This is a genomic window from Paenibacillus sp. Marseille-Q9583 (genome assembly GCF_976954365.1).
Genome location: NZ_CDRJTB010000025.1, coordinates 1 through 57,671, shown reverse-complemented (window position 1 = coordinate 57,671; position 57,671 = coordinate 1). Strand labels below are relative to the sequence as shown.

General features: G+C 43.2%; 48 protein-coding genes. 10 read left to right on the top strand and 38 right to left on the bottom strand.

Going from position 1 to position 57,671, the window contains the following annotated elements; genetic code table 11:
- Window positions 1-10 precede the first annotated feature (10 nt).
- The 19 genes from ACWNM1_RS13800 to ACWNM1_RS13710 form a co-directional block, all read right to left on the bottom strand.
- Entirely contained in the window at window positions 11-184 is a 174-nt protein-coding gene (locus ACWNM1_RS13800) for a hypothetical protein (RefSeq protein WP_170880375.1), read from the bottom strand.
- Window positions 185-269: 85 nt separating this feature from the next.
- On the bottom strand, window positions 270-1,064 hold the full coding sequence (locus ACWNM1_RS13795) for a Nif3-like dinuclear metal center hexameric protein (protein WP_449601361.1): 795 nt from the start codon (window positions 1,062-1,064) through the stop codon (window positions 270-272).
- A 111-nt stretch (window positions 1,065-1,175) separates the two neighbouring features.
- Window positions 1,176-2,195 (bottom strand): endo-1,4-beta-xylanase, encoded by a 1,020-nt coding sequence (locus ACWNM1_RS13790; protein WP_449601360.1) that lies wholly within the window; start codon window positions 2,193-2,195, stop codon window positions 1,176-1,178.
- A gap of 28 nt (window positions 2,196-2,223) precedes the next feature.
- Window positions 2,224-3,756 carry a glycoside hydrolase family 43 protein gene (locus tag ACWNM1_RS13785; protein WP_449601359.1) on the bottom strand — a complete coding sequence of 511 codons (1,533 nt, stop codon included), beginning with the start codon at window positions 3,754-3,756 and terminating at the stop codon, window positions 2,224-2,226.
- 47 nt (window positions 3,757-3,803) lie between these two features.
- Window positions 3,804-4,706, bottom strand: a complete 903-nt coding sequence (locus ACWNM1_RS13780) for a carbohydrate ABC transporter permease (RefSeq protein ID WP_076120963.1) — start codon at window positions 4,704-4,706, stop codon at window positions 3,804-3,806.
- 59 nt (window positions 4,707-4,765) lie between these two features.
- Complete coding sequence (locus ACWNM1_RS13775; protein ID WP_449601358.1) at window positions 4,766-5,737, bottom strand: ABC transporter permease; 972 nt, start codon at window positions 5,735-5,737, stop codon at window positions 4,766-4,768.
- 84 nt (window positions 5,738-5,821) lie between these two features.
- Entirely contained in the window at window positions 5,822-7,525 is a 1,704-nt protein-coding gene (locus ACWNM1_RS13770; protein WP_449601357.1) for a sugar ABC transporter substrate-binding protein, read from the bottom strand.
- Window positions 7,526-7,640: 115 nt separating this feature from the next.
- Entirely contained in the window at window positions 7,641-9,179 is a 1,539-nt protein-coding gene (locus ACWNM1_RS13765) for a response regulator transcription factor (RefSeq protein ID WP_449601356.1), read from the bottom strand.
- A 15-nt stretch (window positions 9,180-9,194) separates the two neighbouring features.
- On the bottom strand, window positions 9,195-11,000 hold the full coding sequence (locus ACWNM1_RS13760) for a sensor histidine kinase (protein ID WP_076285332.1): 1,806 nt from the start codon (window positions 10,998-11,000) through the stop codon (window positions 9,195-9,197).
- A 28-nt stretch (window positions 11,001-11,028) separates the two neighbouring features.
- The gene (locus ACWNM1_RS13755; RefSeq protein ID WP_449601372.1) at window positions 11,029-12,558 is read right to left on the bottom strand and encodes a response regulator transcription factor; all 1,530 of its coding nucleotides are present in this window, start codon (window positions 12,556-12,558) and stop codon (window positions 11,029-11,031) included.
- A gap of 193 nt (window positions 12,559-12,751) precedes the next feature.
- Window positions 12,752-13,816, bottom strand: a complete 1,065-nt coding sequence (locus ACWNM1_RS13750) for a bifunctional transcriptional activator/DNA repair enzyme AdaA (protein WP_449601355.1) — start codon at window positions 13,814-13,816, stop codon at window positions 12,752-12,754.
- A gap of 7 nt (window positions 13,817-13,823) precedes the next feature.
- Entirely contained in the window at window positions 13,824-14,612 is a 789-nt protein-coding gene (locus tag ACWNM1_RS13745) for an isocitrate lyase/PEP mutase family protein (protein ID WP_449601354.1), read from the bottom strand.
- A 159-nt stretch (window positions 14,613-14,771) separates the two neighbouring features.
- Window positions 14,772-15,698 (bottom strand): EamA family transporter, encoded by a 927-nt coding sequence (locus ACWNM1_RS13740; RefSeq protein WP_449601371.1) that lies wholly within the window; start codon window positions 15,696-15,698, stop codon window positions 14,772-14,774.
- 243 nt (window positions 15,699-15,941) lie between these two features.
- Window positions 15,942-18,599 (bottom strand): stalk domain-containing protein, encoded by a 2,658-nt coding sequence (locus tag ACWNM1_RS13735; protein ID WP_449601353.1) that lies wholly within the window; start codon window positions 18,597-18,599, stop codon window positions 15,942-15,944.
- A gap of 190 nt (window positions 18,600-18,789) precedes the next feature.
- Window positions 18,790-20,847: an iron ABC transporter permease gene (locus ACWNM1_RS13730; RefSeq protein ID WP_449601352.1), complete on the bottom strand. Its 2,058-nt coding sequence runs from the start codon at window positions 20,845-20,847 to the stop codon at window positions 18,790-18,792.
- Between the two features lie 8 nt (window positions 20,848-20,855).
- Window positions 20,856-21,878, bottom strand: a complete 1,023-nt coding sequence (locus ACWNM1_RS13725; RefSeq protein ID WP_449601351.1) for an ABC transporter substrate-binding protein — start codon at window positions 21,876-21,878, stop codon at window positions 20,856-20,858.
- 205 nt (window positions 21,879-22,083) lie between these two features.
- The gene (gene licT / locus ACWNM1_RS13720; protein ID WP_449601350.1) at window positions 22,084-22,923 is read right to left on the bottom strand and encodes a BglG family transcription antiterminator LicT; all 840 of its coding nucleotides are present in this window, start codon (window positions 22,921-22,923) and stop codon (window positions 22,084-22,086) included.
- Window positions 22,924-23,201: 278 nt separating this feature from the next.
- A complete protein-coding gene (locus tag ACWNM1_RS13715; protein WP_449601349.1) occupies window positions 23,202-25,067 on the bottom strand; it encodes a beta-glucoside-specific PTS transporter subunit IIABC in 1,866 nt (621 codons plus the stop codon).
- Window positions 25,068-25,275: 208 nt separating this feature from the next.
- The gene (locus ACWNM1_RS13710) at window positions 25,276-26,688 is read right to left on the bottom strand and encodes a glycoside hydrolase family 1 protein (protein WP_449601348.1); all 1,413 of its coding nucleotides are present in this window, start codon (window positions 26,686-26,688) and stop codon (window positions 25,276-25,278) included.
- Between the two features lie 113 nt (window positions 26,689-26,801).
- Between ACWNM1_RS13710 and ACWNM1_RS13705 the strand changes: the two genes are divergently transcribed.
- The 6 genes from ACWNM1_RS13705 to ACWNM1_RS13680 all read left to right on the top strand — a co-directional run bounded on the left by ACWNM1_RS13705 (window position 26,802) and on the right by ACWNM1_RS13680 (window position 33,739).
- The gene (locus ACWNM1_RS13705; protein WP_449601347.1) at window positions 26,802-27,770 is read left to right on the top strand and encodes a LacI family DNA-binding transcriptional regulator; all 969 of its coding nucleotides are present in this window, start codon (window positions 26,802-26,804) and stop codon (window positions 27,768-27,770) included.
- A gap of 94 nt (window positions 27,771-27,864) precedes the next feature.
- Window positions 27,865-28,536 (top strand): response regulator transcription factor, encoded by a 672-nt coding sequence (locus ACWNM1_RS13700; protein WP_449601346.1) that lies wholly within the window; start codon window positions 27,865-27,867, stop codon window positions 28,534-28,536.
- The gene (locus ACWNM1_RS13695; protein ID WP_449601345.1) at window positions 28,533-29,612 is read left to right on the top strand and encodes a HAMP domain-containing sensor histidine kinase; all 1,080 of its coding nucleotides are present in this window, start codon (window positions 28,533-28,535) and stop codon (window positions 29,610-29,612) included. Before ACWNM1_RS13700 ends, ACWNM1_RS13695 begins: the two co-directional genes overlap by 4 nt.
- Window positions 29,609-30,094, top strand: coding sequence for a GNAT family N-acetyltransferase (locus tag ACWNM1_RS13690; RefSeq protein WP_449601344.1), 486 nt, complete (start codon window positions 29,609-29,611; stop codon window positions 30,092-30,094). Before ACWNM1_RS13695 ends, ACWNM1_RS13690 begins: the two co-directional genes overlap by 4 nt.
- Before the next feature lie 130 nt (window positions 30,095-30,224).
- A complete protein-coding gene (locus ACWNM1_RS13685; protein ID WP_449601343.1) occupies window positions 30,225-31,979 on the top strand; it encodes an ABC transporter ATP-binding protein in 1,755 nt (584 codons plus the stop codon).
- On the top strand, window positions 31,979-33,739 hold the full coding sequence (locus ACWNM1_RS13680) for an ABC transporter ATP-binding protein (RefSeq protein WP_449601342.1): 1,761 nt from the start codon (window positions 31,979-31,981) through the stop codon (window positions 33,737-33,739). Before ACWNM1_RS13685 ends, ACWNM1_RS13680 begins: the two co-directional genes overlap by 1 nt.
- A 72-nt stretch (window positions 33,740-33,811) precedes the next feature.
- On the opposite strand, the gene ACWNM1_RS13675 is transcribed toward ACWNM1_RS13680, so the two are convergent.
- Both ACWNM1_RS13675 and ACWNM1_RS13670 read right to left on the bottom strand, forming a co-directional pair.
- Complete coding sequence (locus tag ACWNM1_RS13675; protein WP_449601341.1) at window positions 33,812-34,600, bottom strand: TrmH family RNA methyltransferase; 789 nt, start codon at window positions 34,598-34,600, stop codon at window positions 33,812-33,814.
- Between the two features lie 101 nt (window positions 34,601-34,701).
- Window positions 34,702-35,361: a potassium channel family protein gene (locus ACWNM1_RS13670; protein ID WP_076285312.1), complete on the bottom strand. Its 660-nt coding sequence runs from the start codon at window positions 35,359-35,361 to the stop codon at window positions 34,702-34,704.
- A 136-nt stretch (window positions 35,362-35,497) separates the two neighbouring features.
- Here ACWNM1_RS13670 and ACWNM1_RS13665 point away from each other — a divergent pair, with 136 nt between their 5' ends.
- Window positions 35,498-35,734 (top strand): small acid-soluble spore protein SspI, encoded by a 237-nt coding sequence (locus ACWNM1_RS13665; RefSeq protein WP_042130985.1) that lies wholly within the window; start codon window positions 35,498-35,500, stop codon window positions 35,732-35,734.
- Window positions 35,735-35,832: 98 nt separating this feature from the next.
- Here the strand turns inward: ACWNM1_RS13665 and ACWNM1_RS13660 are convergent, their stop codons facing one another.
- The gene (locus tag ACWNM1_RS13660; protein ID WP_076120940.1) at window positions 35,833-37,431 is read right to left on the bottom strand and encodes a peptide chain release factor 3; all 1,599 of its coding nucleotides are present in this window, start codon (window positions 37,429-37,431) and stop codon (window positions 35,833-35,835) included.
- A gap of 1,120 nt (window positions 37,432-38,551) precedes the next feature.
- Complete coding sequence (zwf, locus tag ACWNM1_RS13655) at window positions 38,552-40,102, bottom strand: glucose-6-phosphate dehydrogenase (RefSeq protein WP_449601340.1); 1,551 nt, start codon at window positions 40,100-40,102, stop codon at window positions 38,552-38,554.
- A gap of 299 nt (window positions 40,103-40,401) precedes the next feature.
- Here zwf and ACWNM1_RS13650 point away from each other — a divergent pair, with 299 nt between their 5' ends.
- Genes ACWNM1_RS13650 through ACWNM1_RS13640 form a run of 3 tightly spaced genes read left to right on the top strand, consistent with a single transcriptional unit; the run spans window position 40,402 to window position 44,079 of the window.
- Window positions 40,402-41,829: a spore germination protein gene (locus ACWNM1_RS13650; RefSeq protein ID WP_449601339.1), complete on the top strand. Its 1,428-nt coding sequence runs from the start codon at window positions 40,402-40,404 to the stop codon at window positions 41,827-41,829.
- A gap of 31 nt (window positions 41,830-41,860) precedes the next feature.
- Window positions 41,861-42,955, top strand: coding sequence for a GerAB/ArcD/ProY family transporter (locus tag ACWNM1_RS13645; protein WP_449601338.1), 1,095 nt, complete (start codon window positions 41,861-41,863; stop codon window positions 42,953-42,955).
- Window positions 42,952-44,079, top strand: a complete 1,128-nt coding sequence (locus ACWNM1_RS13640; protein WP_052414739.1) for a Ger(x)C family spore germination protein — start codon at window positions 42,952-42,954, stop codon at window positions 44,077-44,079. Before ACWNM1_RS13645 ends, ACWNM1_RS13640 begins: the two co-directional genes overlap by 4 nt.
- Window positions 44,080-44,097: 18 nt before the next feature.
- Here ACWNM1_RS13640 and ACWNM1_RS13635 read toward each other — a convergent pair whose 3' ends face one another.
- The 15 genes from ACWNM1_RS13635 to ACWNM1_RS13565 form a co-directional block, all read right to left on the bottom strand.
- Complete coding sequence (locus ACWNM1_RS13635; RefSeq protein ID WP_449601337.1) at window positions 44,098-44,910, bottom strand: YwmB family TATA-box binding protein; 813 nt, start codon at window positions 44,908-44,910, stop codon at window positions 44,098-44,100.
- 162 nt (window positions 44,911-45,072) lie between these two features.
- Entirely contained in the window at window positions 45,073-45,726 is a 654-nt protein-coding gene (locus ACWNM1_RS13630) for a response regulator (protein ID WP_179085807.1), read from the bottom strand.
- Between the two features lie 18 nt (window positions 45,727-45,744).
- Window positions 45,745-46,779 (bottom strand): sensor histidine kinase, encoded by a 1,035-nt coding sequence (locus tag ACWNM1_RS13625; RefSeq protein WP_042191761.1) that lies wholly within the window; start codon window positions 46,777-46,779, stop codon window positions 45,745-45,747.
- A 30-nt stretch (window positions 46,780-46,809) separates the two neighbouring features.
- Window positions 46,810-47,457 (bottom strand): cell wall-active antibiotics response protein LiaF, encoded by a 648-nt coding sequence (liaF, locus tag ACWNM1_RS13620; RefSeq protein ID WP_449601336.1) that lies wholly within the window; start codon window positions 47,455-47,457, stop codon window positions 46,810-46,812.
- Between the two features lie 289 nt (window positions 47,458-47,746).
- Window positions 47,747-48,451: a PspA/IM30 family protein gene (locus tag ACWNM1_RS13615; RefSeq protein WP_042191765.1), complete on the bottom strand. Its 705-nt coding sequence runs from the start codon at window positions 48,449-48,451 to the stop codon at window positions 47,747-47,749.
- Window positions 48,452-48,454: 3 nt separating this feature from the next.
- Window positions 48,455-48,925, bottom strand: a complete 471-nt coding sequence (locus ACWNM1_RS13610) for a PspC domain-containing protein (RefSeq protein ID WP_449601335.1) — start codon at window positions 48,923-48,925, stop codon at window positions 48,455-48,457.
- A gap of 4 nt (window positions 48,926-48,929) precedes the next feature.
- Window positions 48,930-49,607 (bottom strand): PspA/IM30 family protein, encoded by a 678-nt coding sequence (locus tag ACWNM1_RS13605; RefSeq protein WP_449601334.1) that lies wholly within the window; start codon window positions 49,605-49,607, stop codon window positions 48,930-48,932.
- A gap of 44 nt (window positions 49,608-49,651) precedes the next feature.
- The gene (locus ACWNM1_RS13600; protein WP_076285318.1) at window positions 49,652-49,954 is read right to left on the bottom strand and encodes a LiaF transmembrane domain-containing protein; all 303 of its coding nucleotides are present in this window, start codon (window positions 49,952-49,954) and stop codon (window positions 49,652-49,654) included.
- A gap of 325 nt (window positions 49,955-50,279) precedes the next feature.
- Entirely contained in the window at window positions 50,280-51,302 is a 1,023-nt protein-coding gene (locus tag ACWNM1_RS13595; RefSeq protein ID WP_449601333.1) for a sensor histidine kinase, read from the bottom strand.
- 2 nt (window positions 51,303-51,304) lie between these two features.
- Complete coding sequence (locus ACWNM1_RS13590; RefSeq protein ID WP_449601332.1) at window positions 51,305-51,982, bottom strand: response regulator transcription factor; 678 nt, start codon at window positions 51,980-51,982, stop codon at window positions 51,305-51,307.
- Window positions 51,983-52,048: 66 nt separating this feature from the next.
- A complete protein-coding gene (locus ACWNM1_RS13585) occupies window positions 52,049-54,547 on the bottom strand; it encodes an ABC transporter permease (RefSeq protein WP_449601331.1) in 2,499 nt (832 codons plus the stop codon).
- Window positions 54,547-55,221, bottom strand: coding sequence for an ABC transporter ATP-binding protein (locus ACWNM1_RS13580; RefSeq protein WP_449601330.1), 675 nt, complete (start codon window positions 55,219-55,221; stop codon window positions 54,547-54,549). Before ACWNM1_RS13580 ends, ACWNM1_RS13585 begins: the two co-directional genes overlap by 1 nt.
- 132 nt (window positions 55,222-55,353) lie before the next feature.
- A complete protein-coding gene (locus ACWNM1_RS13575) occupies window positions 55,354-56,181 on the bottom strand; it encodes a MetQ/NlpA family ABC transporter substrate-binding protein (protein WP_042191777.1) in 828 nt (275 codons plus the stop codon).
- A gap of 71 nt (window positions 56,182-56,252) precedes the next feature.
- Window positions 56,253-56,915: a methionine ABC transporter permease gene (locus ACWNM1_RS13570; protein WP_042191779.1), complete on the bottom strand. Its 663-nt coding sequence runs from the start codon at window positions 56,913-56,915 to the stop codon at window positions 56,253-56,255.
- Window positions 56,908-57,669, bottom strand: a complete 762-nt coding sequence (locus ACWNM1_RS13565) for a methionine ABC transporter ATP-binding protein (protein ID WP_449601329.1) — start codon at window positions 57,667-57,669, stop codon at window positions 56,908-56,910. Before ACWNM1_RS13565 ends, ACWNM1_RS13570 begins: the two co-directional genes overlap by 8 nt.
- Between the last annotated feature and the right edge of the window lie 2 nt (window positions 57,670-57,671).

Below are 57,671 nucleotides of genomic sequence, written 5' to 3'. Positions count from 1 at the left end.
AATCATATGGCTACAACAGATCGGCGTTTTTCAATGCATGTTCCCAGCTCGGAAAAAAGAACAGCGCACTTCTCATAAGATCAGGATCGCTTTGCTTCACTTGTTTTTTGCTGATCGAGCTTCCATCGGTTTGAAGCTTTTTGATACGACTTAACACTTCATCAGCCTCCAAAGGAATTTCCATTGAAACACTCCTTTCTCAGTGACCTGGTTTCCAATCATTTTCTCCATAATATGCAAATTTATTCTTCATTTCGGTTTATACGAAATTAAACCAGCTGATAGACCGGTTGTTCAGCAATAAAGTAAGTAGGAATCATTGGGTATTTCTGTGCCAGAACTTCAGCTAAATATTTCATTCCTGGAGCTTCACTTTCCGCATGACCTAACATAATCAGCGCTTTTGATCTGCCTTGGTGGACAGCATCCCTCACATATTCTGGAGTTTCCCATTCGGGGCCCTCGCCAGCAATAATTAAATCAAGATTGTGCTGATTAAAAAGAGGAATAGCCATCGTTCCACCTCCTCTGTAACCTACTAATATCCCCACATGTCTGCATTTCTGGGATAGGTCTCCGGCAGCACGTACATAGGAGATGCCTAGCTTTCTTTTTATATATTGAGCCGCTTCACTTACCGTCATAGCTGGAATCGATAGGATTGTAGCAGTGGATTGCTGCTCAACCACATAGGCTGACCATTCAAGCTCTCGCAGCAAGCCCACCATGATCCCATCCGGTTGATGCCGATGCCAATAATCATGATAACGAAAAATAGCCAGTTCAGAACGCTCGATTACACTCAGTTTCGCAAGATATACAGGGTCATCCTCTAACCACTCACTCGTCTCATGATGACTGTAATACACACCTTCATGTGTGATCAACAAATTGGCGTTCATAGCAACCGTTCGTTCCACAACATATTGCGTAGCGCAAAATGCCGTAACCATCCCTGTAATCACCATTTCTGGATTCCCCGGCTTAAGCGTATCCACAGTCCCATCTATCTGTTCCATAGCTCCTATTAAATCTTCCAGAATCGTTCTAATTGTCACGCTCACTTTAATCCGCCCTTTGAGATCTACTCTACTAATCTATCAACGTATAAATAACCCGCCCTTAATCGATATAAGGACGGGTTCACAGTTCATTATTTGAGCAGCTTGCCCACTCTATGATTTCGTGGCAGAAGTGATAATTCGATGGAAAGCTGGCTTCGGCTTATGCCCTTCATCGAATAGGAACGGCCAGTTCTTCCGACCACGAACAGGGAAATCATCCAGCCAGGTATAGTCATCCGCTGCTCCCCAGAACGTGACCGAACTAATCACGTCCCGGTATTCTCTCAGCAGTGCGAACATCGCTTCATATCGATCTGCTTGAAGTTCGAGCAGCTCAGCAGGTACTGTCTTTAAGTCCATTCGTTTGTCCTCGAAACGGAACATGGATACATCCAGCTCAGTCAATTGAAGCTGAAGTCCTAACGAGGCATATTTCTCAATCGCTGCACGAATATCATCCAGACTAGGATCGTATAAATTCCAGTGTGCTTGCAATCCGACGCCATGGATCGGCACGCCTTGTTCCAATAGCGACTTCACCAGTTTATAAATTTTGTCACGCTTTAATGGATGGGATTCGTTATAGTCATTGTAGAACAACAAAGCCTTTGGATCGGCTTCATGCGCGAATTCAAACGCTTTGGCGATAAAGTCTGGACCAACAATGTCGAGCCACTTCGACTGGCGAAGAAGTTCTTCTCCCTCATCAGCGATTACCTCGTTTACAACATCCCAAGCATAAATTTCTTCCTTATAACGTCCTACAACGGTCTGAATATGTGATTTAACTCGTGCAAGCAGAATCTCTTTGCTTACAGGTCCTCCGCCCTTATCCTCAAACAGCCAGTCCGTTGTCTGGTTGTGCCAAATCAAGGTATGTCCGCGCATCGCCATATGATATTCCCTGGCGAAGGCAACCAGCTGGTCTGCTGCCCTAAAGTTATAAGTGTCCTCAAGTGGATGCAGACTTTCAAATTTCATCTCGTTCTCAGCGGTAATACTGTTGAAATGATAAGCAAGCAAATGCTCCTGTGATTGGATAGTTAATGGGTTGACGGCTGCGCCAATCTTGAAATCCTCTGCGAACACTGTCTTTAGTGCAGGCTCTGTAAAATCACTAGCTTGTCTCAACAAGTTCCCTCCTAACAAACGCTATTCATTATGACCGATAATCGAACCAATCAAAGTGGGCAGGTACCTCAGCTACTTTACCATGACCTGTCGCATATAAACCGATAAGAACACCTGTAAATCCATTTCCTTTTACGGCCTGTGGGGATAATGGGTATGCTGCCGCTGTAGATAGCTTATTCCATTCCTGCCCATCCAAGGAGAACAATAAGGTGTATTCGGTAAACTCCGCCTGTATTTTCAGATAAATTCGCTCAGCTGTAGTTGGTACTTCTGCTTCTACACGGGTTATTCCATCAATAGTTAATTGTGCTGCAATGACTCTATGGCCATCTTTTTGCACCAAGCCAACCTCATAATGTGCATGCTCATCCAATCTAGCACAAAGTCCAGCCTCTTCACCGTCCACGGTAGGGTTAAAATCCAGTAATGTACTCCATTCTGCTGAAGTATGCTGCTGTCTCCTTCCTATAAAGGCCACCTGTCCTATATCACTGAGACCCTTAGATTGACCCCGAAGAGATAACCATCCCGGGCGTTCATTTAGTGACCAGCTTCCCTCTGCCGGATTCCGCAGAAAGGCTAATTGCAACGGTAATACATGGTCATCAAAATCATATCTTCCGCTTGTCTCAGGTTTTGGCGAATGACCCGGTACACGTGGAACCTTCATCTCCAGTCCAACGGTATCTTCGTTATTATCAATCATAGGCCATCCATCTTCATTCCAAATTACAGGGGCAAGAAAGGTCTCTCTTCCTAGCACTGTATACTTGGAATCTACTAGACGTACTCCAAGGAATACGGCCCACCAATCCCCGTTACGATCTTCGATCAGATCAGCATGTCCTAGATACTGAATGGGACTATCAGTCCCGCGATGGGTCAATATCGGTTGCTCTAATCTTTCAAAAGGACCGTAAGGGGAGGAAGAACGACCGATAATTTCTCGGTGTTCCTTTGCCGTGCCGCCTGAAGCAGACATGATATAATACATTCCGTTAATTTTGTACAAATGTGGTCCTTCCGTCCAAGGTCCGCCATCCCCAGACCAGATGACAACAGGTTCTGTTAATGCTGCTCCTGTAGCAATGTCTATCTCATATTGAATAGCGTGGGAATCATAATCTGCTCCCTGCTGGGTGGTTACATATACCTTTCCATCCTCATCAAACATTAGGGAAGGGTCAATTCCTCCATAAGGAATACTAATCGGGTCTGACCACGGACCCGCTGGGTCCGTAGCCGTAACATAGAAATTCCCCTTCCCGTGTATTTCGGTCGTTATCATGTAAAACGTTCCTTCATGATACCGGATGGTTGGAGCAAATATACCTCCAGAGCTTTTGCTCTTACGTGTATCTAGCTGACTTACACGATCTAATACATGACCAACTTGTGTCCAGTGAATCAAGTCCTGGCTGTGAAAGATAGGCACCCCAGGAAAATATTCGAAGGAGCTACACACCAAGTAGAAATCATCCCCTGCTCGAGTGATGCTAGGATCTGGATAAAAACCTGGAAGTATTGGGTTCGTGTATGTGATTGGAGATGGAGTCATAATTCAACAAACAACCTTCCTATTATTTAATAGTGGGTGCAAGCTACTTATTCCTTCACGCTTCCTACGTTCATTCCAACTACAAAGTACTTTTGCATGAATGGATAGACTAGCAGAATCGGAACCGAAGCAACGATAGTAACGGCTGCACGAATGGACTTTGGAGTTACCAATGACCCCGCTGACTCCGCAGTTACCCCTGCCCCGTTAGCTACACTTGCGCTACTGTTGGCATTCATACTTGATTGTATTAGTTTCATTAATTCATACTGCAATGTACTCAAGTGCTGGCGGGAAGAGGTGTAGATAAAAGCATCAAACCATGCGTTCCATGCACCTACTGCGACAAAAAGGGCAATGGTAGCAAGAACAGGTTTACATAAAGGGAAGACTACTTTCATGAAAATCTTGAAATCCCCGGCACCGTCGATTCTCGCGGATTCCATAAGACTTTCATGTATGCTACCAATATAAGTACGAATAACGATCATATTAAATGCACTTATCATAGTCGGTATTACATATACCCAAAACGAGTTTAGCAGATGAAGCTCCTTAATAAGGAAATAGTTTGGTATCAGACCCGCATTAAAATACATGGTAAGGACGAAAATAATGGTAATCGGTTTGCGGAAAACATATTCTTTCCGGCTTAAAGTATAAGCAAGCATTGTGGTTAGAAATAGATTCAGGATCGTAGATATCACTGTTCGTGCAACCGAAATCCAAAAAGCAGGAATAATGGTACCTGAGGCAAAAACAGCTTTGTAGTTCTGTATAGTCCACTCCCTAGGCAATAGATAAATGCCGCCACGGATCGTATCGTTCCCCGCATTCAATGAAACTGCTATAGTATTTAGAAATGGATATAAGGTAACTATAACTATGCATACCATAAATACAGCATTAAAGGTACCGAACAATACTGGTTCAAGACCTATATTTCTCATGCGTCTTCCACCATTACTTTTTGGAGATTTATGAGGTAATAATTGAGTTTTCTCCATGATTATAACAGCCTCTCTTCCCCTAGCCGCTTCGAGGTCCAGTTAGCTAATAGCAGCAACGTTACACTTACGACTGTTTTAAATATACCACCCGCAGTGGCTAAGGAATAATTCCCTTGGCCAATCCCGTATTTCAATACAAATATATCTATCGTATCCGACCAGTCTGCAGTAAGACCGTTCCCTAACAAGAACGGAACCTCAAATCCGACATCCAGTACATGTCCTATGGACATGATCATCAGGATTACAATGGTTGGTTTAATTCCAGGTAATGTTACATTGAACATTTTTCTGTATCGGTTTGCCCCATCGATCTCAGCAGCCTCATATAAAGCTGGATCTATAGAAGCAATAGCAGCCAAGTAGATGATTGTACCCCATCCCACCTCTTTCCAGACGGTTGAAGCACCCACAATACCCCAGAAATATTTTCCTTCACTGAGCCAAAGGATTGGTGAGTCAATAAGATTTAATTTCATGAGTAAGATGTTGATAATCCCGTCGTTACCAACCGAAAGGGAGACACCTACAATCCCTGTTACAATGATCCAAGAGAGAAAGTGCGGCAAGTAGGATATGGTCTGCACGGTTCTTTTCCAAAATACATTTTTGATTTCATTAAGAAGTAAGGCTAATCCTATCGCGGTAATAAATCCTAGAATGAAATTAATTAAACCCATTGCCAATGTATTTCTAAATACCCTTAGAAAGGTATCGTCCGTAAATATTGCCTTGAAGTGCTTCAAGCCAACCCACGTTTGTTCGCCAAATGCCTTAGATGGTTTATAATCCTGAAAAGCCATGGTCCATCCCCAAACAGGTACGTACGCAAATAGTACAATATACAGCAGCAACGGAACTGACATCCAAATCAACTGTTTCTGATTCTTAATCAAGGTCATAGTAATCGGTTGCTTCTTTTTTCTTTTAGGATGCCGGTTAACTTTTTTTCCCGTTAAAATCTCATCCATATATTTTCTCCCCACATCATCCATATATTTCAGAAAGTGGTTGGCTAATAAGCCACCACTTTCTGATTTTTAAGCAAGCTCTAACTATTTAACACTCCAAGTATCAAATCTCCATTTAAGCTGTTCATTGATTCTGTCTTCGTAAGCTTTAATATCCGCTTTATGAAGTTCTCCAACAAATTCAGTCCAAACTTTATCGAAATCGGAAGGGCTAGCCAAGATTGCTTTTGGCAGGTACTTGGTTTTAACTTCTCCCATCTTCGTATCGGCAATTTTTGCTGGAGAATTTTCAACAAGATCTATCGACCAAGCTGGATAAGCCACTGGGTTCGGTCCAGGCTTACTGAAGAAATCTACATAACTGTTGAATCCATATGCGTCAAGGACTTCCTTGTCATACGCTTCCAACCCTGCTTTATATTCTTCTGGTTGGGCTGCCGCATCCGTTGAGTTACCGTCTGCAAAGTACCCTTGCATTTTAGGAGCAGTAGCATACCAAGCTTCTGCTTTGTTACTTAGCTTCCATGTTGCATCAACTGCGTTGTCCCGTTGTTCTTGGGTTCTTATAAAGCGACCGTCTGCCACTTGATAATCTTCGCCTTCAATACCCCAAGTGAGGGTTTTTTGCCAATCTTCTTGAATTAATGTGTCCATAAGTTTAAGGATTCTCACTGGATCCTTAGCATTGACAGTGATCCCGAATCCATTATTTAAGTTAAGAGCAGGGCGATCCAGATAATAATCTTTGGTGTTAGTATCATATACAAGAGGCAGACCTACATAAGTACTCATATCTTTCCCTTGTGTTTTGAGTGAATCTTCTGCTTTCTGGAAGTTCCAGTGCTGATCAAACATTCCCAGTACAGCTCCGCTGGACAATTTAGCTAAATATTGGTCATAATCCATTACAAATGCTTCTTTGTCAATAATACCCAACGCGTTCATATCATTAAGCTTTTTATAGTACTGCTTAGCATAGTCTTTATCCGCAAAGATTTCTGCTACGTTATCCTTAACTACTACTCCGCCATCATTAGGATGCCCGATCAGATGTTGAGGAGCGTTAAACAATCCCCAGTTTCTCCAGTCTTTGTTATGAATCTCAAACCCAATTGTTGGCTGACCATCAATGGTTGGATTTTTCTCTTTATATTTCACGATAAGATCGAAATACTCGTCCAAAGTTTTAACGGTTGGATAACCGGCATCTTTAAGTACGGCTTTCTGAATCCAGAAAGCTGGGCCAGAGTAATAGGTTGTATTCATCTCACCGTTATACGCACCATAGTTTGGAAGTGTATAAATGTGTCCATCATTGGGATCCTTCATCATGTTCCAGTAAGCTGCGTAATGCGCTTTCAAATTCGGAGCGTGTTCTTCAATCAAGTCCTCGAGAGGAATAAATGCACCTGCTGCCGTCAGTTGGGTATTGGAACTCATCAGATCTGGATAATCCGAACCGGCAATCATAACGCCAAGCTTCTGTTTAAGGTCTCCAGCCAAGAATTCAAAGTTGAATGATGCGCCTGTTTTTTCTTTGATCATCTTGTAAATTTTGTTATCTGGTGTGGGTTGCTGACCTGCTTCTCCAAGAAAGATACTAACTTCAAAAGGCTCTATCTTCTTGTCATCGGTTCCAGCTGCAGTTGCAGCTGCTGTTTCTGCCGGTTTGTTTTCCCCCTTAGCAGTATTACCGCTGTTATTTCCACCGCATCCTGCTAGAGCAAAACTTAGGGATAACACAGCAATCAGACTAAGTTTGAACTTTGATATTGACTTGCCCCCCATAAAGCACCTCCATATTTTGTTGGTGTAACCATATTGTAAGCCCTTACAAGTTAAATTATAGAGGTGATGATGCCATTGATAATACACCAGAACTAAAGGTGTACCCCCAAAAAGTTTAGGTATTCGTATGTTTAAATTCATTTGGACTCATATGCATCTTTTTTTCAAATTGTTTGAGAAACTGACTATAATTGGAATACCCTACTTTCTCAGCGATCTCACAGTTTTTCAGCTTATTGTGTTGAAGTAAACGTGCAGATTCCTTAATCCGGAGGTCATGCAGCTGCTCATTAAAATTAATGCCATTCTTCTTGATCAATAATTGTCCCAGATACACTGGATGCAGGAAGAATACCTCAGACAGCTTTTTAATTGTAAGATTTTCGTGATAATGCGCTTCAATATAGTTGTTGATTTCCTGTATAATCCCCTGTGATTTTTGGATTTGTTCTTTTAGAAGAATATCAATACTCGCCTCACCACATGATATAAGATTACGAATTAAATCGTTCAACTTCATCATCGAGTCCCGCATTTCGGGGATTGTTATCTGGGTTAACAAGGAGGATACCTGAACTTCACTAGCTTTCGAAGTAAACTCAACGATCTTATACATAATATGAATAACGATCTTCTTCACAACCTCTGGAGCGATGCGCATCTCACGAAAGCTGCGAGAGGCCAAGCCCACAGCTTGTTTAAAGCCTTTTATGTCCAGTGTGTTAATAGGTCTCATTAAGTCATCCATCAGTTGAATTTGATCATAGTGATAGCTGAAGGGACTATCTTTGGTTCCCTGATAGGTCAAGAATCCTGAATGATCCGAATTATAAAAATAATACATTAACGCTTCTTTCGCCGTTCGGTAGCTATTCGCAATTTGAAGCAAAGAGCCCTCGCTATCCCCTACTGCAATATACATGGCTTGCTTAGGGTGTTCATTCAGCAAGGGAGCTACTGCAGGATATATTGCAGCACCCTCATCAGACTCCGAAGGATAGCCGTATACGATTCCAAAGCAAAAAGCCTCCAGATCGATCAGAAACATCGATTCCGTATTCGTTAGGAGAGCTACTGCTTTCTCTCTGATTTCCGTATACATCGTCGGGTCTGTCTGTAGTAAACAAATATTCCAAAGGCTTTTGCCTTCCGATAGACGTGTAAGTACTGTAAAGTCTGACTTATCTTCTGCCTTCTCATTCAGAATGCTCTTAAGAAGAGAGACAACTTCCTCTGAGTTTGCCATTTGATTTAAGCTTCGCTTCTGAGTTTCCTGTTCTAATTCCCGATATATCTCCTTCAATTCTTCTGATGCCTCTTCTTCGAAAAGCGGTTTCATCAGATAATGGTTAATGCCATAACGTATAGCTGTCTTAGCATATTCAAACTCACTATAACCGCTTAGTATGGCAAACTTAATCGGTTTAGTCTCCTCTTGCTGCCAGGCGGAAACCATTTCCAGACCATTCATTAGCGGCATATTTACATCTGTAATGACAAGATCCGGCAGTAGCTGCTTTATTAACTGTAAGCCCTCTTTACCATTACTGGAGGTTCCACATACTTCAAAGCCAAGCGCCTGCCAGTCTATCCATAGCTGCATCCCCTCAAGAGCACTAGGCTCATCATCGATCAACAATACTTTGTATTTCATAGGCTCCCTCACCTTCTAGCTATTTTTTCGTTCCAGGAGCTTTAGCGGAATGCCAAACGTGACAACAGTCCCTTCATTCGGGACACTGCTGATTTCAAAGCGAACCTGATCTTCATAATATAGTTCCAGTCTGCGATACACGTTGCGGATTCCGATATTCGTTCCTGAAGAGGCTTCTTCATTTTGAACATTAAATAAAATTTCTTTAAGCTGGCTTGGTTCGATCCCTTTGCCGTTATCTGAAATCGTAACTTGCAAACGGCCATCCTCGATTTCCGTCTTTACTTTAATGATACCGAGTCCTTCTATGGCCTGCAGACCATGCTTACAGGAATTTTCTACTAACGGCTGCATGCTTAGCTTTGGAATTTTATATTGCAGCGACTGCTCATCGATCTCAAATTGATAGTCAAATTTATCTCTGAACCGGAATTTTTCTATTTTCAGATACATCTCAATGAACGTCATTTCTTCTTCCAATGTAACGAGATCTTCTTTCCAGCTAAGTAGTCTTCTGAGCAACTTGGATAAACTCTTAATGATGTCTGTAACGTCCGAATAATTATTTTTGGTACAGACCACTAAAATGGCATTTAAAGTATTGAAGAGAAAATGGGGATTCATCTGACTTTGCAAAAAATTCAGTTCAGCCCTTACTCTTTCCATCTCCAGGTTATTCTTTTGAATCTCTAGTTTGTATACATCGTTAATTAGAGAATTAATTTTAGTGGTCATTCTATTAAAGTTGTGAATCAAGTCACCAATCTCATCTTGTCCTTCATCGATTTGAATAAGATCGAATTTCTCATTCGTTACTTTTTGCATATGCCTAGACAACCGTTTCACCCGATAATTGTACGATCTTAACATCACATATAAAAAGGCGGTTGTGAGCAAGGTGACAATGGACGCCAAAATACCCGCATAAATTCGAATCTCCATAATCGCCTGAGCAATACGCTCCCCCTGCGTAACCCCTATAATTCGCCAGCTTTTTATATAACTAGCCCCGCCAACGGGTACAATATGTATGTCTTCCTTGTGCTCATCATCCTGAAGCTCGAACACAGGATAAGGATCCTTCGTACCCCTCTGATACCCGCTCTGAGCAGACATAATGATTTCATCCTGCCCGTTAACCAGGTAAAGACTCAAATAATCCTTTTCTCTAATTATAATGTCATATATTTTACTGAGATCCAGGTCAATTCTAAGCAGCTTCTCATAGGTATTCAGTGAGCTGTATACATCCATTCGCTCAATTACACTTAAATACGGGGCATTAGAAGCCACATTAGGCGCTGCGCTCATTTGATAAGCAGCAAGAAACATATGTTTATTCGCAGCACTGAACTGCTTATACCACTCACTCTCCCTTACCTTGTCCGTGATGACCTGATAGTTACTACCGGAAACAATGGAGTCATTATTCGTAAATACAGTAATTCGTTCAAGTTGATTGTTAACTGGCATATAACTGTTCATCCGATCTCGAAGCTGTTCGTCGAAGGTGTCATAAAATTCAATCAAGTTCCCATACCTCCGCTCTAGCAATTCATACAGATTCTTATCTGAGGACAGCGTATAACTAACTGCTACTCCTCCCTCAATGAAATCTTGAATATCCTTTCTGGCCCTCTCTAAAGATATTTCTAAGTTTTGCTGTTCTCTGGATTTGATCAAATCGGAAATCCGATCCAAAAAAACAAGGTTAATAATAATAATAGGGAGTAGAACGCCTATAACGTAAATGAGGGAAAATTTGTAGTTCAGTGGAATGTCATTCACTACTTTTCTAAATCTGAATTTTTTTCTCTCCATACGAAACACCTTGCTTCCCCTTGAGCTATTAGTTTTTATTTTCATTTTTATAAACCGATGGGACTACCCCTACAATCAGCTTGAACTTATCAATAAAATAGTCTGTGTTTGAGAATCCCACCTGCACCGCAATATCCGATATTTTCAGCTGCGTTCGCTTAAGCAGACTTTTGGCTTCCTCAATCCTTTTGGCATTTAAATATTCACTAAAGCCCTGCCCCGTTTGTTTCCTGAATACCTGTCCCAAATAGGTAGAATTGATATGAAATTGCCGTGCTAAATCCTGAAGCTTCAATTTATTCCTAAATTCACGATCCACACACTGAATCACCTTGTAAATCGTATTTTGTTCATTCTGCTGCTCTAATTCAGATAGATAGACCGTCGCCAGCATACACAGACTTTGAACATAACGGCTTAATGCAAAATAATCATTTAGTTCACCTAGATTTCCATACTCTTGCTGAAGCTTTATCATCATCGTATCCGGGATACCATTCATTTGGGCTATCAGTGTACAGATCGTAAGCTCTAAATGAGCCACCTGGGCTTGCACGACCTCAATCGTCAACAGATTCTCTACGAAAGAGGCGAACGCTTCTTTTACACAAGGTTGTATCTGTTCTAAATCATTTGCCAGGACCTTATCCAGCAGCTGTTTGAAGTGATCCTCATGGTGTTCCTTCTTCTTTAGAACCCTAAGCTCGCTATAATAAAAGATCCCCCTCTTCTGCTGATGTGTCTTTCGTTTCCATACATCAAGTGCCTGAATATAGATTTCTCGAATCGAGCATATGCCTACCATTCTAGTGCTAATCGCCAGGAGTACCGGTTCATGTAAATGTTCAGCGATATCCGAACGAATCTGGTTTACAATAGCTTCCAGACTCTCATTCCCAATAGAAGCAGACTCAAGAATAATCCCTGTTCTTCCCGATCGATCCTGAAAGAAACGGGTACATTCCTTGGGAAAATAGTCGACGATCCGTGGATGCAATGGATTGATAGACATGGCTGGTTCGATAAGAATACACATTAACTCTGCATTCGCTTGAAGCTTCAACGTGCTCTGGGTTAGAAGCTCTAAATTTTCGTTATACTCGCCTTGTAATAGGCGGTTGACGATATTATTTACGACAAAGAATTGCTTCTTATCAAGCTCCTGATTGGAAGCGATTTCATTTTGAATCATAGGCGTAATCCTGCTTAATAAGGACTCTATTTCTTCATCATCAATAGGTTTTAATAAATAGTCATTCACTCGTTGCTGCAATGCCGTATGCGCAAGTTTAAAATCGTCATACCCGGTCAATACCACAAATTTCGGAGGCTTTGGCATCACTTCATTCAACTGTGTGATAAGCTCGAGACCATTAATAACCGGCATATTAATGTCCGTTAGGACCAATTCTGGTTTATATTCCTGTATAAGTCTCATAGCTTCTGAGCCATTATGGGCTTCCGCGCACACTTCAAAGCCGTATTTTTCCCAGTCAATCATCGTTCTCAGCCCTTCAAGCACCCAGGGCTCATCATCCACGATCAGAACCTTCAGCATGATGTTCACTCCAATCTCCTAAGATAAGGCTCGCTTTCTTATGAAAATATATATTATGCTAACACAATTGAATATTGTTGTGAATTCATAATTTTCCCTTCTTTTGCTTAAAACAGTACTTTTAAATCTGGTAAAAGCATAAAAAAACGATGTATCCAGACTTTCAGACACATCGAGTTCAGTATGTTTTTAGTTAATAAGCTACCTTCGAACTAAGGTTGTTCTCGTGATTGATTAACCATTCTTTTCTTGCAATGCCGCCGCCATAGCCCCCTAATTCACCATTACTATTGATCACGCGATGACACGGAACCAAGATCGATAATTGATTCGCTCCATTAGCTCTCGCTACAGCTCGACAAGCCGAAGGGTTGTTTATATTCTCTGCAAGCTCCTTGTAAGAGACCGTCTGGCCTACTGGAATTCTTCGAAGTTCATTCCATACCTTTTGCTGAAAATCAGAGCCTAAATAACGAATCGGTGATTTAAACTCCGTAAGTCCCCCTTCGAAATAAAGAGTTAATTCCTCTTCAATTTGCTCTAGCACCGGTACTTTTTCAGGCAAAATAGTTGCATTCAAGCGAGTACGTAATTTCTTAATTTCGCTCTCAAGTCCCTTTCGATCCACAAATTCCAGCAGTAAAAGGCACTCTTCATCTGAGATCGCAAGCATAGACCCTAATATCGTTTCTATCCAGGTACAGTACAGCACTTTAATCTGCTTGGAATGATTCGGGACCGTCCCCATCGTTCTTGAAAAAGCATCCCTAAACCCATTACTCGAATCGTAACCGCTGTCCAGTTGTACGTTTATGATAGAATCCCCATTCCTGATATGTTTGAATGCCAGCCCTAAACGTCTGGAACGCGCATATTCAATAAATGTCATTCCAAATTGCTTCTTAAATTGCCGGCGTGCTGTATTTGCACTTATCGACAGCTCATCAAAATCTTTATCGGTCCATTTTCTTTCTGGATTACGTTCAATAGCTTCGACAAGAAGCTTTACTTCTAAGGACATTTTCGTGGGATTAGACAAAGGCTGGCATCTTTTACAAGGTCTATAAGACGCTAACAAAGCTTCTTTGGCTGTTGCGAAAAACTCGCAATTTTCTTTATAAGGCTTTTTAGCGGGGCAAGTTGGCCTGCACATAATACCTGTTGTTCTTACGCCGACAAAAAATACACCTTCATAATTGGAGTTTTTTTCAACTAACATCTCATAATATTTATCGATTTGCTGTTTATTAGTAATCATAGTTTCGTTAGCTCATTTCTGAATAATGTGCAGGTAGCTGCAGAATGGCACGAGCATCTTCTTGAAGATTATGCTGTGCTTGAAAGTAACTATGCGGTCCATAGCTAATTCTTTTTACGCCAAGCTCTTGCAATTCAACATTTGAAATCATACCATCCATTACCATAACATTTACAGGCAGTGGTGACTGCTGCACAAAATATTCAATCAAGTTTCGATCGGTGAGTCCCGGTATAAAAATTCCATCTGCTCCAGCAGCAGCGTAAGCACAGGTACGCTCAACTGCTTCATTCACTAAATCCAAAGAATGCTCCCCATTTTTGAAAAAGAGATCGGTTCTGGCGTTAATAAACACACTTTTTTGAAGTTTGGCTGCCACTTGCTGTATAGTTCGAATACGATGACTTTGTTCCTCGATTGCCCATAATTCATCATTCGGATGATTCACCTTTTGATCTTCGAAATTGATCCCACATATATCTAATTGGAATAATTGTTCTATGTTATTGGCTAAAGATTCTTCATTTACAGCATACCCACCTTCAATATCTACCGTCAATGGCACAGATACATGTTCTGCTATTCTCGCAACAGCCCGCAGTAGCTGCTCAAATGAGAGCTGTTCACCATCCGAATACCCCCATGCATCCGCCATAGCGAAGCTGCTTGTGGCTATAGCCTTTGAACCGGCTTTTTCTATCGCTATAGCCGAAGCTACATCCCAGCAGTTATATAGCATTAGCGGATTTTCTTGATCGTGCAAAGACTTAAAATAGTCATAGTCATTTCTGTTCATCAGTGGTCATCTCCATTAAATAGAATAGCACCACTATATAATAGACAATGATTCGCCATACCAGAAAAATTAACACCAATCTTTTTTCGCAAAAAAAAACACCGATTGATGATCTCATCCTATAAGGACCTGATCATACCATCGATGTTAGTATACAGTTTAAAGTTCCACCTTACGGAGTGATGGTTTGGAGGATGGCTTAGGTGACTTTTCCCCTGTTCGCATCGGTATGATTTGTGGTGCAGCAATTCCGATCAGAACAACGAAAATTCCAACCCAGCGAAGTAGGGATACTTCTTCTTGCAGGACTAACACGGAGGCTACTACAGCTGCCGGCAACTCTGCCGCTCCAAGAATCGTACCCAGACCTGATCCCAGTTTCGGAACACCAATAGAAAAGAAAAGCACAGGAATAACTATACCAAATAGCCCTAAAGGAAGACCATACTTCCAAAGTCCATCTGTAAGTGTTCCGTCATAAATAAAGGAAGGGGAAAAAACAACCATAATAATAATCATTGCACTTGTAGTCATATACAAGCTTTTATTCACAGCAGGTACATGAGTAGCCACTCTTCCACTAACAAAAATATAAAAGGCAAACGACACCGCAGACATCAAACCGAAAACAATACCACTCGTAGTCATTTCGCCTACACTAGGTTCTAGAATCCCCCCAGCTAATATGGTTCCTATCAAAAGAATAACCATTGAAATTATTTTCTCTCGACTAGGCCATTTTCTATCTACAACAGCCTCCAGAATCACACCAATCCAAGTAAATTGGAATAAGAGAACGATCGCAATCGAAGCAGGTAATTGTTCAACGGCAAACCCATAGAAAATACCCGTCATACTAATGGTAATCCCCGCGCCTAATAACGAAGCACCTACCTTTAGTCCGAGTTTTTTCCGGGAAAATAATACAACTAACAAGAGCAGCATGCACCATCCAAAAAAGTATTGCGACCCGACCAGTTGCTGCATTCTAAATCCATCGTTCATTCCAAGCTTGACGATCGTTGACAGCGATCCATAACTACATGCTCCTATAAATACTAGTAAAGCATATTTGAGTAACTTCATATTCATCGTAATCTTCTTTCCTTTCTGTTGAACCATCCTATTGAACCGTCCAAATCACATAATAAAGCCCCTTGTCATCGAAATGACAAGGGGCGACTGAAACCAAAGAATACATCTTTGACAAAATTCCGCCACTCCATCCACTGGATAGAGTTTGGTTTATTTACTTATAACAATACGAATTATAATATGATAAATCACACAGGGTGTCAACTTGAAATGTTTGCAATAACTTTATTTCGGTTATATTTCAAACTCTTCTGTTGAATTTGAAAGACCACCATTCTGTACACCACTATTATTGGCTACAGCAAGAACATACACCTTATATTTGACACCTTTAACAATTGAATCTCCGTTTACATCCCTTGTCGCAGTGAATATTGAAGGATTAGTCCCGTTAGGGGTTACAGACGTATAATACGAGGATCTCACCTCAATAGCATCCGCAGAGCCAAAGCCTTGTTTGGAAGGAACCACCAATACTCGATATTCAGAAATATTGGACTCATTGGCTGATTTGACGAAACTAATCAGGATTCTGCCATCGTCCTCTTTATACGTTACATTGGTTACAGAGATCACTGGGCTCTTAGTTGTAGACAACGTAATGACCGATGACTCCCCGGATAATGCATTGGGACCTGAATAATTACTACCACCCACAGCTAACACGTACACTTTATAACTAATTCCAGGCTTTATTAAATTACCACGTACGTCTCTGGCGGAAGAATCTAATACTTGACTGGTACTGTTGCCTGATGTACTTACCGAGGTGTAATTAGCACTCGATACATTATTAGCGTCAGACAGGCTAAAGCTACTGTAATAGGACGTAGGTACCACCATAATCCGGTATTGGTTGATGTAAGTTTCATCTGTGGCATGGCTAAACGACACCTTTAAATCCCGGCCATCACCATAGTCATTTACATCGCTGACACTCAAGTTTATAACGGCTTTTACGCTAGAATCATTCAACAAAGTAATGACGGATGAAGCGGAAGAGAGCACATTCGAATCCCAATAAATCCCGCTTCCGATGGATAATACATATACTCTATAGCTAGTTCCATTCTTTATCGAAGCTCCGAGAACGTCTCTAGTTGACGAATTCAATACTTGACTGGTCGAAGATCCAGATGTACTCACCGATGTATAGTTGCTACTTGATACATTATTCGCTTCAGCTAAACTAAAGCTACTATAATAGGATGTGGGTACTACCATAATCCGATACTGGCTAATATAGGTTTCGTCCGTCGGATGAGTGAAGGACACTCTCAAATCTCGGCCATCACCATAGTCGTTAACGTCACTGACACTCAAGTTTGAGACCATACTCACACTAGAATCATTCAACAACGTAATGACCGATGAAGGTGATGAAAGCACATTGCCAGTATTACTGCTTCCAATAGATAAAATATATACTTTATAGTTGACTCCATTCTTTATCAAAGCTCCACGTACATCTCTGGTTGATGAAGTCAATACTTGATTGGTTGTAGTACCTGTTGTACTCACTGCTGTATAGTAGGCACTCGATATATTATTGGCTTCAGCTAAACTAAAGCTACTGTAATATGACGTCGGAACTACCAGGATACGATACTGGCTAATATAGGTTTCGTCCGTCGCATGAGTAAATGATACCCTCAAATCTCGGCCATCATTATAGTTGTTAACGTCGCTAACACTTAAGTTAGAAACTCCTATGTTGGACAGCGTAATTGCAGATGAAACAGAAGATAATACATTATTTGCTGCATTACTGCTATCAATCGCCATGACAAACACTCTATAGCTCACGCCAGTTTTAACAAGAGCTCCGTCCACATCTCTGGCTCCTGAAGATAAAATTTGCGTGATATTATTTCCCGTCTTGCTGACTAACGTGTAATTAGCACTGGTCACATTATTTGCTGTAGCTAAATTAAAATTCGAATAATTAGTAGCTTTGACAACAAATATCCGATAAGAACTTACCTTCGACTCATCTGACAGCTTATTGAAGCTGACCGATAAATCTCTTCCATCCCCATAATCACTTATATCATTTACTTGTACATTATTTATTGCCGCAACAGTCTTATTCACTAGTGTCATAGTGGAGGACCCACTAGAAAGTGCACTGGCATTACTTCCTTTGCCAATCGTCAAGACATAAGCTACATACGCTTGATTACTCTTAATTGAATCACCATCAACAGTCCTCGAAGCAGAAGTCAAATTAATCGAAGGATTAGTACCTGTTGGTAATACCATAGAATAATTGTAAGAGGTTATCGTTTGTGCGGACGACAAGTTGAGAATATTCCCTGATTTCACAATCAAAACACGGTAATGATCCACTAGTGACTCATTTGCCGCTCGAGTGAAACTAACCTGAAGATCGCGGCCATCACCGAAATCACTCACATCTTGTGCTACTACGTTCGATACTGGACCAGCATTTCCAACGTTCGAGGCTGAAGTCGTTATCGTTACAACCTGCGTCTTGGGGTTCCATCCCACTTCATGGCCCAGCGCTTCACTGACGAACCTTGTTGGAACCATCGTCCTTCCCTTCAGATTCAAACCAGGCACGTCTAGCGTTACAGCCTTATTGTTAATGGTTGCTGTCTTTGAGCCAATCTTTAACATAATCGTTGTATCATCTTTAGTTGCCGTTACAGTTTGTGCTTTTTGATTCCACTTGATGGTGGCATTAAAGGCTTCAAAAATAGCCCGCAGCGGTACCATCGTCCGCCCGTTCACCATCACGGGTGCTTGATCTGTTGACAATCGAACCCCGTCAATAATAATACTGATCGGAGTAGCGGCCTTTACAGATGATTGAAACATCATCGGAAAGACTACTAAAACTACTAAAATTGAAATCCATAACTTCTTCACAGATCCACCCTCCTGGAATGACGAATACATTTTTTACCTACTCATTTGACGCTTCTAACTATATAAAAGTTTCATGATTTATAGGTTACAAAAAAATAATCTTGACACCCATCACCCCATGATGAAAGACGAGCTATGCACTCAGAGAAATAAAAAAGAGAGAGCAGTATTTCCACTCTCTCCCCAAGGCTTACACCTTTCTGACTTGCGACCGATACATTAAAAATAGGAAATATGGAGCCCCAATCAGCATTATAATAAGACCCGATGGAATTTCTTTCGGCGCCATAATCGTTCTCCCCAGCGTATCCGCAATCACGAGCATTAATCCGCCAAGCAATCCTGACAGAACAATGGATCGTCTCGTATGATGCCCAATCATCATACGTACTGCATGGGGCGCCATAAGTCCGAGAAAACCAATCGTTCCTACACTCGCTACGGCCCCCGCTGCAAGCATCACACCGATAATCATGGCCCAAAGCCGAGTTCCGCGAACGGGCAAGCCCAGACCTGTTGAACTCTCATCCCCAAAAGCCAGTAAATCGAATCTACGTCCCAAATAATAAGCCAATGGAACGAGTACAATCAGGAAGATAAACAAGCTATTAAATTGACTCCAGCTTCGTCCGTAAGTCGAGCCCGTTAACCAAATTAAAGAGCTGCTGCTCCATAAACTGCCCTTAACGATCATGACCTGTATTCCCGCAGAAGCAATTGCTGATACTGCAATTCCAAGCAGGATAAGGACAGATGGATTCAAGGCTCTACGCCATGCCATAACAAACACAAAGGCTGCAGCCAAAGCACCACCCGCAATTGCTGCAATAGGGACTGCTAATACCGTCAATGCCGGAAAAGCGACCATTACGGTTAACGCCCCCAATCCAGCACCCGAGGTCACACCAATAATGGAGGCGTCAGCCAGCGGATTTCGGACAGCGCTTTGAATCAAGACACCGCTAATGGCAAGCGCGATACCGCCTCCAGCCGCAACGAGTGTACGCGGAAGCCGTAAATTCAGCAGGACGGAATAAGATCCATCTCCACTTTGGATAAGACTGCTCAGTAGCTCGCTAATCGGTATTCTCGTTCCCCCAAGTGACAAACTCACAAGGATAACTGTAAAGAGCAGTACGGTCATGATTATCACCGCCGGAACAAAGCGCATCCGAAGCGCAGTTCCACCTATATTCATAGATGACTGACCTGAGCCTGAACCCGATATATTTTTCATCTTGGTGAGCACCAGCCATATGAGCCAAGGCGCTCCAATAATCGCCATAACCGCCCCAACTGGCATCTCACCTACACTGCTACGAACCATACGCGCAAGCGTATCCGCTGCCGTAATGAGCAGGGCTCCCCACAGCGCACTTGCAGGAATGAGCAGGTGATGCTTTCGAATACCGCTAAGCCGAACCAGATGAGGAGCCACCAGACCAACAAATCCGATCGGACCGACCACGCTGACCACGACCGCAGCCAACAATACAGATAAACCTAGACCTAACCCCCGTGCCAATCCAACACGTTGCCCAAGTGAGCGGGCAGTGGACTCATCAAGCTCCAACGCGTCAAACTGCCTACCTGCGAGCATAGCTGCTATTAGCAATGGAATAACAAAAGGCCAGGCATACTTAACACCATCCCAATCTAGCTGGATCAGTGAACCTGAGCCCCATAAGAATAGGTTTTGCGTTTCATTCTTGTTAAAAATATGTAGGGCTGATGTAAATGCTCCAAGAACCATAGACACGATCATACCTGATAAAGCCAGACGGACAGGTGTAGCCCCCTTGCCACCGCTCAGCAAATAGGCGGCTAATGCCGCAATCAGTCCCCCTGCTACTGCAAGCAAAAATGGGAACTCATGCTGCAAAGCTGGAAAAGTAACCATACCTAGGACAACCATAAAATAAGCTCCGGCATTAATCCCGAGTGTATCTGAGGAAGCGAGCGGATTCTTCGTTATCGTTTGCAATAATGCTCCAGCCGCAGCTAGAGCGGCCCCAGCCAGTAGGCCAATCACCGTACGCGGCATCCGGATATCCCAGAGCAGATTATGTTCCATCACATCCTGACGGTTCAGCAACCCCTCTAACACTGTAGCTGCAGGGATTTTGGCTTCACCGAAGCCTAGACTTAGAATGGACAGAACAAAGAGGGCAGCAAGGCCGCCCCCAAATATTCCAATGATTCGCCAAGTCATTCCGCTTGAGGCTTCTTTGCTGCTCTTCCCGTTCATAAAAGCACTCATTTCGTTAATGTATTTATAACTTCATCCACAATAACTTTGGAGGATATCGGACCGCCGAACACCCAAGTAGTACTGCTCAATCCGAAGGTGCGATTCCCTTTCACAAAGTTAAGGCCGTTCCAAACGGAATTATCCTTCAGTTCTTTCGTGAAAATATTATCATCCTTCTGGACGATATACATCAGGTTAGTATCCTGAACAGCCGGCAATGCTTCAACCGTTGAGGTAGTAAATCCGTAAGCTTCGAATTTTCCGGGTTTCCAGTCGTTCTTCAGACCAATCCGATCCAATGTTTGTACAGCAAGTGAGTTATCTGTAAAAAGACGTAATGTTGCAGCATTCTGATAGCTGTATGCTTGCGTCAGCACGTAATTCAAGCCTTCCTTACCTGCTTCAGTCAGCTTTGTCTTTGCTGCTGCATAATGGGCATCCAAGTCAGCGAGGACCTTGTCACCTTCAGCGGTTTTACCAACAGCCGCTGCAATCGTTTTGAAGGTATCTTCCATAATCGTGTACTGATCACCTTGTCCTTCTTCCGGATACAGACCGAAAATCAGCGTTGGAGCGATGCCTTTTAATTGATCATAAATTCCTTCATGTCCACCCGTATTAGCAATAATCAAATCCGGCTTTAAAGAAGCTATGGTCTCCAAATCTGGCTCGTCACGTGAGCCAACATCCGTCACGCTTGCATCGAGTGGCGCTTCAGAAGTTACATATAACTTGTAGTTTTCGTTATCGGCATTCCCCACAGGCTGAACTCCGAGCGCGATGATGTCCTCCGTAAATGTCCATTCCAGCACCACAACCCTTTGTGCAGGCTTATCCAGCTTAACCTCGCCTTTAGAATCTTTTAATACGATCGGACCGCTTGTAGATTCACTGCTTGCGTTTTCAGAAGCTGGTTTGTCATTTGCTCCCACGTTCGATGTTGAATTATTCTTTTGGTTAGTACCACAGCCTGATACTACCAATATGATAGCAATAACCATAAATAAACTAATTAATCTTTTGTGCATCCTCTTTATCCCCCTGTATGTAACGCTCAAAGTTATATTCTATGATAATTGTTATCATTCTATTGATAATGATTATCATAGATAACATAATAGTTATCTTATACGTGATTCCAGCGAAAGTCAAAGTTAAAATTTAATATAGAAGGATTTTTCTCTAAAAAAAATCCTAATAAATCAAGGGCTTCCTTGATCATTAGGATGTTTGCTACTCCATTTTTTGGTTTGTAATTCTTTCAATGTGTATGGTGAGATACAACATTTCATCATTTGTTAATTCACGATTATATGTTTTGTCAATATAGATTTTTATTTTCTCAACGCTGGCGAAAGCTTCTTTGTATTGCTCCTTCACTAAATTAAATAAGCCATTCTCATTATCTGGCGGTGGAGTGCCATTGATGAGACGTTGTGCAAAAAATTTCAAGTGAGTGATAAACCGATAATAAGCGAGGGACTCCTCATCATACTCTAGTCTAAAATGATGTTTCACGATATTTAAGATGTCATTCATAATCTTCGTAATATTCACCATATTCGGCATCTCTTCATTCAGTTCAGCATTCACCAGATGGAGAGCAATATGTCCAGCCTCATCCTCGGGAAGGATAATGCCAAACCTTGAATGAATAATTTGAAGTGCAGCTTTTCCAACCTCATATTCTTCCTTGTAGAACTTTTTGATCTCCCAAAGCATGGCGTTTTTAATCTTCATCCCTTTTGAGAATCGCTCTAACGCAAAGCTGATATGATCGGTCAGACTGATGTAGATACTATCATCCAGCATTTTACCTAGCTGCAGCTTGGCGAAATTGATAATCTCTTCTGAAAGCTCCATATGCTCTATTGGAATCTCAGAAAGCAGTGTTTTTAGCTTATCTGAAAGCTTTTGATTGCTTAAAGTGAAGATCTTTTCAATTTTGTCTTCTTCTAAATAGTCCCCTTGTTTTTTCTTAAAGGCAAGTCCTCTTCCCATGACTACCAGTTCAAAATTAAGATCATCTATGACAGTAACAACATTGTTGTTTAACACTTTTTCAATCCGCATAATGCACCCCATTGTAACAAAAATTAAAAAAGGCAAAACCAAAAGTAACCATTAACAAATGGCTAAACTTCGGGTTTTGCCTGCACGACCAGTAACAATCCACAATTATTAATTTATAAAAATCATACCATGGACTTATTTAATCGACAAGCATCTAACAATCCTTTCCATTATGCGCAGCTAGTTATATTTTTATAATGTTTTTCATAAAAAATCGACCTCTCAGCATTCGGACTAAGAGATCGATTTCGTGTTAATTCTTATGGTCGGCCACTAAATCAAACGACAACCGTCATCAAATCTTCGCCCGGCGTGATCACTGCCTTTTTGGTGCCAATAACATCACTATAGTTAGCTGTATTGGTGATAATAATCGGTGTTGTGCTTTGATAGCCTTCATTTTTTATTTGTTCGAGATCAAATTCAATCAGTAGGTCTCCCTGTTTAACCGTTGCTCCTTCTTCCACTTTCACATCAAAATATTTACCCTTTAACTTCACAGTTTCTATACCGATATGGATCAGAACTTCAACGCCATCATCCGATACGACTGCAATACAATGACCTGTTCTGAAAATGGTGGATACAACCCCGCTTACCGGGGAGTACAGCTTACCTTCTGAGGGTTCAATTGCCACCCCCTTGCCCATGGCTTCAGAAGCAAATGCAGCATCATCTACTGAGGATAAAGGGATAACGTTACCAGCTAGAGGGCTTACAACAGTCGTACTTTTCACAGCGTGTGGGAGAATAACTTCGCTCTTTTCAGTATTCGTCTTTTCTTCTACACCATTCGATGTTTCTTCCACAGCATTCGCTTTCTTTTTGTCTTCAAAACCAAAGAACATCGTAATCACCGTAGCCAATATAATCGTCCCAAGAGCTATGATCGCTTGAATAGCCAAAGGATTGAATGCTGGAAGACTTAATACGCTCACAAATGCGAATACTTCCATTTTTACACCAGCAAGACCCGACATTGCTCCACCTAGACCACCGGCAATGGATACATAAATAAAAGTCCGTTTGTAACGTGTCAACAATCCGTAAATAATAGGTTCAGTTACGCCTGAGAGCGCGCCAGGTAAAAAGGTACTTCCGGCCAATGTTTTCAACTTTTTGTCTTTTGTTTTCAAGAAAATCCCTAAGGCGACACCAAGTTGAGCGAAAATAGCCATACCTGCCATTGCATAGATCGGATCTCCACCCTTAGCAATGTTTTCAAGAATAATCGGAACGAGTCCCCAGTGTAAACCGAGTACGGTCAGGTACGTCCAGGAAATCCCCACAATTGCACCCGTAATAATACCACTCTTGCTACTGAGGAACACAATAGCGTCTCCGATTAAGTTCCCTACATTTACTCCAAACGGTCCGAAAACCAAAATGGTCAAAGGAACAATCAACATCAAACATAACATAGGTACCAAGAACAATTGTAAATCCTTGTGTATAAACTTTCTTAGTTGCTTATCTAATAAAGCATATATACAGATGGCGATGAAAATCGGAAAAACGCTCGATGAATAATCCGACATTACTAAAGGAATACCTAGAAAATGTGGAGACTCAACACTGGCTAATCCCGTAATATTAGGTTCGAGTAACGCTGCACCGATAGCGCCCCCTACATAAGCATTTACACCGAGTCTAATCGATAACGTAATGCCCAGGAAAATTGGCAGAAAGTAAAACACAGCATTACTAGCGCCGGCTAGTACTTTGTAAGTCTCTCCATCCGCCGCTAAAACATTTAACGAAGTCAGTACAGTTAATAGCGCTTTCAACATACCCGCACCCGCTAAGGCACCAATTAAAGGCGAGAAGCTTCTAGAAATCACATCAAAAATCAGGGTTCCTATAGGTTTCTTAACCGTATTATCGCCAGAATTACTACTAGGGGATATGGATTTGCTTATCTCTTTATAAACATCAGCAACATGGGTACCCACAATAACTTGGAATTGTCCCCCTTTGCTAACTGCACCAATAATCCCTTCCATTTTATCCAGCTTTTCTTTATCAACTCTCTGTTCATCATTAAGCGTGAATCTTAGTCGAGTAGCACAGTGAATTACGTTGTTAATATTTTTCTCTCCACCGACAGATTGAATGATGTCTTTACCTAGCTGTTCATAACTCATTATCCTACACCCCTTTGGTAACCGATATATTAATCAATCGAGAAGGAATGAACGCAAAAAAACCTAAATCACATTCATGCACGAGAGAGAAATCTCCCGTAAACATAAATGAAACTTAGGTTTTGCCTGCTATGCAGTAGCAATCCTGATATCCGATTAATTGTTATTTACAAATTAACATGTTCAATTCATGATGTCAACCGACATCCTAGAACAGGTTCTGTCCATTTGATTCAATCACTTCTTTGTACCAGTGGAAGGACTTCTTCCGGTATCGTTCAAGAGTACCTGAACCATCATCATGACGGTCCACATAAATGAAGCCATAACGTTTCTTTAGTTCGGCACTCGTTGCGCTAACCAAGTCGATGCAGCCCCAGCTTGTATAGCCTATAACCTCTACCCCGTCAGCAATAGCTTCCGCGACCTGAACCAGATGATCTCGTAAATAATTGATCCGATAGTCGTCGTTTATTACCTTTTCGCCGTTCCCATCTAATACCAGCTGATCGACAGCACCAAGACCATTTTCCACGATAAACAGCGGTTTCTGATATCGGTCGTAGAACATATTCATAACATAACGCAAGCCTTGTGGGTCGATCTGCCAGCCCCATTCGCTCGCTTCCAGATACGGATTAGGCACCCCACCCAGCAGGTTCCCTTCTCCTCTGATCTGTTTCTCTGGATCAGCCGTTTCACAAGTGCTCATATAGTAACTGAACGATATGAAATCCACAGTATGCTTCAGAATCTCTTCGTCCCCTGGTTCAAAATGAATGTGAATCCCATTTTCTTTGAAGAACCGCTTCATATAGCCAGGGTAATACCCTCTAGCATGAACATCCGCAAAGAACATATTTTTGTGATCACTTTGCATTGCCTTGATCAAATCGTCCGGATGCGGAGTGAGCGGATAAATCGGCATACTGAGCACCATACACCCGATCTGGAAATCAGGATTGATTTCATGGCCGATCTTCACAGCCAGAGCACTTGCTACGAACTCATGATGAATGGCCTGATACAGATCCTGCTTGCTCAATTTCTCCAACGGCGTATTGATCCCGCCACTCATAAATGGGAACTCAAGAATGGAGTTAATCTCGTTAAAGGTCAGCCAATATTTAACCTTGTTCTTGTAACGATTATATATCGTTCTCACATAGCGCTCGTAAAAATCCACCATCTTACGGTTAACCCATCCATCATATTCTCTTGCCAGATGTAGCGGAGTTTCATAATGGGAGATGGTCACCAGTGGCTCGATACCGTATTTATGACACTCATCGAATAGGTCGTCGTAAAACTGCAGACCTTTTTCATTGGGCTCCAGCTCGTCACCTTTTGGAAAAATCCGGGACCAGGCAATGGAAGTCCGGAATACTTTAAAGCCCATTTCCGCGAACAGCTTAATATCTTCTTTATATCGGTGATAGAAATCGATTCCCACCAGCTTCATATTATCGTCGGTAGGAACCTCTGTAGGCGCAGACTTAATCCCCTTTGGCATAACATCTTGGGTGGACCATCCTTTACCATCCTCCTGATACGCCCCTTCAAGCTGATTGGCTGCTACAGCACCGCCCCATAAGAATCCTTTTGGAAATTGCAATTCCATATTTTTTCCCGCCTTTGCTATTGTGATAGTATAGGATTACTGCTCTAATTCGAATCCTAAACCTTGGAACGCGTTACATGTCAAGTATTATTCATGCGAAGGAGAACAAACCGATGTCCACTCTTGATGAAATTGCTAAGCTATCGGGCTTTTCCAAAGCCACGGTGTCCCGCGTCCTGAACCAATCGCCTCATGTTAGCAAGGAGACTCGTGAGAAAATTCTCGCCATCATGAAAGAAACGGACTATGTTCCTAACCGAAATGCCATTTCTTTATCCAAAGGTCAAACACAACAAATCGGCATGATCACCATGGACCTAAACGAGCTTATTCTGAGTTTTATGAACAGCTTCGTCGAAATTTCAGGTCGTTACGGATACCAGACGATTATTTATACTACCGGCGGGGATAAGCAGAAGGAGCTTCAGGCTTTTGAAGATCTCAAAATGAAACGGGTCGACGCCCTGCTCATCCTAACCTCCGTCAACGAACAGAATGTTATCTCTTCCTACTGCAAATACGGACCCATCGTATCCTGGCAGCGTATGGACCATCCTGAAATACCGTCCGTTGCCATGAACCAATATGATGGATACACACTCGCTTTGGAGCATTTGATAGAGCGGGGGTATAAGCGCATCGCTAATGCTTTTGGCCGTCCCAGCAGCATTAATACCCACAGTAGACGCCTGGCCTATGAGCAAATCATGACCAAATATAATCTTCCCGTTTTGGAGAAATGGTATTACTCTACGATTTACAGTATCCGCGACGGAGAGCAGTTGCTGCTCTCTCTTATGGATGAAACAGACCGGCCAGATGCGATTCTGTGCTCCAATGATTTGGTGGCAGCGGGTATTCTCAACGAAGCACGCAGGCAGAAATTGGACGTGCCCGGGAATCTCGCCATCGTTGGTTTTGATAATTCAGAGCTGTCGCGAACTCTTGGAATCACGACCATTCTGAATCCGATTGCGGGACAAGCGGAGAACGCTTTTCTTCTTCTAGCTCCAGTGCTGCTTGAGCAGGATCTGGAGCTGCAGCCACTTTCGTTTACATTGGTGGAACGGGAGACTACTTAGTTTGCCCAACCGCTAAAGACTTTGTCTTTAGCACTTTTATCAATTAGAATTATGGGAACAAGCGGTCAAAACCAGAACCTATTGGAGTGAAACCATGATTAAGATCCTCGTTGTGGAAGACGATAAGCATGTCAGAAAGCTGATGAACGCGGTCCTGAAACGGGAAGGTTATGAAGTGTTAACAGCTGAGAATGGAATCCAGGCACTGGAAGTTCTTGAAATCCAGCATATTGATCTGATTATTCTCGATATCATGATGCCGGGAATGGATGGTTATGAATTTGCCGAAGAGCTAAGGAATGCGAACAACACAATCCCGATCCTCATGGCCACAGCCAAACAGCTTCCAGAAGATAAGAAAAAAGGCTTTCGCCTTGGAACCGACGATTATATGACCAAGCCTGTGGATATAGAAGAAATGCTGTTGAGAATACAGGCCCTTCTGCGACGCTCGCAGATTGTAAGCGCCCGTAAGCTTGTTATTGGTAAAGTCATTCTTGATTTCGATGCGTTAACAGTAGTTCGAGACAATGAAAAACAGACACTTCCCCAAAAGGAATTCCATCTCCTTTATAAGCTTTTATCCTACCCGGAGCGCATTTTCACTCGAATCCAGCTGATGGACGAAATCTGGGGGATGGACAGCGAAACTACGGACACTACGGTTAATGTACATATCAACCGCTTGCGGAAACGGTTTGAAAACTATCCAGAATTCGAACTTGTGTCCGTCCGCGGTCTCGGATACAAGGCGGTGAGAAAATGATCAAAAAGCTAAGCAGCAAAATCAGTCTGCCAATCTACTTCTCGCTTGCTGTATTCATTATTTTCCTCATTACAGTATTAATCACCGGAATTTTGACCTACTTGTCCTTAGCCTTTGGCCTACTCGATGAGCGGATTCTTCAGGACAAAAAAATTCTCACCTTGATTATATTGATTGCCTGCATTATTATCGGCACCTTCACATCAGTAATTACCAGTCGCAGGATGCTGAAATCAATCCGCACATTTATTGATGCTATTGACCAACTGGCCGGAGGCGATTTCTCCATGCGGCTGCAGCTTAAGCACCCTCCGGAATTCAAGATTCTTTCCGAGAATATTAACCGGATGGCCGAGGAACTGGGTGGCATTGAAATTCTGCGAACAGACTTTGTAAACAATTTCTCCCATGAATTCCGTACTCCGATTGTGTCTATTAAAGGGTTTGCTGAAATCCTGAAGGATGATGAGCTGAGTAAGGATGAACGGAATGAATATCTGGATATTATTATCGAGGAATCTACCCGTCTGGCTACACTAGCCTCCAATGTATTGAACCTCTCCAAAGTGGAAGCACAGGCCATATTAACTGATCGACAGCCCTTCAATGTCGGAGAACAAATTCGCCAATGTGTCCTGCTACTGCATACTAAACTTACGAAAAAGCATATTTCCTTCAAAGCCAACGTACAGGACTATATGGTACCTGGGAATAAAGAGATGCTGAACCAGGTCTGGCTTAATTTATTGGACAATGCGATTAAATTCACTCCTGAGCACGGCGAAATCGAAGTTACTATGAGGCAGATGAAAGATCAGGTTGAAATTACGTTCCGTGATAATGGAGCAGGCATCAGTCCAAGTGCACTTCCCAAGGTCTTCGACAAGTTCTATCAGCAAGATACCTCTCACTCTACTGCCGGTAATGGCCTGGGGCTTACGATTGTCCGAAAAATCATTGAGCTGCACGGCGGAACCGTTACCTGCGACAGTGTTCTAATGCAAGGAACCACTTTCACCGTGCTGCTCCCCGATTTTAAAAAGATAAATAAAGAATTGGGGGTTACCAGTAAATGAGTGTACAATTCAAAAAGCTGAGCGGTTTTAACCGAGGAATTCTCCTTGAATTATTGACAGATGCGTATTCATTTGATCGCAGATATGAACAAAGCTCTATTTCTGATTGGCAGGATTGTGACAACTTTTTCTTTGACCATTTACAAATTGCAGATAAATATGCTTTTATCACAACTGTAAATGATGAACCCATCGGATTTGTGATGTGGGACCCTAGAAACATGCCTGAGTATGCAGAAATCGGACATAACTGCATTGCTTCAAAACATAAAGGCAATGGCTATGGTAAAATCCAGCTTCAAGAGGCGATTAATAGAATCATCCAGAATGATGTAAAAAGAATTATTGTAACCACGAACGACGATCTAAACCCTGCTCAACGGATGTATGAAAGTATTGGATTCACAATGTATCAAAAAAGGAAAAGTGAGACCGGTGCAGATTTTATTGAAGAACTCATAGATTATGTGTATTTTTTATAAGAGACTATCCCAAACAGTCATTCTATGGCTTAAGGGATGGTCTCTTCTTTCATTTCATAGCAAAAGTTAACTTTCAGTTTATCATTCTCCGTTACGATCATAGCAACGATAATGCAAAGGAGTCATTCTTATGTTGAAATTACTCAAGAATCTGGAACCCAAAGAATGGTTCTTATTCGGTATCAGTCTCATGTTCATTATCGCTCAAGTCTGGCTGGATTTAGAACTGCCTGACTACATGAGTGATATTACCCGGCTGATCCAGACACCAGGAAGCGAAATGAATGAAATCCTTGTCGCAGGCGGTTGGATGCTGCTCTGCGCTCTTGGCAGTCTGGCGACCTCGGTTGTTGTAGCGGGCATTGCTGCGAGAATAGCGGCCGATTTATCTGCAAGATTGCGTTCCAAATTGTTCGATAAGGTACAATCCTTTTCGATGGAGGAGATCAGTAACTTCTCAACAGCCAGTCTAATTACCCGTTCCACGAATGACATCACGCAAGTACAAATGCTGATTGTGATAGGCTTACAGCTACTTGTGAAAGCACCCATCCTCGCAGTGTGGGCGATACTCAAAATTTCGGGCAAAAGCTGGGAGTGGACTCTTACGACAGGTGCCGCGGTCGCATTGCTAGTAGTTATTGTCGCAGTCTGTATCGTGCTCGTCCTGCCTAAATTTAAAAAGCTGCAGCTGCTTACAGATAATCTGAATCGTGTATCTAGAGAGAATCTTAACGGTCTTCGTGTCATCAGGGCGTATAATGCCGAGGAATATCAAGAACAGAAGTTCGCTGTAGCTAACAACGAGCTTACCAGTACCAACCTATTTGCCAACAATGTAATGACCCTATTGATGCCGAGTATTACTTTGATTATGAGTGGACTCAGTCTCTCCATCTATTGGGTGGGTGCAGTCCTCATTCAAGCAGCCGAGGGTACTGCCAAGATGGGCTTGTTCTCAGATATGATCGTATTCTCATCTTATGCCATGCAAGTGGTTATGGCCTTTATGATGCTGATTATGATCTTTATTCTACTGCCCCGTGCTCAAGTATCGGCTAAACGTATCAATGAAGTGCTAGAAACAGTACCTAGCTTGAAGAATGGATCAGTAACTCAATTCCCTGTGCGAGAAGATGAAATTGAATTCAAGGGGGTTAGCTTCAAATATCCAGATGCAGAGGAATATGTGTTGGAGAACATCAGCTTCACGGCGAAGCAGGGGGAGACGGTTGCTTTTATCGGATCTACAGGCTGCGGAAAAAGTACACTTGTTAACCTCATTCCCCGTTTCTATGATGCTACAGAAGGCGAAGTGCTGGTAAATGGTATCAATGTCAGAGAATACGACCAGCAAGCGCTGCGGAATAAAATAGGCTATGTCTCTCAGAAGGCTGTTCTATTTGGCGGAACAGTGTCCTCCAATATTGCATTTGGTGAGAACGGATCCGGTCAGGTCCTCAGTTCAGATATTGTAGATGCGGTGTACACTTCCCAATCCTCTGAATTTGTAGAAAAGCTAGAGGGGAGCTATGATGCCCATATCGCCCAAGGCGGAACGAATCTGTCTGGCGGGCAAAAACAGCGGCTGTCGATTGCCAGAGCGATTGCCCGGCGTCCAGAAATATTAATCTTTGACGATTCTTTCTCCGCGCTTGACTATAAGACTGACCGCAAACTGCGCAGTGAGCTTAAGAAAGACGCGCATGATTCAACGATGCTGATCGTTGCACAGCGTATTGGTACGATTAAAGATGCCGACAAGATCATTGTGCTGGAAGCCGGACGAATCGCAGGCATGGGAACCCATGACGAACTAATGCAGTCCTGCGACGTCTATCAGGAAATTGCTTATTCTCAGCTTACGAAGGAGGAGCTTGCATAATGAAAACCAAAAATAAAGGCCAGAATACATGGAGCAAGCTGCTCCGCTACTGCCGTAAATATGTTCCGGTTATTGTGATTGCGCTAATCTGCGCGGCAGCTGGAACGGTGCTCACGTTATTCGGTCCGGACAAACTTTCCGAGATCACCGACAAAATTACAGCTGGTCTTGCCGGCAGCATCGATATGGACGGCATTACTACCATTGGTATTACCCTCGTCGTAATTTACGGCGTCGGTGCGTTGTTGTCACTTTCGCAAGGCTTGATCATGTCGATTATTACCCAGAAGGTCTCGAAGAAATTAAGAACTGATCTGGCTCATAAAATGAACAAACTTCCAATCTCCTACTATAATAAATCGGCCACAGGTGATATTTTATCCCGGGTAACGAATGATGTAGATACCATCGGGCAATCGATGAATCAGAGTATTGGTAATGTCGTAACCGCCTTAGCTATGTTCATCGGTTCGATCGTCATGATGCTGAAGACCAATGTAATTATGACCCTTACCGCTATCGTGGCAACGATCATCGGCTTTGGCCTTATGGTGGTCATTATGAAGAAATCACAGAAATATTTTGCTAGCCAGCAGGAGTATTTAGGTAAAATCAACGGTCATATCGAAGAAGTGTACACAGGACATAATGTAGTTAAAGCATATAATGGCGAAGCGCAGATGCGCACTACCTTCCAGGAATTAAATCAGGGACTGAAGAACAGCGCCTTCAAAGCGCAATTCCTCTCTGGGCTGATGCCACCCCTGATGGGCTTTATTGGTAATCTAGGATTCGTTGCCGTCTGTATCGTTGGAGGTGTACTCGCCATGAACGGTACGATTTCATTTGGGGTTATCGTCGCCTTCATTATGTATGTACGTTACTTTACCCAGCCGTTGTCCCAGATTGCCCAGGCCGCGCAGAGCCTGCAAGCTGCATCTGCAGCCGGCGGACGCGTGTTCGAATTTCTGGAGGCTGAGGAAATGGAAGACGAGAGCCACAAAGAGAACACACTGCCAACTGCTAAAGGTAAAGTAAAATTTGACCGAGTACAATTTGCGTATGAGACTTCAGAAAAACTGATTATCAATAACTTCTCGACAGATGTAAAACCTGGGCAAAAAGTGGCGATCGTTGGCCCTACCGGCGCAGGCAAAACTACGCTGGTCAATCTGCTCATCCGATTCAACGAATTAACGGGTGGAGAAATCTACATCGATGATACGCCGATCAGCAGCCTTACGAGAGAGAACATTCATGATCTGTTCTGTATGGTCCTGCAGGATACCTGGCTGTTTGAGGGTACCATCAAAGAGAACCTGATTTACAATCAGCAGAACATAACAGACGAGAAGCTTATAGAGGCTTGCAAGTCCGTTGGCCTGCACCGCTTCATTAAATCCTTAAGTGACGGATACAACACCGTACTGAACGATAAAGTTAATCTGTCCGCCGGGCAAAAGCAGCAGCTGACCATCGCTCGCGCGATGCTGAAAGATGCGCCAATGCTCATTCTTGATGAAGCTACAAGCTCAGTGGATACCCGTACAGAGCTGCTGATTCAACAGGCGATGGATAAGCTTATGGAAGGCAGAACCTCTTTCGTTATCGCACACCGGCTCTCAACGATCAAGAATGCTGATGTGATTCTTGTCCTGAAGGATGGCGATATCTTGGAAAGCGGCAGCCACGCAGAATTGCTGGCTCAGAACGGATTCTATGCAGAGCTCTACAATAGCCAATTTGAGCAGGCTTCTTAAAAACAACAAAAAAACTGCAACTCAATCATGAGCTTGCAGTTTTTTATCGTCCGTTCCTTTTTTAGAAGCAGCTTAAACCTCTCGCTGTCTCATTCCCTCAAACAACAAAATCGTCGCGGCCATCGCTGCATTTAGTGATTCAGCGCGGCCTGCCATCGGGATGATGATACTCTTGTCCACGAGTCGCGCAGTTTCCGGCGAAATGCCTTTGCCCTCACTGCCAATCAACAGCCACTGACTGCCGTGAAAATCATGCTGATAGCACGATTCTTCTCCCTGCAGCGAAGTACTTACCAGCAACGCCCCGCGTTCCCGGGCCTGTGGCAAAATCTCACTTAAATCTCCCTCCACCACCGGGAGATGAAACATCGAGCCCATCGTGGAACGAATGGTCTTCGGATTATAGAGGTCGGCACAGCCTTGGCCGAGGATCACTCCGTCTGCTCCCGCTGCATCCGCACTACGGATGATGGTGCCGACATTACCGGGGTCCTGGACACCGTCCAGGACAACCACGAGACTATCCTTCTTCGCTAGGATAGCCTCTACCGCCTGCTGTTCCTTCCGCACGATGGCGAACACCGGCTGCGGTGTATTAGTGCTGCTGCATTTCGAGATGATCGCCGCTGATACACCAATCACATCCATGCCCTGAACGGACTGAAGAAGCCCCTTAAGTTCAACGGGCATTCCCTTGTCGAGGTCATAAGCAAGGCATTCCACATCTGCTTCAGCCAGCAGCGCTTCCTGTACCAGATGAACGCCTTCTACGATATATTTACGAGCCTTGTCACGGTGCTTTTTTTCCTGCAGCCCGGCCCACTCTTTAACCCGCGTATTTTGCGGAGACATGATTTCCATAAAGTCTTCCTTTCTTCTGCCTTGCCATTTATTCTTGCTCTTATATCTTTGCTTTTTGCTCTTCTACTCCCCTATAAACCTGATGATTACGTTACCCCCACCTACTGATACGCGATCTCCAGCTTCGTCAGGTTATCTTTATGCCCAACGATTACAAGGATATCCCCATCGATCAAGCGATCCTCTGCGCGAGGGGAGATGTTCATCTCTTCACCTTGGCGAATAGCCATTACGTTACAGCCATATTTTGCGCGGATATCGAGCTCCTGTAGATTCTTCCCGAGCATCGATCCGGATACCTTCATGTCCAAAATACTATAATCAGGCGACAGCTCGATATAATCTAATATATTTGGCGAAGCCAAATGATGCGCAACCCGCATTCCCATATCCCGTTCAGGATAAATCACCTTGTCTGCACCAATTTTCCCTAATACTTTGCCGTGCAGCTCACTTTTTGCTTTTGCGATAATTGCTGGTACACCAAGGTCCTTCAGGATTAAAGTTGTAAGAATGCTTGCTTGGATGTCCTCTCCAATAGCCACAACCACCACATCAAAATTGCGAATACCAAGTGCGCGCAGCGCTTCTTCATCCGTTGAATCTGCAGATACGGCGTGTGTTACTATATTTGAAATCTCCTGTGTCCGCTGCTCGTCCGCATCAATCGCAAGTACGTCAAACCCCATACCGCTGAGTGCTCTCGCAACACTGGATCCGAAACGCCCCATGCCAATGATGGCATATTGTTTTTTGGCCATGTCTTATGTACCTCCCGTAGCATTTCTATATCTAAAACAGTATAGCATACACGAACAAAAACTTGAATTTCCAGCACCTATACAGGGTACATTAAAACGAAGTGAATATCACTATATTTCAAAAAGGAGGTACTTTATGCCGGTTACTATTGACTTACGCCAGGCGATTATTCATAAAGTGCATGGTCAATCTGAAGAGGATTTGCGGCATATGATCGAAGGTTCGGTAGACGGACCGGAAGCAGCACTCCCGGGACTTGGCGCCGTATTTGAAATGATATGGAAAGACTTGGACACCGCTAAACAAGATAATTTGGTCTCTATGCTGCATGATCACCTGGAGACGATTACTCCCGGGAATATCACGTCATAAGTAGCCGCAACTAGTCAAAAACCTCCGCTTTCCCATTGTGCAATTGCACGCTGAAGGCGGAGGTTTTTATTAACAATCAGGAAGTTATAGCTTCCTTACTATAGCAATGTTTTTGGAGCCATCTCCAGGAACGTAGCTGTCGGGTTCTTATCCATCGCTGTCCGCATAGCATATTCGTTCTCGAACAACACGACAAAATTGCCCTTCTTATCTGTAACGAGCGTAGAGTTAATACGGAACTTACTCGCATCCGGTTTAGCATCATCTACGATCCAACGCGCGAACTGGTATGGCATACGCTGTAACTGAACATCTACACCATATTCACCCTTCATGCGGTACTCGAACACCTCAAACTGCAGCTGTCCAACTACGCCGAGCAGAATATCGTCAAAGTTAACTGTACGGAATACTTGAATCATACCCTCTTCAGTCAGCTGATCGACACCCTTTTGGAACTGCTTCGATTTCAAAGCATTTTTAATACTCACTTTAGCAAAAATCTCTGGTGAGAATGTTGGCAGCTCATCGAATTCCAAATCTCCGGCCTGACTCAGTGTATCTCCAATTCTAAAAATACCTGGATCAAACAACCCGATAATATCTCCCGGATAAGCTTCCTCTACGATATCGCGATCTTGCGCCAAGAATTGCTGCGGCTGGGCCAGCTTAATGTCCTTACCCGCACGTACATGCTTCACGCTCATACCTCGTTCGAACTTCCCGGACACTATACGCAGGAAAGCAATCCGGTCACGGTGAGCCGGGTTCATATTCGCTTGGATTTTGAACACATAGCCAGTAAACTTCTCGTTCATTGGTTCTACCAAACCTGTAGTACTACGGCGGGGTTCAGGCTTCGGTGCCAGATCCAAGAAATTATCGAGGAAAGTCTGTACGCCGAAATTATTGATCGCACTACCAAAGAACACAGGCGTGAGTTCACCACTTAGTACTTTTTCATAGTCAAAAGCATCGCCTGCTACATCCAGCAGTTCTAAATCCTGACACAGTTGATCATGCAGATATTCTCCCGCCATTTCACGAATGATTGGATCACGATATCCGTCAACCTTTTGTACCTTGATTACAGAGTGATCGTCACCTTGGAACAGCTCCACCTGATTCTTCATCCGGTCATATACGCCACATAGCTCACGCCCACTACCGATCGGCCAGTTCATAGGCACAGAGCGAATACCCAGTACCTGCTCCAGTTCTTCCATCAGATCAAACGGACTGCGTCCTTCACGGTCCAGCTTGTTGATAAAGGTAAAGATCGGAATCCCACGTTTAGCACATACCTGAAACAGCTTGGTCGTTTGGGTTTCCACACCTTTTGCCACGTCGATAAGCATGACCGCACTATCCGCTGCTGTTAGTGTACGGTAGGTGTCCTCACTAAAGTCTTGGTGACCCGGTGTATCCAAAATATTCACGCGGTGATTCAAATAATCAAACTGCATCACAGAGGAAGTAACAGAAATCCCCCGCTGCTTCTCAATTTCCATCCAGTCACTCGTTGCATGCTTGTTCGCCTTACGGGCCTTAACCGTTCCCGCCAGACGGATAGCACCACCGAATAACAGTAGTTTTTCCGTTAAAGTTGTTTTACCCGCATCCGGGTGGGAAATGATCGCAAAGGTTCTGCGTCTGTCCACTTCCTTTTGCAGCTTCTGATCTATTGCTTTGTTCATTACACATATCCCTTCATATATAAAATTCCTGCTTCTGCTTCAATTACACTGGGGTTATCTTCAAATCGGTGCTCTGCTCATCGTTCATACCCCTTCATTTCTGAATGAATAGCTATCTTAGGTCTAGCTCCAGTCCGCTTCAAGTGAAAGCATCCTCTAAAGTATATCAAAATCCGGCAGACATTATCTACTAAAAAGCTTTTGCAGCAAAATATCTCCCAAATCAGGTCTATATCCTGTTCACCAGTTCCCGTAGCTCAACAAGAAAAACGCCTGACTGCGTCCGTATTGCACTTATTTCCTAATAACAACCCCATTCCTGGGTGATTCAGGGCGGCGGATAACAGCGCTAGCTCGTTTACGTTACTGGCGGCACATTGTATTCGGTTTTTCGCATACATTTGGCTCGTTTATGTTACCGGAGGCACATTGTATTCGGTTTTTCACATACATTTGGCTCGTTTACGTTACCGGCGGCACATTGTATTCGGTTTTTCACATACATTTGGCTCGTTTACGCTACCGGCGGCACATTGTATTCGGTTTTTCGCATACATTTGGCTCGTTTACGTTATCAGAGGCACATTGTATTCGGTTTTTCGCATACATTTGTCCGTAAGCTCGACTAAAACATGCATTTTGGAGGATGAGGTCCGCTCGTTCCGTCCCAAAAAGGTGTTGTTAATTGGAAGCGAAGCTCCCCATGGCCACCCTTTGAATACAGGCCCCTCCCTTGAATTCGTTTCACATTTCTCCGCAGTCTCTTATAGTAAAATAGTTGTATTTCCTACATTTATAAGAAGTATTAGCATTTCCAATCGCCTTTAGTTGTATTTGATGCAATTAAAAATTCAATGTGTTAGCTTTTCGGCCTTATGCGGAGAAAATAGTTGCAGAGAATACACTTAAAAGACTAATTTCCACCCAATATGTGATTTTAATTGTACAAAGTGTAGTTATTTAAAAAATGATCCTGTCGCCCGAGCGGCATTTGGAGCCAGAGTGGCCTTGGGAGCTGAGTGACCTTGTTGGCCCAAGCTACCTGGGGAGGCTGAGTGTTCTCTAATCTCAGCATTACAAAAAATCTCCCTGCATCCTCTGCAGGGAGATAGCACAAAGTTTAGTTATCCTTCAGCCATACTACATTATCTTCTTCCTGACCGTTTACCGGCCACCAATGGAAGCCATCCTGAGCAAGCAATTGATCCGCTTCAACCGGACCCCAAGTGCCAGCAGGATAAGCAGATAGATCACTCGACTCTTCCTTCCAAGCCTTCGCAATACGATCCACGAACGACCATGCCGACGATACCTCATCCCAACGAGTGAAATAAGTGGAATCTCCACGTGCCGCGTCATGAAGCAAGCGCTCGTAAGCTTCCGGGGAATTGATTCCAACCAAGCAGCTCTGACAGAAGTCCATAGCTAATGGTTGAATTTCAGACTCGGAACCTGGCTTCTTGGCATTAATCTTTACATAAATGCCTTCCATAGGGTTCACACGGATAACTAGCAGGTTAGGCTCCAGCGTATGCTTTTGTCCCAAATAAACATTGGTTGGCATTCCCTTGAACTCAACTACCACTTCCGTTGTCTTCACCGGTAGACGTTTACCTGTACGAATATAGAAAGGAACTCCAGCCCATCGGAAGTTATCTACAAACACACGGGCAGCAAAATACGTCTCAGTACTCGATTCAGGATCAACCTTATCTTCCTGACGATAAGCAGGAAGGGTCTTTTCATTATGCAAGCCTTGAATATACTGTGCTCTCACGACGTTCTCACGAACTTCGTCAGATGTACCATAAGGACGAAGTGAACGAAGTACCTTCACCTTCTCGTCACGAATATCTTCTGCAAGCAGACGGCTTGGTGGTTCCATTGCGATCATAGTCAGCAGTTGCAATATATGATTCTGGCCCATATCCCGTAACGCTCCAGCATGGTCATAATAACCACCACGCTCTTCAACACCTACGGTTTCGCCAAGTGTAATTTGAATATTGGCAATATGCTTATTATTCCAAAGCGGTTCGAAAAAAGCATTGGCAAAACGAATGACTTCGATATTCTGAACCATTTCTTTACCAAGATAATGATCGATCCGGTAGATCTCCTCTTCCTTGAATACCTCACGGATCTGCTCGTTCAGCTGCTCAGCTGACTCCAGATCATATCCAAAAGGCTTCTCGATGACGAGGCGATTCCAACCTGTGCTATCCAGCATGCCGCCAGCCTTAAGGTTGAACGAGACACTGCCGAACAATTCAGGTGCCAGCGCAAGATAGAACATCCGATTGCCCGGAATTCTAAACTTCTCTTCAAGAGCTTCTGTTTGAGCTCTTAATTCACGGAAGCCATCAATATCGTTGATGTCCAGAGATTTGTATTCAAAATGCTGTACAAACTCATTCCATTCGTTCTCTTCTCCCGCTTTATAACGGCAGAATTCAAGGATGGATTCCTTCACATCACTTCTAAATTCTTCCTGAGTACGCGGGCGCCGCGCCACGCCAATTACCGCAAAATCATGTGCCAGCTTACCTTCACGGTACAAGCTGTAAATCGCCGGGAAAAGCTTACGCCGGGCTAAATCTCCGGTTGCCCCAAAGATAAAAAAGACAGCACCGGGTGTGTGCAGTGCATCAAGGGTTTGATTTTCAGCCATGGCTCCTCATCTTTCTGTATGTAATATAGTTTATTGACATTCTCAGCGTCGAGAAAACGACGTTATGTCATTTTAGCATATTCCTAAAAAGGATGCTATCTGATTACTGACAAATACTCTCGGGATTTCGCAAATTTCAATTAAAATTTCTTATTACTAATTATACTTCACCTTATAAAACTATCTATATTGACGAAGTGTTTGTCACTTTATCCATTAATAGTTACTTTCATTCAGGAATATTCTGCAAATCATTCGGGAACGTTAAAGGAAAATAACTCGAAAGTCGAGCACCCTTAATGACTGACCAAACACAGATCTCATTCACTACTGTAGATCAAAACGCCGATTTCATCGAAGCAGCCTTGTTCTATTCAAATGATCTTAAAAAAAGAAGAATATCCTTTAACGGAACTGAAGGAATTCTCTTTTATCTAGAGTCCATGGCAGACACGGAACTGGTTGAGCAGAATGTGATTGCTCCTTTTTACAATAGCAAAAATAAAGAGCTTTCCAAACTATTTACAACGCTCAGCTTCGATGTGGAAACAGAACTAAATAAAGGTATTCAGGGACTTATTAACGGAGGCTGCCTCTACTTTGTTGAAGGAATATCTGAATTTTATATCCTCTCTACTCCTGCCAAACACGAACGAACCATAGCCGAACCTCTTAATGAAGCAGTTATTCGGGGGCCGCATAACGGTTTTATTGAAGATATGACGGTTAACTTATACCTGATACGTAAACAAATCACCACTCCAAACCTTACTGTTCGCTACTTCACCCTTGGGAAAATCGCTCCCAAAAAGGTAGCTTTAATCTATATGGAGAACCTTGCCAAACCTGAATTAGTAAAAAAAGTAGAATCTAGAATACAAAAAATCATTCTTGATTCGGTACTCTCCACCGGCTTTATTCAGGAATTAACGGAGGATAATTCGTACTCTATATTTCCACAACATATCAATACAGAGCGCCCAGACCATACCTCCTTCTACTTGCTGAAAGGATACGTCACAATCCTGCTGGATGGAGATCCCACAGCTCTGGTTGTACCTGCCAGCTTCTTCACCTTCTATCAGACGCCGGATGACTATAGCAATCGATGGCTGATTGCTTCCTTTGTCCGTTTTATCCGTCTGATTGGTTTTGTAACAGCATTCCAACTGCCCGCGCTCTATATTGCCACCGTTTCTTTTCACTCCAGCGTCCTTCCCTTGCAATTGTTCTTCACAATTCAAGGTTCACTGACCCGGATCCCATTCCCTCCATTGGTAGAAGCGATGCTGCTTGAACTCATATTCGAACTGCTGCGGGAGGCAGGGCTCCGTCTGCCCAGCCGTGTAGGTCAAACCATTGGGATTGTAGGTGGTTTGGTCATCGGGGATGCCATTGTTAAGGCTGGATTGGTCTCTTACTCAATGATCATCGTTGTCGCATTGACTGCCATATCATCCTTTCTCATCCCTTCCAACGAGATGAGCTCCGCGATCCGATTTATGCGGTTTCCACTTATGGTTGCTGCCTCTTTGTTCGGATATATTGGCATATCATTTGGGTTGACACTTATTTTTGTACATTTGTGTAAGCTTGAATCTTTTGGACAACCTTACCTTACGCCTCTAAGCCCGGTAAATATTCAAAGCTTGAAAGACACCTTTTTGCGCCTTCCGATATGGTCCATCCGCAAGAATACAAGCAAATCAGAGGCAGAAGAAGAATAATCATTTACTCTGAACGACAGGAGTTATAAGAATGACTCAAAAAGAAAAAATGATAACGAGGGGGCAGCTTTTCTGCTTTATGATTCAAGCCCAAATCGGGGTTGGCATTCTGTCTCTTCCCTTCAAGCTTAACGAAGCGGCCAAGGGTGGAGGAGCGCTCTCTGTTTTGATTGCGGGCATCATTACCCAACTTGTTATCATTCTTCTATGGGTTCTGCTGAAAAATTTCCCCGGACTCAACTTATTTTCTATATGTTTAAAGCTCGGAGGTCCAATTATAGGTAGAATACTTATAATCGCTTACATCAGTTACTTTGTTCTGCTTGGCTCCAATATTATGTTCAGTGCGGTGGAGGTGCTGCAGAGGTGGATTCTGCAATCCACACCAAGATGGGCTATATTAACCCTCTTCTCGATCATGACTCTCTATTTGGCAAGGGAAAAGCTTACAGTGTTGGCCAGATTCTATACATTGGCAACTTTTCTTTTTGTTCCGCTTATACTATTTGTCAGCTATGGTTTAACTCAAGCTCATTTTGAATTTATGCTCCCCCTTCTGGAGAATGGGTTCTGGAATGTCGTGAAGGGAGCACAGGAATCAACTAAATCTATGTATGGTTTCGAAATGATGATGATCGTCTATCCGCTTTCCGAAGGTACAAATAAGCAAAAATTAATGACCATTAGTCTATCCAGTTGGTTCGTAACCCTGCTCTATGTCTTCGTGGTATCCACCTGTCTGATGGTATTTAACTCTGAGCAAATCAAAATCATGCCCGAACCCGTCATTTACTTAGTTAAATCTCTTAACTTTTATATCGTGGATCGTGCAGATATCCTGTTTCTGCCGATTTGGGCCATCACGCTTGTTTGTTCTATTGTTAGCTACTGCTATGCAGCATCCATTGGACTCAGTGTTTTATTTAGTCGAAAAAGCCATAAACATTTTGCTCCGTTTGTAAAAATCATTTCTTTTATGATCGCACTTGCACCTGTAACTCCTGCAGGTGTACATCTTTTTGATACAGCCGCTAACTATGCGGCCTATGTGTTTATTGCCGGATTATCGATGGTATTGCTGATGATTTCCCTATTTATGAAGAGAAAGCCAGGTGGTCTTGCATGAAGTTTGACATGAAATTCAAGTCGCATTTACTTTTAATTGCCCTTGTTTCTATCTGTCTTACTGGATGTTGGGACCGGGAATATTTGAAAGACCTGCATCTAGCTTATTGTGCTGCAATTGATTATACAGAGAACGGAGAGATCAAAGAAACCATCGAATTAATCATTCCCCCCGATATTGAGCAGAAAGCTACCAAGAATGAAATCCATTCGAGTATCGGATCGACTGTGCGCAATGCGAGCAATCAATTGCGAAATAAAGTTAGGGGAAACATTAGATTTATTAAATATGGGTTTGAGCTTATGGGAAGGACTACGGCTGAGCGTGGCCTTTACCCTATTCTGGATGTGAATTACAGGGATCCAAGCAATCCAACATCCAACGTTCGGCTAATTATTACGGAAGGAGAAGCTGCCCAAATTCTTGAACAAAAAAAGGTTGGGGAATTAAAGATCGGTGAATTCATTAAGCAAAAGATCGATAGTCTGGAAGAAATGAGTATTTTTCCAAAAGAAACGGCAGATACCGTGTTCCGATCCCTGATGGATCCAGGGCATGACTTTGCTCTTCCATATCTAGGCAGAGATGGGGGCGAAATAATCACGAAAGGGGTAGCTCTCTTTCATGACCAGAATTACAGCGGAATGTTGAACCCCGATCAGTCAATCATGATGGTTCTGCTGATGGGACAACAGGGGAAAAATGCCCGCTTCACTAAGAAACTTGATTTGGGACATTCCGATGATATTCGGAATTTCATTACTATTAATGTGGGTTCAAAAAAAATAAAGCGGCAATTCAAGGTAACCATTGCTGATGATGAAAGCATTGATGTGAATTTGGGCTTGGAGCTGCAAGCCGTCGTAGAAGAGTTTACCGATGTACTCGACGAGAAAGAACTTAAAAAAGTCAGTCAAGATCTTTCAGATTTACTTACAAAGGAAGCCAAGACAGTTGTTAATGAAATCCAAAAGGCAAACTGTGATATCTTTGGTGTAGGAAGAAAACTTATTGCTTATCATCACAATGTCTGGAGCAACAAAAATTGGTCTGAGGATTACCGGAAAGTAAAATTCCATACCAAGGTTGATGTTAAAATTGTAAGTACGGGCATTCTACAATAGATCCTTGATTGGTCTTTTTCAATATTCTATTGTTATTAATGGTAATCCAATCGTAACGCGGCTGCTGCCCTCTTTTGCATCCTGATGAATAGCTGCCTGTAGGACTACCTCATGGTTTCCGCTGATTACGGAATGCAACAATGCCGATGTACTATAAGTATGGCTGGCTGTTGTTTCGTCTTCGTAGCTTTCCTGTACTTTAAGATCGGGCAGCTGTGCGTACATATTCTGCTCCGTTAACAATAGAGCCTTCTGAGGGTGCTCCTGCTCCTTCGCAGCCCCCTGAAGCGAGGTATTCCATTCCGTTGTGATGCCGATCTTCTGTAGTTTCGCGCCAGCCTCTTCTGCTTCAGCTTGCAGATCCGGAGTATTTAACAAATCAGGTGTCTCCAGGGTTACAATCACATAACTACGTCCGTTTCCGAGCTCACTCCAGAACATGGTGGTTTGCAAACCGGCTCTGTCGGCAGACGAACGGTAAGTAAGATGTTCCCCCCCGTCTTCCAGGCTTGTTTCTCCCAACCCAAGATCATCGGATAGGTTAGTTGCAGTGACACCAGCCTCTAGACCATCACCATTGAATTCTCCCTGCCATTTTAAAACTAAACGAAGAGGGGATCCGGGTACTGTAACACTTTTACCAAGGGAGGTCAGGAGAGGAAGTGACTTTTTCAATTGGGCGATCTGGCTGCTCTCTTTTTCACCTTCGCCCCGAAAACCTGCCAAAAGTAACGCAGTACAACATAGAATAAATACCAGTAACATTCCTTTAATACCGCTTTTTCGGCCTGCATCGTGTCTCTTTCCCTTACTTTCTTCCACATACCCCACAATCCAACACCCTCTCAATCCGGTCTATTAATCTACTAAACAGGATGTCCGCTTTACAAGATTTTATACGGAGACAAATATTTTCATATACTCGCGCACACAAAAAAACCAGCCCTTCTTACTCTGGCCAGTTCTTGTACTCACACCAATTGGGATATCCAATTATTCAGCTAGTCCATTTTTATATGCATAAATTGCTGCTTGGGTCCGGTCTTCCACACCCAGCTTCGCGAGAATATTCGTTACATGAAATTTCACAGTCTTGATCCCAATAATTAGTTGGTCCGCGATATCCTGATTCGATTTACCTTGCGCAAGCAGACGTAATACTTCCATCTCGCGCTCCGTAAGCTCTTTATAAGCAGGGGATTCACCCTTTGCATTGTTTCGAAAACGATTCATCATTTTAGAGGCGACCTGTGACTCCAGTACAGACTGGCCTCTTGCCGCAGCGCGTATGGCATCTGCCACTTCACTAGCTCGTGAGGTCTTTAGTAGATAACTGAACGCACCTGCTTCAATCACCGGATACATTTTTTCATCATCCAGATAGCTTGTCAACACAATAACTTTGATCTCGGGATACTGCTTCATTAAGTGTTTGGTCGTTTCAATCCCATCCATCCCATCCATTACGAGATCCATTAGGACTACATCCGGATTGTACTCTTGTGCCAGCCGGATACCTTCTTCCCCACTTCCAGCTTCCCCTACGACTTCAATTCCGTCTTCAGTACCTAGAACAGCAGCTAGTCCGATCCGTACCATTTCATGATCATCTACAAGTAATACCTTAATGGCTTCCTCCATCTCCATGGTCACTCTTTCCTCCTATTATTCATTGACTAACGGAACGGTAATTTCAATCCGCATTCCTTTACCCGGAGCGGTAATAAACTGAATGGAACCTCCGATTTCATTCATCCGCTCCTGCATATTCGACAAACCGTAGGAAGTTTGTTTACTGTCATCCAATTCAAAACCAATCCCATCATCACGGAGCGTCAAACGAACTGTATCTCCTCGCCGATGCAGCCTGATTTCCATCTTTTCTGCTTTCGCATGACGAAGCGTATTGGAGATTGCCTCCTGCACAATACGGAATAAGTGATTCTCTACCCCTTTTAGCAATTGTACATCAGGGTCCATCTCGAACACGATTTCAATCGGAACCTTAACCTTAAGTTCCTTGATCAACTCCTGCAGCCCCTGCTCTAATCCCTTACCTTCCAAATAAACAGGTCTTAAATGAAGCAATAGTGCTCTCATCTCTGATTGGGCTACAGCAGACATTTCTTCGATAAGTGCAATTTGCCGTTGCGCCTTGTCAAAATCCTTCTCCAGCGTCCGGCCTACAGCCGTGGCGGTCATAGAGATCGCGAACAACTGCTGTGAGACTGCATCATGCAATTCACGCGCAAGCCGCTGGCGCTCTTCCATAATAGCAGATACTCGTGCTTGCTCCGCGAGCTTCGCGTTATTTGTAGACAACCGCTGCAGTGTTGTCACTTGGTTTTCCCATTTCCCACTAATTCGGCCTAATTGTTCTCCGAGCCTTCCCAGCTCATCGTCACCCAAGTCAGGCATAGATAGCGTTAAGTTTCCCTTCTCCCACAATACGAGAGTTTCTCTCAGACGTTCCAACTTTCGCTTTACTCGGAAGCTCTGATAGAAACCAAAGCCAACCCCGAACCCCATAGGCAGCAGAATTAGAGTAAATGCCGTGCGTAATCCAATCATCCAGCTTTCAAAAGGCTTTAAATAGCCATATGTATACATGGTGTACAATATCACAAGCAGCATGACAAAAGAGAACAGAGCCCCCTCACCCATACTGCGTGACATCATGTTTTTGTTCTTTTTATCCATACGGGGACCCTCCCTTCTGTATCAAACTAATCAGGATAATCGCACATCCAAATCTCCCATCAAATAAGACACACTAAACTTTACCTTATATTCACTACTTTCATAGTTAGGGGACTTCCAATTCAGACGGTTTAGCATACCTGTATCGCGCCCATTACCGAATTCAATCGATCCAAAAAGCACAAAGGCTTCTATTTCCACACCATAATCATCTGACAATTGAATGTCCATATCACCAAAGATTCCTTGAAAAAGCATAACCGTTTCCTTTTGCTCCGCCATAGCCAGTGAAAGATCAATATCAGCCTCTCCAAGGATATGCCATGAGCTGAGGCTATGCATCACCCAGGGTGAGCGATCCCAGTCAAATCTAGAAGAAAAGTTCTGCTTCTGCATAAACCCTTCCTTACGCTGAACTCTTTTGGATTTAGTAAAAAACATTCCCAATGAAATCAAACAAATCCCCAGCACAAGCACCAAATGATCCAACAAAAGTAATATAGCGCCAATCCCGAGCAGCTTATAACCCTGCTTCACTTTGCCTGACGTCGTGCGGTAGACCCCTAGGAACAGGAATAGAAGCGCGACAATGGAGAAAAAGCCGAGCCATCTACCAAAAATCATCATGCAGCCAACACCGATCAGTCCGATGGCAATCAAACGGTTTCGTTTATCCATTTCGCACCTCCTACAAGTTTTGCGAAGCAAAACTAACTTCGTAAGCATATACTTAAGTTTTGCGAAGCAAAACTATCTTCGTAAGCATATACTTAAGTTTTGCGAAGCAAAACTATCTTCGTAAGCATACACTTAAGTTTTGCGAAGCAAAACTATCTTCGTAAGCAAAACTACACTCATCCATATATTATTGCCAGCCGCTACAAAAGCCATATCGGTATGGAGATCCATACCGTATGGCTTCTTCTTGTCCAGCATATCATATCTACTTAAGTTTTAGGAACAGGATTTATTCTTCTTTTTTGTTTAAAGAAGGAGCAGCCGGTGTATCATTCAGCTTGCTTCTCAGTGCAGCCAGTTGCTCATCCACTTTCAGTTGCTTCTCAACATCGACTGGTTTAGTGTAGGCAGCGGATGGGCTGTAAGGTGCACGCATTACATCTGCTTCTGCTTCAAGCTGCATAATCTTCTCTTCCATCCGGTGGAATCCGAGTGACGCACTGCCACTTTCGATGGAGTGTACGCTGCTGATTTGCGTCATTTGTTTCTTCGCTTTAGCCATTTGAGCACGGGATACGAGCTCGTTACGCTTATTGCGCAGTTTGTAGAATTCATCCTTCATATCATGCAGCTGCCCAACCAATTCCTTCGCTTGCACTTCAGCTTGAGCATGAAGATCGCTGTATTCCGCTTGTTTTTGGTCGAAATAGATTTTTTCTTCCAACAGCTTGCGAGTCACTTCTTCTTGACCGTTTTTCAGTGCCAATTCAGCTTGTGCTCCACGTTGTGCGGACATTTTTGCTGCTTCTTCCACGCGTTGCTTCATGCGACGTTCGTTCGCCATTTGTTTGGCAACTGTAACTTCTGCTTCGTGGATTTCAGCCTCCATATCGCGCAGATATTGGTTAAGCATTACGATTGGGTCCTCTACCTTATCCAACAAGTCATTTACCGACGCTTTAGTCATATCTTTAATTCTTTGAAATACTCCCATGATTTACAATTCCCCTTTCTCATATTTAGACAGTTTTTGTTTGAGTTCTTCTACTTCTTTTTGCAGAGCCTTCTTCTCGATATCCTTCATCATCGCATCCAAACCGGAATCCTGAGCTGAATATGATGCGCTGTTCTTCTCAAAATTAGGATTGTAGTTAGGTTGGCGTCCATAAGGTCCATGTCCGCCATTAGCATGCGGTCCGTGTCCATGTTCCGGTCTACCTGAGTAAGGACCATCGAATGGGCCACCCGGTGCACCAGGGCCTGGTCCGAAAGGATTATAATGCGTAGGCTCCTTCGGAATAACCAGCGCTGCAATGAAGTACACTGGAATCACGGCACCTCCTGTAAACGGAATGCTGACCAGTAACAGAATCCGAAATAGCGTGGAATCAATACCGAGTGTCTCAGATAATCCACCTGCAAGACCCGTCATCACTTTATCTCTAGTTGAACGATATAATCGACTCATAGCGCTACTCCTTTCCACCATTGTTCAGTTTCTCCTTTAAGCGAGCCATTTCTCTTTCGAGTACGGTTGCTACAGTCTCACCTGCTTGCACCGCATATTCCTGTCCCATGCGACGCACATCACGCAAGCTCTTCGCTTCTAATTCCCAATCTGACATCCGATCTTCCAGACGTCCGAACATTTTGGGAACATCACCGCCGTTACCATAAGCACTTGCTCTTTGGTTCATACGTTGCTGTAGTCTCAGCGACTCCATCCGTGCTGCGTAATACTGACGTTTGCTATAAACTGTCTGATACTCTATTTTCAGCTCATTCAGCTGTCCTTCAAGATCAAACAAGGATTGCTTACTTTGTTCAAGTAGCCCGCTATATTGCTCCAACTTTTCCTCGTGAATGATCTTTTCTTGTAAAGCCAGCTTTGCAAGATGATCTTCTCCTGCTTTTAATGCGAGTAACGCCTGTTCCTCACGTTTATTTCTCATGGCAGTCGCTTGGTTAACTTGCTGCTGCAATTGCTTCGTATGGGAAGCGTATTGCTGATACAATCTTTCAGCTTCACTGATTTCCTCGCGAGTTGAATGTAGAAATTGATCAATTAGCTTCACAGGATCTTGACTTTGCTCTAGACGTTCATTTAGATTAGCTACTGTAATATCCCTCATGCGACGAAAAACACTCATAATCTCCTGCTCCCTCCCTGCTTCTTGTTTAAGTACAATCCTTCTTAATAAGTACCATTTCTTCTACCCTTTAAAGCTGACACTCCCCATACGATCAACGCCACACCTAGCAGTGGTCCGATGATCCAGGAAAGCTTCGCGATCAGGGACATGACACCAATGAACATTAGTACCCAACCGATAACCTTGCGTCCACTCTTAATCCCATAGTACCCGAGAACAACCAGCAATACTGGGAACAGTAGTCTGAAAATACCGTGAATCAGAGGAAGCGCTAAACCGAGCAACATTACCGCACCAATCACAATCAGTACAACCGCCAATCCGTTTCCTTGTCTTCTTTGCATTATTTTCTCACCGCCTTTCGTTGTCCTTAACCTTATAGCCTTATTCTAGAGCAATTCGCAGACTTTCAAAACAGACCAACGACGGTTTTTGGTACTGGACCTTAGTCGAGGTAGCTGTACGACTGCAGACCACTATAGGGCTAGCAAAGCACTTTTCCTCAATGAAATAGCGACTTTAACAAGCATAAATGCCTTTGGCGTCCTTATAGGACGGTAAGCGTTTATGCGAGAAATATAAGGATAATGTATAACGTGAAACATATACTTTCTTATATTTTGAGAAAAACCCCCAATTTAGGGGGCTAAGCTTCGAGTACATTCAGAATCAATGTAACGGCAAAAATATAGAAAAAACACTGCCTTTACTTAACTCCGATCTCACTTTTATATATCCACCCTGCTCAGTCACAATTTTACGGGCTAAATAAAGGCCTATGCCAACACCTTCAGTTCCATTGGAACCTGCTCCTCGGTAAAATCGTTTAAAAATGTCATTCACCTCAGTAGTAGGAATTCCTATTCCACCATCAGCAACATCAATCCTTGCAAAAAGATCATACCTCCGAATCGTAATTCTAACACTGCAGGGCCCGAGCGTATATTTCAGAGCATTATCGATGATGTTATAGATAGCTTCTCCCGTCCACTTGGGATCATGTTGCAGCGTAATCCCCTGATCTGATTCCAATAAGATCTCTATATTCTTTTGCTCTGCTGCCGGAAACGCCTGTTTGATCGCTGACAACACAGTATTCTCAAGACTATGCTTCTCCGTATGAAGCTCTATAATACCTGATTCCAACCGTGATAACTTGATCAGATTCTCCATGAGCCAAGACAGCTTCTCAATCTGACTACCCATATGGCGAGTAAATTCACTGCGTGTTTCAGCGGGGAGCCCTTCATCCATAATAAGACTGTTATACATCCCTAAATTGGCTAAAGGGGTCTTAAGTTGATGAGAGATATCAGAGATCAATGTTTTGACTTCTTGACTCTCTTCACGGTAGCGCTGCTTCTGCGAAGACAACAGCTCAGATAATTGAATAACCTGATGCTGTAATTTAGAGAGGAGTGTATCCTCCTGCACCGGGAACATCTGAGTCATTTGTCCATTAATAAGATCTTGAATCAATCCCGACAATGAAGATAGCGTGTTTAGCATTTCTTTACGAAGCGCGAGCACAAAACTTATAAACAGCAGAGCCATCACACTAACAAAAACCACGAATCCAATGGCTATAGACCTCTCAGGCTTATAATAAATAAGCATAGAGCCGAACAAAACCACGACTACAGCAAAAAGGGCGAAAGAGATCCAAATAATTTTTGAAAATGGGTTCTTCATCCTTATTCTCCCCATGTGTAGCCAATGCCGAATACGGTTTTAATGTATTTACAGTCTTTAGGATCATCCTCAATTTTGGCCCGCAGCCTACGAATATTTACACTCAGCGTATTCTCATCCACGAAATTACCATCTATGTCCCATAGCTTCTCCAGCATTAACCTCCGAGTAAGAACCTGTCCTCTGTTCTCGGTAAGAATGGCGAGTAGACGATACTCATTGGTGGTTAGTTTTATTTCCAGTCCATATTTATAAACCTTCATTTTAGCTGAGTTAATCGCAATATCCTTGTATTGAAACAGCTCTGAGCCACCATCAGTGCCTGTTCGTCGAAGAACAGCCTTAACACGCTGCAAAAGTACGACCATGCTAAATGGCTTCGCAATATAATCATCAGCTCCTAGCCCAAATCCAGCTACCATATCCTGCTCAGTATCGTTGGCAGTTAGAAATATAACCGGAATGGAACTCGTTCGCCGAATTTCCTGGCACAGTGCAAGACCACTCCCATCTGGGAGGTTAATGTCCAAAAGGACCAGACTGATGGTCTGATCCTGAATTCTAGAAGCCGCCTCCTGATAAGAATAGGCCTGAATAATAGTATAGTTTTCTTTTTCAAGCATGAACTTCAGCCCCTCGTTTAAGAGACGGTCATCCTCTACAATTAGAATGGTTGTCATTGAAACTCACCTCTATACCTATCATTGTAACAAGCAGAGGAAGACTACGCTGTTAATTAATTAGCTCTATTCCATTTGCCGCAGACGTTCCACAATGCTGTCCTTTTTAATTTGCTTATAAGCAATAAGCGGAACACTCAGGCAAACCACAAAAACGAGTACAATTGCAATAGAAAGCGGAAGGGTTGGGAAGCTAAACACAGCATAAGTAGCTTCTTGGCTGAACAGGCTATAAGCACCATAACTGACTAATGTGCCTATTGTTGAGATTAGTAATGTCGATATGATCGCATAACCTGCCCCTTCAAACAGCAACAGCTTTCTCATCTGCTTAAAGGTCATCCCGATGCTCTCCATCACTGCGAACTCCAGCTTCCGAGCTACAACCCCTGTATACATAATATTAACGTAATTCAAAATTCCAATCAGCGCTAGAATGAGCGCAATTCCGCCACCCATAATGTAAAAGGTTAACTTAGCCGATTCCATGAACCTTTCCATATACAGCTTCGACTCCAGCTTCAGCTCGCCATCTCCGCCGATGAGTCCTTCCAATAGATCGGTGATTGGCTTCCAGTCTTTTGGGTCAGCATTAATATACACTTTATTTATAAATGGGTTACTCATGAACTTCTTTATAGCGGCGTGGCTGATATAGACATTCGGAGCCACAAAATGTGAAGATTCCAGTGAACTGAAATTACCAAGCCCTCCAATTTCGAAAGATTGTGCGGCTTCGCTTTTTATAGGACTGATTTGAAATGGATCTCCGACCTTAAGACCACCGAGATTAAAATTGTCCAGCAAGGCAATCTCACCTTTTTCAAACCGTTCCATATCTACAGTGAACCCTAATTTCTCCTCCAACTTTCTGACCTGATCTGGATCTAACCCAGTAACACGGGTCATTGAGAACATCCCTTGCCCCTTAGCTAGTTGTTCATCGGCAGGGCGTTCTGTGTGATATGATTTTGCGAATTCATCTACATATTTACCGAATACCTTAGGGTCATATTTCATCTCAGCCATTTCAATATAAACCTTGAAGACCTCTTTTACTCCATTCATATCCTGAATATTCTTGATCAAATCCTCTGAGATCTTGGTCTTCGCTTCCCCCTCAAATCCTAAGGACATCGTCTGATTGGACAGCGTGAAGTCGTTATCCATGTATTCCGAAATAAAATGATCTGTACTCATACTAAGCACTAGTGTATTGATCACCAGAAAAGTCGTTAGCCCGAGAAATAAAGAGAGAAACACAACCATCGCCCGTTTTTTCACTCTAAAAATATTACGCCAAGCCAGTCGATGCAGCTTTGATCCACCAGTTCCCCGTTTCTTCTTAGCTTTAACCATCGTCCCTGTATATCTTACCGCTTCTATTGGAGAGACTTTACCGGCTATAGAGGCGGGTTTAATAGCACTGAACATGGTGGTCAACCAAGCAAACAACGCAGCTCCAATAAAGATTAATGGGTGAAACGAAATCTCCACGCCCGTATCCAAATCCATTGTACTCATAGCCAGCGGCACCATTACGAAGGAAGTCACAGCTCCTGCGGCAAGTCCCAGTGGGATAGCGATAAGTGCTAACCGTGAGGCCTGTGCCCTAACTATTTTTTTAATCTGCCGTTGTGTAGTTCCTAGCGTTCTAAGCAGACCGTAGAACCTTGTATCCCGTGAGACAGAAATATAAAGCACATTATAAATCAATAAATATCCGCTCAGCATAACAAATAATATAATTCCAGCGTAACCAATCAAAGTTGCTGTTCTATCCGAAGAGGAAGACGATTGGTTAGAGACCGGTTCGAGCTTCTGACTTTTTTCCAAAGAAATATCCTGTTGCAAACGTGAGATAAGTTTATCCGTGTTTTTCTCATTAAATAAGATAGTGACATTTTTGGGATTCTCAAGATCTACACCATGCGCTTCGGCAAAAGCTCCCGATACCAGCATAGCGCCAGTATTTCCGGTACGCACATGACTGTAATCGGTAAACCATCCACTTAGTATGAAGGTGTTACTCTCTTGAGATTTCACCCCACCGCGGGTAACGGAGTAGGTAAATGGCAAGCTCATGCCGATCTGCGGATCATCCACCCCCATCGACTGTAATATCCATAAAGGAACGGCGATTTCATTGTCCTTTTCTGGGTACTTGCCCTTTAGCCCATCGATTACAGGCTTACGCATCTCTGTCCATTCTGTAGAGTCGTACCAGAGCAGAGCTAAATTAAGATCTCCTATTTCTGGCGTATTGATCACATTACCTACCCTGGACTGAAGTCCGATGGTCTCAATATAGGAGAGTTCCTTTAACTTGTTCATTTGTTGTTCTGACGGGGAGGTTAAGTAGACATCAGCCATGGTTCCGTTTATTTTCAATTGCTGCATTTCGAAGGTCTTATAGTTGCTCAGTCCAATACTAAAAAAAGAAGTAATGAGCCAGGTAGTAAGCACGATAGCCAGAATCACAAAACGATTTCGGGTCCGATTGGCTTTCAGGCTTCTGCTCGTCAGCTTTTTAACAATGGGCTTATTACTGTTTGGAAACATCATCACAATGCCCCTCCAGTAATTTTACCGTCCTCTATCCGGATGGTCCGGTCTGCAAGCTGAGCAATCTCTTCATTATGAGTAATCATTAGAATCGTCTGATTAAACTGTCTGCTTGTTACTTTGAGTAATCCAATGACCTCCTGGCTAGTGATGCTGTCCAAGTTCCCTGTAGGTTCATCTGCTAGGATAATGGAAGGTTTAGCTGCCAATGCCCGTGCGATGGCTACCCTTTGCTGCTGACCGCCTGAAAGCTGACCAGGGAGGTTGTCCAATTTTTGCGAAAGACCTAACGTATTCACAATATGATCCACGAAATCCTTGTCTATTTTGTTTCCATCCAGCTCTATAGGCAACACAATATTTTCGTATACATTAAGAATCGGCACTAGATTATAGTTCTGAAACACAAATCCGATCTTTCTTCTTCTAAATACCGTCAACTCATCATCCTTCATCCCAAAAATATTTTTACCATCTATGATCACCTGACCTTCTGTCGCCCGATCAAGCCCGCCTAGCATATGTAAGAGCGTTGATTTGCCACTTCCTGAAGTTCCGACAATCGCTATAAATTCACCGTTGTGTACCTCTACGTTAATACCATCCAGTGCCTTGACCAGATTAGTACCCTTACCATAATGTTTTGTGAGATTATTTGCGCTGAGTACAGACATATTTCCCATCTCCATTCCGCTTTGTTATTCTACAACCTATTATATAGAGCAGTTCTTACATTCTAGTGACACAAAAAAAGACTTGCCCATAATGGACAAGTCTCGTTGAATTACTAATCTAACTATTTAAGCTTATTTAAAAGCAGGCAACGCAATATCCGCGTAGTTATCTTCAAGGAATTTCTTCACTTCTGGTCCGCTAATCCGTTTAGCTAGCTTCTGGATCGCATCAGAGTCCTTGTTGTCTTCACGTGCAACCAAGGTGATCGTGAATTCAGAATCCGCACCTTCAGTAATCAGTGCATCTTTCTTCGGTGTTAATCCAAGCGGGCTAGCATAAGCCGGAGTCATTGCCACTAGATCTCCATCATCCAGCATACGGGCCAACATCAATAGATCAACTTCCTCAAACTTAAAGTTTTTTGGATTCTCAGTAATGTCTGCTTGTGTAGCCTTGATGCCTACACCTTCTTTTAGCTTAATCAAATCGGCTGCAGCGAACATTTGTAAAGAACGGCCGATATTTGAAGGGTCATTAGCCATTACTAGTGTTGCACCTTCCGGCAGATCCGCAACATTCTTGTAACGCTTGGAGTATCCACCGTAAATAGCGTCATAGACAGGCTGTACCTCTACTAGATTGGAGCCTTTGCTTTCATTAAACTGCTTCATATAAGGAACGTGTTGGAAAAAGTTAGCGTCTACTTCTTTATTCGCCAAAGCCTCATTAGGCTGCACATTGTCAGACAGCACAACGATTTCAAGATCAATGCCATCTTCCTTCAGAAGTGGCTTCACAATATCCAGAATTTCCGTCATTGGTGGAATCAAAGTAGCAATCTTTAATTTGGTTAGCTCATCGCTACCTTTTGCAGAATTGTTCTCGGCTGCTTTATTAGAGCCACAACCCGCTACGACCAATACCATTAACATAAGCACAACTATCATTGATTTTTTCATTACTACAACTAACCCCCAGTTTATATGTTTAACCATTTTGTATTACAAAATTTGATGTACAGGTTGAACGATTAACGCTTATCTAACAGCCGTGAGATCGTACCTCCTGTGAATTGAACCAACTGAACCAATACAATCATCACAACAATCGCATAGATCATCACTTCAGTCTCAAAACGCTGATATCCGTAACGGATCGCAAAATCTCCAACCCCGCCCCCTCCAACAACCCCCATTACAGTCGAGTAAGAGATAAAACTAATGGTGGAGGTAGTAAGTCCGAGCACTAGACCCGAACGAGCCTCTACATACAGAAACTTAAAGATCAACCCCAGCTTCGAGGCCCCCATAGACAACGCCGCTTCTATGACTCCTTTAGGAACCTCCAGCAAAGACTGCTCCACCAGACGAGAGTAATAAGCAATGGCAACAATGGATAACGGAACCGTGGCAGCCATTGTTCCAATCGCAGTTCCGACGAGGAAACGAGTGACCGGAATGAGTGCAACGACAAGCAGCAGGAATGGAAATGAACGGATAATATTTACGATGCTGTTGAGTACCAGTGACAATGTTTTATTCTCATAGAGCTGCCCTTTTCGGCAAAAAAACAACAACGTCCCGAGCGGAAGCCCCAGTAGCAGTGCGGCACCAACAGAAATACCGACCATTATAAAAGTTTCTCCGATCGATTCCCACATCTGTGCCTGATATTGAAGTACACTATCAAACATGCGTTTCCCCCGCTTTACCCAGAATTTGATCCCGGTAAGAGCCAGTACGGACTGCAGCAGGCCGGAAATCACCATCTTGGCGTGAGAATGAATCTACGATTCGACCATTTTCCATCACCGATACGTGAGTGCATATGCTTTTGACAACATCCATCTCATGCGTAACAATCACTACCGTAACCCCAAGACCCCCATTAATATGCTTCAGGACATCTAGAATATCCGCAGTTGTTCCTGGATCTAGTGAGGATGTTGGTTCGTCACATAGCAATAGTCCAGGACTGTTCGAAAGCGCCCGGGCGATCGCCACACGTTGTCGCTGTCCTCCACTTAGCTGTGCGGGATATTGCTCTGCCTTATCAGCCAATCCGACAAAATCGAGACATTCCTTCACCCGCTTCATCCGTTCACGCTTCGGCACCCCTGCCAGTTCCAGAGGGATCGAAATGTTGCGGCTTACCGTGACGTTATTGACCAGATTAAATTGCTGAAAAATCATTCCAATCTTTTCCCTAGCTTTCCGTAGCTGTTTACTCGGCATTTCGGTTAAATTATGCCCTTCTACGGTAACTGTCCCTTGATCCGGCTTTTCCAGCAGATTAATCAATCGTAGCAGCGTGGATTTCCCTGCCCCGCTTTCACCAATAATCCCGTGAATCGATCCCTTCTTCACATCAAGCGATACATCATTCACCGCCTGATACATGCCGTCCTTCAGCTTGAATCCTTTACTCACCCGACTCAGCGATAGGATTG

What these genes read in the sequence shown, in the direction of transcription:
- ACWNM1_RS13800 (WP_170880375.1), bottom strand. Translation starts at nt 184, where the DNA reads ATGGAAATTCCTTTGGAGGCTGATGAAGTGTTAAGTCGTATCAAAAAG.
- ACWNM1_RS13785 (WP_449601359.1), bottom strand. Translation starts at nt 3,756, where the DNA reads ATGACTCCATCTCCAATCACATACACGAACCCAATACTTCCAGGTTTT.
- ACWNM1_RS13780 (WP_076120963.1), bottom strand. Translation starts at nt 4,706, where the DNA reads ATGAGAAATATAGGTCTTGAACCAGTATTGTTCGGTACCTTTAATGCT.
- ACWNM1_RS13775 (WP_449601358.1), bottom strand. Translation starts at nt 5,737, where the DNA reads ATGGATGAGATTTTAACGGGAAAAAAAGTTAACCGGCATCCTAAAAGA.
- ACWNM1_RS13770 (WP_449601357.1), bottom strand. Translation starts at nt 7,525, where the DNA reads ATGGGGGGCAAGTCAATATCAAAGTTCAAACTTAGTCTGATTGCTGTG.
- ACWNM1_RS13765 (WP_449601356.1), bottom strand. Translation starts at nt 9,179, where the DNA reads ATGAAATACAAAGTATTGTTGATCGATGATGAGCCTAGTGCTCTTGAG.
- ACWNM1_RS13760 (WP_076285332.1), bottom strand. Translation starts at nt 11,000, where the DNA reads ATGGAGAGAAAAAAATTCAGATTTAGAAAAGTAGTGAATGACATTCCA.
- ACWNM1_RS13755 (WP_449601372.1), bottom strand. Translation starts at nt 12,558, where the DNA reads ATGCTGAAGGTTCTGATCGTGGATGATGAGCCCTGGGTGCTTGAAGGG.
- ACWNM1_RS13750 (WP_449601355.1), bottom strand. Translation starts at nt 13,816, where the DNA reads ATGATTACTAATAAACAGCAAATCGATAAATATTATGAGATGTTAGTT.
- ACWNM1_RS13745 (WP_449601354.1), bottom strand. Translation starts at nt 14,612, where the DNA reads ATGAACAGAAATGACTATGACTATTTTAAGTCTTTGCACGATCAAGAA.
- ACWNM1_RS13740 (WP_449601371.1), bottom strand. Translation starts at nt 15,698, where the DNA reads ATGAAGTTACTCAAATATGCTTTACTAGTATTTATAGGAGCATGTAGT.
- ACWNM1_RS13730 (WP_449601352.1), bottom strand. Translation starts at nt 20,847, where the DNA reads ATGAACGGGAAGAGCAGCAAAGAAGCCTCAAGCGGAATGACTTGGCGA.
- ACWNM1_RS13725 (WP_449601351.1), bottom strand. Translation starts at nt 21,878, where the DNA reads ATGCACAAAAGATTAATTAGTTTATTTATGGTTATTGCTATCATATTG.
- licT (WP_449601350.1), bottom strand. Translation starts at nt 22,923, where the DNA reads ATGCGGATTGAAAAAGTGTTAAACAACAATGTTGTTACTGTCATAGAT.
- ACWNM1_RS13715 (WP_449601349.1), bottom strand. Translation starts at nt 25,067, where the DNA reads ATGAGTTATGAACAGCTAGGTAAAGACATCATTCAATCTGTCGGTGGA.
- ACWNM1_RS13710 (WP_449601348.1), bottom strand. Translation starts at nt 26,688, where the DNA reads ATGGAATTGCAATTTCCAAAAGGATTCTTATGGGGCGGTGCTGTAGCA.
- ACWNM1_RS13705 (WP_449601347.1), top strand. Translation starts at nt 26,802, where the DNA reads ATGTCCACTCTTGATGAAATTGCTAAGCTATCGGGCTTTTCCAAAGCC.
- ACWNM1_RS13700 (WP_449601346.1), top strand. Translation starts at nt 27,865, where the DNA reads ATGATTAAGATCCTCGTTGTGGAAGACGATAAGCATGTCAGAAAGCTG.
- ACWNM1_RS13695 (WP_449601345.1), top strand. Translation starts at nt 28,533, where the DNA reads ATGATCAAAAAGCTAAGCAGCAAAATCAGTCTGCCAATCTACTTCTCG.
- ACWNM1_RS13690 (WP_449601344.1), top strand. Translation starts at nt 29,609, where the DNA reads ATGAGTGTACAATTCAAAAAGCTGAGCGGTTTTAACCGAGGAATTCTC.
- ACWNM1_RS13685 (WP_449601343.1), top strand. Translation starts at nt 30,225, where the DNA reads ATGTTGAAATTACTCAAGAATCTGGAACCCAAAGAATGGTTCTTATTC.
- ACWNM1_RS13680 (WP_449601342.1), top strand. Translation starts at nt 31,979, where the DNA reads ATGAAAACCAAAAATAAAGGCCAGAATACATGGAGCAAGCTGCTCCGC.
- ACWNM1_RS13675 (WP_449601341.1), bottom strand. Translation starts at nt 34,600, where the DNA reads ATGGAAATCATGTCTCCGCAAAATACGCGGGTTAAAGAGTGGGCCGGG.
- ACWNM1_RS13670 (WP_076285312.1), bottom strand. Translation starts at nt 35,361, where the DNA reads ATGGCCAAAAAACAATATGCCATCATTGGCATGGGGCGTTTCGGATCC.
- ACWNM1_RS13665 (WP_042130985.1), top strand. Translation starts at nt 35,498, where the DNA reads ATGCCGGTTACTATTGACTTACGCCAGGCGATTATTCATAAAGTGCAT.
- ACWNM1_RS13660 (WP_076120940.1), bottom strand. Translation starts at nt 37,431, where the DNA reads ATGAACAAAGCAATAGATCAGAAGCTGCAAAAGGAAGTGGACAGACGC.
- zwf (WP_449601340.1), bottom strand. Translation starts at nt 40,102, where the DNA reads ATGGCTGAAAATCAAACCCTTGATGCACTGCACACACCCGGTGCTGTC.
- ACWNM1_RS13650 (WP_449601339.1), top strand. Translation starts at nt 40,402, where the DNA reads ATGACTGACCAAACACAGATCTCATTCACTACTGTAGATCAAAACGCC.
- ACWNM1_RS13645 (WP_449601338.1), top strand. Translation starts at nt 41,861, where the DNA reads ATGACTCAAAAAGAAAAAATGATAACGAGGGGGCAGCTTTTCTGCTTT.
- ACWNM1_RS13640 (WP_052414739.1), top strand. Translation starts at nt 42,952, where the DNA reads ATGAAGTTTGACATGAAATTCAAGTCGCATTTACTTTTAATTGCCCTT.
- ACWNM1_RS13630 (WP_179085807.1), bottom strand. Translation starts at nt 45,726, where the DNA reads ATGGAGATGGAGGAAGCCATTAAGGTATTACTTGTAGATGATCATGAA.
- ACWNM1_RS13625 (WP_042191761.1), bottom strand. Translation starts at nt 46,779, where the DNA reads ATGGATAAAAAGAACAAAAACATGATGTCACGCAGTATGGGTGAGGGG.
- liaF (WP_449601336.1), bottom strand. Translation starts at nt 47,457, where the DNA reads ATGGATAAACGAAACCGTTTGATTGCCATCGGACTGATCGGTGTTGGC.
- ACWNM1_RS13615 (WP_042191765.1), bottom strand. Translation starts at nt 48,451, where the DNA reads ATGGGAGTATTTCAAAGAATTAAAGATATGACTAAAGCGTCGGTAAAT.
- ACWNM1_RS13610 (WP_449601335.1), bottom strand. Translation starts at nt 48,925, where the DNA reads ATGAGTCGATTATATCGTTCAACTAGAGATAAAGTGATGACGGGTCTT.
- ACWNM1_RS13605 (WP_449601334.1), bottom strand. Translation starts at nt 49,607, where the DNA reads ATGAGTGTTTTTCGTCGCATGAGGGATATTACAGTAGCTAATCTAAAT.
- ACWNM1_RS13600 (WP_076285318.1), bottom strand. Translation starts at nt 49,954, where the DNA reads ATGCAAAGAAGACAAGGAAACGGATTGGCGGTTGTACTGATTGTGATT.
- ACWNM1_RS13595 (WP_449601333.1), bottom strand. Translation starts at nt 51,302, where the DNA reads ATGAAGAACCCATTTTCAAAAATTATTTGGATCTCTTTCGCCCTTTTT.
- ACWNM1_RS13590 (WP_449601332.1), bottom strand. Translation starts at nt 51,982, where the DNA reads ATGACAACCATTCTAATTGTAGAGGATGACCGTCTCTTAAACGAGGGG.
- ACWNM1_RS13585 (WP_449601331.1), bottom strand. Translation starts at nt 54,547, where the DNA reads ATGATGTTTCCAAACAGTAATAAGCCCATTGTTAAAAAGCTGACGAGC.
- ACWNM1_RS13580 (WP_449601330.1), bottom strand. Translation starts at nt 55,221, where the DNA reads ATGTCTGTACTCAGCGCAAATAATCTCACAAAACATTATGGTAAGGGT.
- ACWNM1_RS13575 (WP_042191777.1), bottom strand. Translation starts at nt 56,181, where the DNA reads ATGAAAAAATCAATGATAGTTGTGCTTATGTTAATGGTATTGGTCGTA.
- ACWNM1_RS13570 (WP_042191779.1), bottom strand. Translation starts at nt 56,915, where the DNA reads ATGTTTGATAGTGTACTTCAATATCAGGCACAGATGTGGGAATCGATC.